This is a genomic window from Microbacterium sp. 5K110, assembly GCF_005774735.1.
GTDB lineage: Bacteria > Actinomycetota > Actinomycetes > Actinomycetales > Microbacteriaceae > Microbacterium.
In genome coordinates this window covers 1-47220 of sequence record NZ_VBUM01000017.1, presented here as the reverse complement: position 1 = coordinate 47220, position 47220 = coordinate 1, and the positions used below count along the sequence as shown (strand labels likewise).

At 70.8% G+C, this 47220-nt stretch carries 42 protein-coding genes and 1 tRNA gene; 2 read left to right on the top strand and 41 right to left on the bottom strand.

Annotation, left to right across the window (positions count from 1 at the left end; translation table 11 throughout):
- On the bottom strand, nucleotides 1-942 hold a 942-nt coding region (locus tag FE256_RS06380; protein WP_289508578.1), incomplete at its 3' end, for a 5'-3' exonuclease.
- A 59-nt stretch (nucleotides 943-1001) separates the two neighbouring features.
- Between FE256_RS06380 and FE256_RS06375 the strand changes: the two genes are divergently transcribed.
- Nucleotides 1002-1433 carry a hotdog fold thioesterase gene (locus FE256_RS06375; RefSeq protein WP_138173901.1) on the top strand — a complete coding sequence of 144 codons (432 nt, stop codon included), beginning with the start codon at nucleotides 1002-1004 and terminating at the stop codon, nucleotides 1431-1433.
- Nucleotides 1434-1491: 58 nt separating this feature from the next.
- Here the strand turns inward: FE256_RS06375 and FE256_RS06370 are convergent, their stop codons facing one another.
- The 29 genes from FE256_RS06370 to pyrR all read right to left on the bottom strand — a co-directional run bounded on the left by FE256_RS06370 (nucleotide 1492) and on the right by pyrR (nucleotide 33608).
- On the bottom strand, nucleotides 1492-2112 hold the full coding sequence (locus FE256_RS06370; protein ID WP_022877510.1) for an ANTAR domain-containing response regulator: 621 nt from the start codon (nucleotides 2110-2112) through the stop codon (nucleotides 1492-1494).
- 125 nt (nucleotides 2113-2237) lie between these two features.
- Nucleotides 2238-2320: transfer RNA gene (locus FE256_RS06365), tRNA-Leu, on the bottom strand.
- A gap of 81 nt (nucleotides 2321-2401) precedes the next feature.
- Nucleotides 2402-3847 (bottom strand): pyruvate kinase, encoded by a 1446-nt coding sequence (gene pyk, locus FE256_RS06360; protein ID WP_138173899.1) that lies wholly within the window; start codon nucleotides 3845-3847, stop codon nucleotides 2402-2404.
- A 55-nt stretch (nucleotides 3848-3902) separates the two neighbouring features.
- On the bottom strand, nucleotides 3903-5369 hold the full coding sequence (locus FE256_RS06355; protein ID WP_138173897.1) for a glutamate synthase subunit beta: 1467 nt from the start codon (nucleotides 5367-5369) through the stop codon (nucleotides 3903-3905).
- Entirely contained in the window at nucleotides 5362-9939 is a 4578-nt protein-coding gene (gltB, locus tag FE256_RS06350; RefSeq protein WP_138173895.1) for a glutamate synthase large subunit, read from the bottom strand. The genes FE256_RS06355 and gltB overlap by 8 nt, the downstream gene beginning before the upstream one ends.
- Nucleotides 9940-9991: 52 nt before the next feature.
- Complete coding sequence (gene lgt, locus FE256_RS06345; RefSeq protein ID WP_138173893.1) at nucleotides 9992-10996, bottom strand: prolipoprotein diacylglyceryl transferase; 1005 nt, start codon at nucleotides 10994-10996, stop codon at nucleotides 9992-9994.
- A gap of 10 nt (nucleotides 10997-11006) precedes the next feature.
- Entirely contained in the window at nucleotides 11007-11798 is a 792-nt protein-coding gene (trpA, locus tag FE256_RS06340; protein WP_138173891.1) for a tryptophan synthase subunit alpha, read from the bottom strand.
- Nucleotides 11795-13120: a tryptophan synthase subunit beta gene (trpB, locus tag FE256_RS06335; protein ID WP_252370921.1), complete on the bottom strand. Its 1326-nt coding sequence runs from the start codon at nucleotides 13118-13120 to the stop codon at nucleotides 11795-11797. The genes trpA and trpB overlap by 4 nt, the downstream gene beginning before the upstream one ends.
- Nucleotides 13121-13125: 5 nt before the next feature.
- Complete coding sequence (trpC, locus tag FE256_RS06330; protein WP_138173887.1) at nucleotides 13126-13902, bottom strand: indole-3-glycerol phosphate synthase TrpC; 777 nt, start codon at nucleotides 13900-13902, stop codon at nucleotides 13126-13128.
- A 2-nt stretch (nucleotides 13903-13904) separates the two neighbouring features.
- A complete protein-coding gene (locus tag FE256_RS06325) occupies nucleotides 13905-14135 on the bottom strand; it encodes a DUF6704 family protein (RefSeq protein WP_138173885.1) in 231 nt (76 codons plus the stop codon).
- Nucleotides 14136-14243: 108 nt separating this feature from the next.
- Complete coding sequence (locus FE256_RS06320; protein ID WP_171024237.1) at nucleotides 14244-14831, bottom strand: Trp biosynthesis-associated membrane protein; 588 nt, start codon at nucleotides 14829-14831, stop codon at nucleotides 14244-14246.
- Nucleotides 14831-15178 (bottom strand): phosphoribosyl-AMP cyclohydrolase, encoded by a 348-nt coding sequence (gene hisI / locus FE256_RS06315; RefSeq protein WP_138173881.1) that lies wholly within the window; start codon nucleotides 15176-15178, stop codon nucleotides 14831-14833. The genes FE256_RS06320 and hisI overlap by 1 nt, the downstream gene beginning before the upstream one ends.
- The gene (hisF, locus tag FE256_RS06310) at nucleotides 15175-15939 is read right to left on the bottom strand and encodes an imidazole glycerol phosphate synthase subunit HisF (RefSeq protein ID WP_138173879.1); all 765 of its coding nucleotides are present in this window, start codon (nucleotides 15937-15939) and stop codon (nucleotides 15175-15177) included. Before hisF ends, hisI begins: the two co-directional genes overlap by 4 nt.
- Complete coding sequence (hisG, locus tag FE256_RS06305; protein ID WP_138173877.1) at nucleotides 15939-16781, bottom strand: ATP phosphoribosyltransferase; 843 nt, start codon at nucleotides 16779-16781, stop codon at nucleotides 15939-15941. The genes hisF and hisG overlap by 1 nt, the downstream gene beginning before the upstream one ends.
- A 46-nt stretch (nucleotides 16782-16827) precedes the next feature.
- A complete protein-coding gene (locus FE256_RS06300) occupies nucleotides 16828-17091 on the bottom strand; it encodes a phosphoribosyl-ATP diphosphatase (protein ID WP_022877496.1) in 264 nt (87 codons plus the stop codon).
- A gap of 205 nt (nucleotides 17092-17296) precedes the next feature.
- Nucleotides 17297-17956: a ribulose-phosphate 3-epimerase gene (gene rpe, locus FE256_RS06295; protein ID WP_138173875.1), complete on the bottom strand. Its 660-nt coding sequence runs from the start codon at nucleotides 17954-17956 to the stop codon at nucleotides 17297-17299.
- A gap of 99 nt (nucleotides 17957-18055) precedes the next feature.
- Nucleotides 18056-19429, bottom strand: a complete 1374-nt coding sequence (locus tag FE256_RS06290) for an RsmB/NOP family class I SAM-dependent RNA methyltransferase (RefSeq protein WP_138173873.1) — start codon at nucleotides 19427-19429, stop codon at nucleotides 18056-18058.
- On the bottom strand, nucleotides 19426-20343 hold the full coding sequence (gene fmt / locus FE256_RS06285; protein ID WP_138173871.1) for a methionyl-tRNA formyltransferase: 918 nt from the start codon (nucleotides 20341-20343) through the stop codon (nucleotides 19426-19428). The genes FE256_RS06290 and fmt overlap by 4 nt, the downstream gene beginning before the upstream one ends.
- 50 nt (nucleotides 20344-20393) lie before the next feature.
- Nucleotides 20394-22376 carry a primosomal protein N' family DNA-binding protein gene (locus FE256_RS06280; RefSeq protein WP_138173869.1) on the bottom strand — a complete coding sequence of 661 codons (1983 nt, stop codon included), beginning with the start codon at nucleotides 22374-22376 and terminating at the stop codon, nucleotides 20394-20396.
- 99 nt (nucleotides 22377-22475) lie between these two features.
- On the bottom strand, nucleotides 22476-23669 hold the full coding sequence (metK, locus tag FE256_RS06275; protein ID WP_138173867.1) for a methionine adenosyltransferase: 1194 nt from the start codon (nucleotides 23667-23669) through the stop codon (nucleotides 22476-22478).
- Nucleotides 23670-23761: 92 nt separating this feature from the next.
- Complete coding sequence (rpoZ, locus tag FE256_RS06270; protein ID WP_055837405.1) at nucleotides 23762-24016, bottom strand: DNA-directed RNA polymerase subunit omega; 255 nt, start codon at nucleotides 24014-24016, stop codon at nucleotides 23762-23764.
- A gap of 67 nt (nucleotides 24017-24083) precedes the next feature.
- Nucleotides 24084-24998, bottom strand: coding sequence for a guanylate kinase (gmk, locus tag FE256_RS06265; protein ID WP_138173865.1), 915 nt, complete (start codon nucleotides 24996-24998; stop codon nucleotides 24084-24086).
- Nucleotides 24991-25851 (bottom strand): orotidine-5'-phosphate decarboxylase, encoded by an 861-nt coding sequence (gene pyrF / locus FE256_RS06260; protein ID WP_138173863.1) that lies wholly within the window; start codon nucleotides 25849-25851, stop codon nucleotides 24991-24993. The genes gmk and pyrF overlap by 8 nt, the downstream gene beginning before the upstream one ends.
- Entirely contained in the window at nucleotides 25848-29135 is a 3288-nt protein-coding gene (gene carB / locus FE256_RS06255; RefSeq protein WP_138173861.1) for a carbamoyl-phosphate synthase large subunit, read from the bottom strand. The genes pyrF and carB overlap by 4 nt, the downstream gene beginning before the upstream one ends.
- On the bottom strand, nucleotides 29128-30300 hold the full coding sequence (carA, locus tag FE256_RS06250; protein WP_138173859.1) for a glutamine-hydrolyzing carbamoyl-phosphate synthase small subunit: 1173 nt from the start codon (nucleotides 30298-30300) through the stop codon (nucleotides 29128-29130). The genes carB and carA overlap by 8 nt, the downstream gene beginning before the upstream one ends.
- Entirely contained in the window at nucleotides 30297-30797 is a 501-nt protein-coding gene (locus FE256_RS06245; protein WP_252370919.1) for a PH-like domain-containing protein, read from the bottom strand. The genes carA and FE256_RS06245 overlap by 4 nt, the downstream gene beginning before the upstream one ends.
- On the bottom strand, nucleotides 30794-32116 hold the full coding sequence (locus FE256_RS06240) for a dihydroorotase (RefSeq protein ID WP_138173857.1): 1323 nt from the start codon (nucleotides 32114-32116) through the stop codon (nucleotides 30794-30796). Before FE256_RS06240 ends, FE256_RS06245 begins: the two co-directional genes overlap by 4 nt.
- The gene (locus tag FE256_RS06235; RefSeq protein WP_138173855.1) at nucleotides 32113-33081 is read right to left on the bottom strand and encodes an aspartate carbamoyltransferase catalytic subunit; all 969 of its coding nucleotides are present in this window, start codon (nucleotides 33079-33081) and stop codon (nucleotides 32113-32115) included. Before FE256_RS06235 ends, FE256_RS06240 begins: the two co-directional genes overlap by 4 nt.
- Complete coding sequence (pyrR, locus tag FE256_RS06230; protein ID WP_138173853.1) at nucleotides 33078-33608, bottom strand: bifunctional pyr operon transcriptional regulator/uracil phosphoribosyltransferase PyrR; 531 nt, start codon at nucleotides 33606-33608, stop codon at nucleotides 33078-33080. Before pyrR ends, FE256_RS06235 begins: the two co-directional genes overlap by 4 nt.
- A 155-nt stretch (nucleotides 33609-33763) precedes the next feature.
- On the opposite strand from pyrR, the gene FE256_RS06225 reads away from it, so the two are divergent.
- On the top strand, nucleotides 33764-35371 hold the full coding sequence (locus FE256_RS06225) for an HNH endonuclease signature motif containing protein (RefSeq protein ID WP_138173851.1): 1608 nt from the start codon (nucleotides 33764-33766) through the stop codon (nucleotides 35369-35371).
- A gap of 247 nt (nucleotides 35372-35618) precedes the next feature.
- Here the strand turns inward: FE256_RS06225 and FE256_RS06220 are convergent, their stop codons facing one another.
- The 11 genes from FE256_RS06220 to mltG all read right to left on the bottom strand — a co-directional run.
- On the bottom strand, nucleotides 35619-36014 hold the full coding sequence (locus tag FE256_RS06220) for a VOC family protein (RefSeq protein ID WP_138173849.1): 396 nt from the start codon (nucleotides 36012-36014) through the stop codon (nucleotides 35619-35621).
- A gap of 3 nt (nucleotides 36015-36017) precedes the next feature.
- Nucleotides 36018-37595, bottom strand: coding sequence for a Rieske 2Fe-2S domain-containing protein (locus tag FE256_RS06215; protein ID WP_138173847.1), 1578 nt, complete (start codon nucleotides 37593-37595; stop codon nucleotides 36018-36020).
- 86 nt (nucleotides 37596-37681) lie between these two features.
- Entirely contained in the window at nucleotides 37682-40633 is a 2952-nt protein-coding gene (locus FE256_RS06210; protein WP_138173845.1) for a DEAD/DEAH box helicase, read from the bottom strand.
- A gap of 115 nt (nucleotides 40634-40748) precedes the next feature.
- A complete protein-coding gene (gene nusB / locus FE256_RS06205) occupies nucleotides 40749-41159 on the bottom strand; it encodes a transcription antitermination factor NusB (RefSeq protein WP_138173843.1) in 411 nt (136 codons plus the stop codon).
- A 2-nt stretch (nucleotides 41160-41161) separates the two neighbouring features.
- Nucleotides 41162-41722 carry an elongation factor P gene (efp, locus tag FE256_RS06200; RefSeq protein WP_138173841.1) on the bottom strand — a complete coding sequence of 187 codons (561 nt, stop codon included), beginning with the start codon at nucleotides 41720-41722 and terminating at the stop codon, nucleotides 41162-41164.
- Nucleotides 41723-41803: 81 nt separating this feature from the next.
- The gene (gene aroQ, locus FE256_RS06195; RefSeq protein WP_138173839.1) at nucleotides 41804-42262 is read right to left on the bottom strand and encodes a type II 3-dehydroquinate dehydratase; all 459 of its coding nucleotides are present in this window, start codon (nucleotides 42260-42262) and stop codon (nucleotides 41804-41806) included.
- Nucleotides 42259-43335: a 3-dehydroquinate synthase gene (gene aroB, locus FE256_RS06190; protein WP_138173837.1), complete on the bottom strand. Its 1077-nt coding sequence runs from the start codon at nucleotides 43333-43335 to the stop codon at nucleotides 42259-42261. The genes aroQ and aroB overlap by 4 nt, the downstream gene beginning before the upstream one ends.
- The gene (locus FE256_RS06185) at nucleotides 43332-43868 is read right to left on the bottom strand and encodes a shikimate kinase (RefSeq protein ID WP_138173835.1); all 537 of its coding nucleotides are present in this window, start codon (nucleotides 43866-43868) and stop codon (nucleotides 43332-43334) included. Before FE256_RS06185 ends, aroB begins: the two co-directional genes overlap by 4 nt.
- Entirely contained in the window at nucleotides 43855-45081 is a 1227-nt protein-coding gene (gene aroC / locus FE256_RS06180; RefSeq protein ID WP_138173833.1) for a chorismate synthase, read from the bottom strand. Before aroC ends, FE256_RS06185 begins: the two co-directional genes overlap by 14 nt.
- Before the next feature lie 4 nt (nucleotides 45082-45085).
- Nucleotides 45086-45919: a shikimate dehydrogenase family protein gene (locus FE256_RS06175; protein ID WP_138173831.1), complete on the bottom strand. Its 834-nt coding sequence runs from the start codon at nucleotides 45917-45919 to the stop codon at nucleotides 45086-45088.
- A partial coding sequence (mltG, locus tag FE256_RS06170) for an endolytic transglycosylase MltG (RefSeq protein ID WP_138173829.1) occupies nucleotides 45913-47220 on the bottom strand: 1308 nt, incomplete at its 5' end. The genes FE256_RS06175 and mltG, both read right to left, overlap by 7 nt.

Below are 47220 nucleotides of genomic sequence, written 5' to 3'. Positions count from 1 at the left end.
GGTCGGGGCAGCGGCGGTGGGGCGTGCCTCTTCGGCGGCACCCGAGGGGTCGGCGCCGAACGCATCGAAGACGCGCGGCAGCAGGGTGCGGAATTCGAGGCGCGCGAAGATGTCGCGCACGGCCTGGGTGTCGATGGGCTGCAGCACCAGATCGGCGGGGCGCACGGGCAGCTCGACATCGCGGAGCAGGCGGTTCAGCGCGCGGTTGCGCTTGACGTCGTCGAGGTGCTCGCGCAGGTTGTTGCCCACGACACCCGTGACCTTGTCGGCGTTCTCGAGCAGCGCCTCGAGCGACCCCCACTGGGTCAGCCACTTCACGGCGGTCTTCTCGCCGACCTTGGGGACGCCGGGCAGGTTGTCGCTCGTCTCGCCGACCAGGGCGGCGATCTCGGGGTACTGCGCCGGCGGCAGGCCGTACTTCTCGACCACGGCGTCGGTGTCGTAGCGCTTGAGCTGCGAGACGCCCTGCACGTTGGGGTAGAGCAGCGTGACGTCATCGGTGACGAGCTGGATCGTGTCGCGGTCGCCCGAGCACACGAGCACCGAGAATCCCTCGTCGGCGCCCTCGGTGGCGAGCGTCGCGAGGATGTCGTCGGCCTCGAAGTCCTCTTTCGTCAGCACCGGCACGTTCATGGCGCGCAGGCAGTCCTGGAGGAGGGGGATCTGTCCCTTGAACTCGGCCGGGGACTCGCTGCGGTTGGCCTTGTACTCGGTGTACTCGCGCGTGCGGAACGACTGCCGCGACGTGTCGAAGGCCACGGCCAGATGGGTGGGTTTCTCGGCCTTGACGAGGTTGACGAACATCGACAGGAAGCCGTAGATGCCGTTGGTGTGTTGGCCGTCCTTCGTGGAGAAGTTGTCGACGGGCAGGGCGTAGAACGCCCGGTAGGCCAGCGAGTGGCCGTCGACGACGAGGAGAGTAGGCTTTTCGGCATCCGTCACTCGTCCAGCGTAACGAGAACCACGGACACTCCCCCGGCCCCGGCTCCTCGAAGGCGACGATGACCTCCACGACCCCCGACACCACCCCCGGTCTCGACTGGGCGAAGGAGCGCGGAATGGGCGCCCTCGCCGAGAAGATGGGCATCGAATGGGTGGAGTTCTCGGTCGAGCGGAGCGTCGCCACGATGCCCGTCGAGGGCAACACGCAGCCGGTCGGTCTGCTGCACGGCGGCGCGTACGTCGTCCTCGGCGAGTCGCTCGGCTCGATGGCCGCCAACCTCTACGCGGGCGCCGGACGACTGGCGGTGGGCATCGACATCAATGCCACTCACACGCGCTCGGCGACCTCCGGCGTCGTGACCGGCGTGTGCACCCCGATCCACCTCGGCCGCTCGCTCACGGTGCACGAGATCGCCGTGTCCGACGAGCAGGGTCGACGCTGCTCGACGATCCGCATCACGAACCTCATCAAGGACGTCCCGGTCTCCTGAGGCCGGAAACGAGAAATGGATGCCACCGCGGTGGCATCCATTTCTGACGAGGGTCGCGTCAGCCCTTCTTGGGGGCGAGCTGCTCGATGATGGCCTTCGCGACGTCCTGCATCGTGAGGCGACGGTCCATCGACGCCTTCTGGATCCAGCGGAACGCCTCGGGCTCGGACAGGCCCATCTTCTCGTTCAGCAGGCCCTTGGCGCGGTCGACGAGCTTGCGCGTCTCGAAGCGCTCGACCATGTCGGCCACCTCGGCCTCGAGCGTGATGATCTGCTCGTAGCGGGCCAGGGCGATCTCGATCGCGGGCAGCAGGTCGTTCGGCGTGAACGGCTTGACCACGTACGCCAGGGCACCGGCCTCGCTCGCACGCTCGACGAGCTCCTTCTGGCTGAACGCCGTCAGCAGCACGACCGGCGCGATGTGGTTCTTGCTCAGCTTCTCGGCGGCGCTGATGCCGTCGAGCTGCGGCATCTTGACATCCATGATGACCAGGTCGGGGCGCAGCTCGGTGGCCAGCTGCACGGCGGTCTCGCCGTCTCCGGCTTCACCGACGACGTCGAAGCCGTTGTCGCGCAGGATCTCGACGATGTCGAGGCGGATGAGCGACTCGTCTTCCGCCACGACGACGCGACGGGGGGCGGTGGGCGCGCTCACCGGCGCGGCTTCGTGATCTGTCACGGTTCCATCCTAAGACTGTGGCTGGAGGATCACCCTGTACGGCGACCTCGATGTGCGACGCCGTGCGGCGCCGCGGGGGAAAAGGATATCGGGTCGGCTCCCCTGCGAGAGCCGACCCGTCATCGTGCCGGTGGTGGGACTCGAACCCACACGTCCTTTCGGACAGAGCATTTTGAGTGCCCCGCGTCTGCCATTCCGCCACACCGGCATACGTGCGTGATCTCCCAGACTACTGGCAGATCCCGCACGCGACGATGCGCGCCGGCGGTCGCCGGCGCGCATCATCGGGTCAGTTGTCCTGGTACCCGGGAGCGGCGCCGTGCACGGCGTCGCCCACACGGTGCACGCGCAGGTCGTTCGTCGAACCGGCGATCCCGGGAGGGGAGCCGGAGATGACCACGACCTTGTCGCCGACCTTCGCGAGGTCGTGCGACAGGAGGTAGTCGTCCACCTGGAGGAACATCTTGTCGGTGTGCGACACGTGCTCGACGAGCGTGGAGCGCACGCCCCACGTCAGCGCCAGACGGCGGCGGATGCCGGGCTCCGGTGTGAACGCGATCATCGGGATCGTCGACCGCAGACGCGACAGGCGGCGCGCGGAGTCGCCCGACTCGGTGAAGACGCACAGGTACTTCGCGTCGACGAAGTCGGCCACCTCGACGGCGGCGAGCGTGATGGCGCCGCCCTGGGTGCGCGGCTTGTTCGTCAGCGGCTGGATGCGCTCGAGGCCGTGCTCCTCGGTGGAGGCCACGATGCGTGCCATGGTCTCGACCACGACGACGGGGTAGGAGCCCACGCTCGTCTCGCCCGAGAGCATGACGGCGTCGGCGCCGTCGAGCACCGCATTGGCGACGTCACTGGTCTCGGCGCGCGTGGGCACCGGGTTGGTGATCATCGACTCGAGCATCTGGGTGGCGACGATGACCGGCTTGGCCATGCGACGCGACAGCTCGACCGCGCGCTTCTGCACGATCGGGACCGCCTCGAGGGGAAGCTCGACGCCGAGGTCGCCACGGGCGACCATGATGCCGTCGAAGGCGTCGATGATCTCCTCGAGGTTGTCGACCGCCTGCGGCTTTTCGATCTTGGCGATGACCGGGATGTACCGACCCTCTTCGCCCATGATCTCGTGCACGCGCTCGATGTCCTTGGCATCCCGCACGAACGACAGCGCGATGAGGTCGGCACCGGCCCGCAGGCCCCAGCGCAGGTCGGCCTCGTCCTTGTCGCTCAGGGCGGGGACGTTGACGGCGACACCGGGCAGGTTGATGCCCTTGTTGTTGGACACCGGGCCGCCGACGATGACCTTGGTGGTCACGACGGTGCCGTCGGTCTCGACGACCTCGACGCGGACCTTGCCGTCGTCGATGAGCAGGAAGTCGCCCGGCTTGACGTCGTGGGGCAGGCCCTTGAACGTCGTGCCGACGATCTCTTTCGTGCCGAGGATGTCCTCGACGGTGATCTTGAAGATGTCGCCGGGCAGCAGGTCGTGGGGGCCGTTCTCGAACTTGCCGAGACGGATCTTCGGGCCCTGCAGGTCGACGAGGGCGGCGACCGGGCGGCCCGCGTCCTCCGCCGCCTTGCGGACGTTGGCGAAGTTGGCATCGTGCACGGAATAGTCTCCGTGGCTCAGGTTCAGTCGGGCGACGTCCACCCCGGCGTCGATGATGGCGCGAACCATCTCATACGACGACGTGGCGGGCCCGAGGGTTGCGACGATCTTGGCGCGTCTCATCCGTTTTCAAGCTCCGTGAGGATATTCGGGAAGTGGCCGATCGGCCCTTGCCAGCTTAGGCGGGCAAGAGGCCGATGGCGACATCGGTCGGACGCACGGGTGCAGGCAGCACCGTCTCGCCCATCAGGAAGGTGTCGACCTCGGCGGCCGCGGCGCGGCCCTCGGCGATCGCCCACACGATGAGCGACTGGCCGCGCCCGGCGTCACCGGCCACGAACACGCCCGGGGCGGTCGTGGCGTAGGTGGCGTCGCGCTCGACGTTGCCGCGCGCGGTGAACTGCGCGCCGAGCTGCTGCTCGAGGTGCTCGCGCTCGGGGCCCGTGAAGCCCATCGCGATGAGCACGAGGTCAGCGGGGATCTCGCGCTCGGTGCCGCTCTTGGGGACGCGGCGACCGTCGAGGTACTCGGTCTCGGCCACGCGCAGAGCACGCACCTCGCCCGCCTCGTTGCCGAGGAACTCCACGGTCGAGGCCAGGAAGGTCCGCTCCCCGCCCTCTTCGTGCGCGGAGGCCATCTCGAACAGGTTCGGCATCATCGGCCACGGCTGCTCGGCGGGACGCTCGGACGGCGGCTGCTTGCCGATCGCGAGGTTCGTGACGCTCAGCGCGCCCTGGCGGTGGGCCGTGCCGATGCAGTCCGCGCCGGTGTCGCCACCGCCGATGACGACGACGTGCTTGCCCTCGGCGGAGATCTGCTGCGGCACCTGGTCGCCCGCGACGGCCTTGTTGCCCTCGACGAGGTACTCCATGGCGTAGTGGACGCCGTCGAGGTCACGGCCGGGGATCGCCAGGTCGCGCGGGACGGTCGACCCGGTGGCCACCACGACGGCGTCGTAGCGGGCGCGCAGGTCGCTCCACGAGATGTCGGTGCCGATCTCGACGCCCGCGCGGAAGCGCGTGCCCTCGGCCTGCATCTGACGCAGACGGAGTTCGAGGTGGCGCTTCTCCATCTTGAAGTCCGGGATGCCGTAGCGCAGCAGCCCGCCGATCCGGTCGTCGCGCTCGTACACGGCGACGGTGTGGCCGGCGCGCGTGAGCTGCTGGGCGGCGGCGAGGCCGGCGGGGCCGGAGCCGACGACGGCCACCGTCTTGCCGGTGAGGCGCTCGGGCGGCTCGGGCTCGACCCAGCCGTTCGAGAACGCCTCGTCGATGATCGAGACCTCGACCTGCTTGATCGTCACGGCGGGCTGGTTGATGCCGAGCACGCACGAGCTCTCGCACGGAGCGGGGCACAGCCGCCCGGTGAACTCCGGGAAGTTGTTCGTCGCGTGCAAGCGTTCGATCGCGGAGCGGCCCTCGCCGCGCCACGTCAGGTCGTTCCACTCCGGGATGAGGTTCCCGAGCGGGCAGCCCTGATGGCAGAACGGGATGCCGCAATCCATGCAGCGACCGGCCTGGCGGCGGATGACGGCCTGGTCGCCCGGCTCGTACACCTCTTTCCAGTCCATGATCCGCACGGGGACGGGACGACGCGGCGGGAGCTCCCGCTGCGTGGTCTTCAGAAAGCCCTTCGGGTCAGCCACCCGTCACCTCCAGAATGCGCGTCCAGACGGCCGCGCTGTCGGGGTCGAGCCCCTCGGCGACGGCTTCCTGGCGGGTCTGCAGAACCGCGGCGTAGTCGCGCGGCAGGACCCGGACGAAGTTCTCCACCTCGACCTCGAAGTCTGCGAGCAGACGACGGGCGAGTGTGGAATCGGTCTCGGCGACGTGCTTCTCGAGCAGGTCGCGCAGCATCTCGGCATCCCCCGATCCGAGGGGGCCGAGTTCGAGCTCACCGGAGGCCACGGCCTCACGGTTGACCAGGTCGGTCTCGAGCTTGTAGACGTAGGCCTGCCCCCCGGACATGCCCGCGCCGAGGTTGCGGCCGGTCGCGCCGAGGATCACGGCGAGACCACCGGTCATGTACTCGAGCGCGTGGTCGCCCACGCCCTCGACGACGGCGGTGGCGCCGGAGTTGCGGACGAGGAACCGCTCGCCCACGACGCCGTTCAGGAACATCTGGCCCTGCGTGGCGCCGTAGCCGATGACGTTCCCGGCGATGACGTTCTCGGACGCGTCGAACGTGGACCCGCGCGGCGGACGGACGACGATCTTGCCGCCCGAGAGGCCCTTGCCCACGTAGTCGTTCGAGTCGCCCTCGAGGCGCAGCGTGATGCCCGACGGCATGAAGGCGCCGAACGACTGCCCGGCCGAACCGGTCAGTCGGACGTCGATCGCCCCGTCGGGGAGACCGTGCTCGCCGTGCGCCTTGGTCACGTGGTGGCCGAGCATCGTTCCGACGGCGCGCGCGGTGTTGCGCACGGGGAGCTCGATCGTGATCTGGCCGCCGTGGGCGACGACGTCCTGCGCGCGCTCGATGAGCTGCACGTCGAAGTGCTCCTCGAGCTCGTGGTCCTGGTTGCGGGCGTGCTTGCGCGGCTCGTCGTCGGCGAACCGCGGACCCTCCAGGATCGGGGCGAGGTTCAACCCGCGCGCCTTCCAGTGCTCCACGGCGCCGTTGACGTCGAGGAGCTCGGCGCGGCCCACGATCTCATCGATCGAGCGGTAGCCGAGGGCCGCGAGGTACTCGCGCACCTCTTGAGCGATGAACTCCATGAAGTTCACGACGTACTCGGCCTTGCCGGTGAAACGCTCGCGCAGGACGGGGTTCTGGGTCGCGACACCCACGGGGCACGTGTCGAGGTGGCACACGCGCATCATGATGCAGCCCGAGACCACCAGCGGCGCGGTGGCGAAACCGAATTCCTCGGCACCGAGCAAGGCGCCGATGATGACGTCGCGGCCGGTCTTCATCTGACCGTCGACCTGCACCACGACGCGGTCGCGCATGCCGTTGAGCATGAGCGTCTGCTGCGTCTCGGCCAGACCCAGCTCCCACGGCGTGCCGGCGTGCTTGAGCGAGTTCATCGGGCTCGCGCCGGTGCCGCCGTCTTGTCCGGAGACGAGGATGACGTCGCTCAGGGCCTTCGCCACGCCCGCGGCGACCGCACCGATACCCGACTGGCTGACGAGCTTCGTGTGGATGCGGGCCGACGGGTTGGCGCGCTTGAGGTCGAAGATGAGCTGCTTGAGGTCTTCGATCGAGTAGATGTCGTGGTGCGGAGGCGGCGAGATGAGTCCGACGCCCGCGGTCGCGTGGCGCGTGCGCGCCACCCACGGGTACACCTTGGTCGGCGGCAGCTGACCGCCCTCGCCGGGCTTGGCGCCCTGGGCGAGCTTGATCTGGATGTCGTCGGCCTCGGTCAGGTACAGGCTCGTGACACCGAATCGGCCGGATGCCACCTGCTTGATGGCGCTGCGCCGCTCGGGGTCGAGCAGACGGTCGACGTCCTCGCCGCCCTCGCCGGTGTTCGACTTGCCGCCGATGCGGTTCATCGCCACCGCGAGGACCTCGTGGGCCTCTTGCGAGATGGAGCCGTAGCTCATCGCGCCGGTGGAGAAGCGCTTCACGATCGCCGAGACCGGCTCGACCTCGTCGATCGGCACGGCCGGGCGCTGACCCGTGCGCAGCGAGAACAGGCCGCGGAGCGTCTTGAGCTCGTGCGCCTGGTCGTCGATGAGCTGCGTGTACTCGCGGAAGATGTCGTACCGGCGCTCGCGCGTGGCGTGCTGCAGACGGAACACCGTGTCGGGGTTGAACAGGTGCGGTGCCCCGTCGCGACGCCACTGGTACTCGCCTCCGGTCCACAGGCGCTCGTGTGCCCGAGCCGCAGCGTCCTCGGGGTACGCGTACTCGTGCCGGGCCGCGTTCTCGGCCGCGATGACGTCGAGCCCCACGCCGCCAAGCTTGCTCTCGGTGCCGGTGAAGTAGGCCTCCACGAACTCGCGCGAGAGCCCGACGGCCTCGAAGACCTGGGCGCCCGCGTACGAGGACACGGTCGAGATGCCCATCTTCGACATGATCTTCAGCACGCCCTTGCCGAGCGCGTAGATCAGGTTCTTCACGGCCTTTTCGGGCGTGACACCGGTGATGAAGCCGGCGCGCACGAGGTACTCGACGGTCTCCATCGCCAGGTACGGGTTGACCGCCGAGGCGCCGTACCCGATGAGGGTCGCCACGTGGTGCACCTCGCGCACGTCACCGGCCTCGACCACGAGACCGACCTTCATACGGGTCTCTTTGCGGATGAGATGGTGGTGCACCGCGGCGAGCATGAGCAGCGACGGGATGGGCGCGAGGTCCTTGTTCGAGTCGCGGTCGCTGAGCACGATGAACTCGGCGCCGTCCTCGATCGCGTGGTCGACCTCGGAGCACATCTGCGCGATGCGCTTCTGCATGCCCTTGTGGCCGGCCTCGACGCGGTACAGGCCGCGGATCGTGACCGACGAGCGCCCCGGCAGGGCGGTGTCGATGTGCTGGATCTTGGCGAGCTCGTCGTTGTCGATGACCGGGAAGTCCAGGGTCACGGTGCGCGTGTGCTCGGGACCCCAGTCGAGGAGGTTGCGCTCGGGGCCGAGACCCAGCGACAGCGAAGTCACGACCTCTTCGCGGATCGAGTCCAGCGGCGGGTTGGTGACCTGCGCGAACTGCTGGGTGAAGTAGTCGAACAGCAGCCGCGGGCGCTCGCTCAGCACCGCGACGGGAGCGTCGCTGCCCATCGCGCCGAGGGGCTCGGCACCGTTCTGCCCCATCGGGGTCAGCAGGATGCGCACCTCTTCTTCGGTGTAGCCGAAGGTCCGCTGGCGGCGGGTGATCGAGGCGATCGGGTGGACGATGTGCTCACGCTCGGGCAGTTCCGACAGACGGACGCGGCCCGCGTCGAGCCACTCCTGCCACGGCTCGAGCGTCGCGAGCTGCTTCTTGATCTCCTCGTCCTCGACGATGCGGCCCTGGGCCGTGTCGACGAGGAACATGCGTCCGGGCTGCAGGCGGCCGCGCCGCTTGATGCGGTCGGGAGCGAAATCGAGCACACCGGTCTCGGACCCGATGACCACGAGTCCGTCGGTCGTCTCGGTCCACCGGCCCGGTCGCAGACCGTTGCGGTCGAGGGTCGCGCCCACCAGCGTGCCGTCGGTGAAGATGAGGGCGGCGGGGCCGTCCCAGGGCTCCATCTGCATGGAGTGGTAGTCGTAGAAGGCCCGCAGGTCGGGGTCGATCGTCGCCTGCTTCTCGTAGGCCTCGGGCACCATCATCATGATGGCGTGCGGCAGGCTCCGACCGGTGAGGGTCAGCAGCTCCAGCACCTCGTCGAAGGATGCCGAGTCGCTCGCGCCCTCGGTGCAGATGGGCAGCAGGGGACGGACGTCGCCGATGAGCTCGGACTCCAGCTGCGACTGGCGCGCGCGCATCCAGTTGCGGTTGCCCTTGACCGTGTTGATCTCGCCGTTGTGCGCGAGCATGCGCAGCGGCTGGGCGAGCGGCCACGACGGGAACGTGTTCGTGGAGTACCGGGAGTGCACCACGGCGAGTTCGGAGACGAACCGCTCGTCCTGGAGGTCGGGGTAGAAGGGCTCGAGCTGCAGAGTCGTGACCATGCCCTTGTAACCGAGCGTGCGACTGGACAGCGACACGAAGTACGCGTCGAGCTCGTGACGAGCGCGCTTGCGCAGCCGGAACACGCGGCGGTCCAGCGCGATGCCCGAGAGCGCGGGCTGGTCGCCCACCGCGGGACGCGCGACGAAGAACTGCTCGAACGCGGGGCGCGCCTCGAAAGCGAGCTTGCCGAGGTTCTCGGGCTCGACGGGGACCTCGCGCCACCCGAGCACTTCGAGGTTCTCGTGACGGGCGATCTCTTCGATGCCCGCCTTCTGCGCGGCGCGCTCGTCGTGACCGAGCGGCAGGAACACCATTCCCGCGGCGTACTCCCCCACCGGCGGCAGGTCGAAGTCGACGACCGCGCGCAGGAACGCGTCGGGCATCTGCGTGAGAATGCCCGCGCCGTCACCGGTGCCGGCGTCGGATCCGATGGCGCCGCGGTGCTCGAGGTTGCGCAGCGCCGTCAGCGCCAGGTCGATGATGTCGTGTCCGGGCTCGCCACGGAGCGTCGCCACCATGGCGAGGCCACAGGCGTCCTTTTCGAACGCCGGGTCGTACATGCCCTGCCGGGCGGGGAAAGCGCCGCCGACGGCGCCGGAACGGGAGCTCGAAGCCATACCAACCGTCCTCATGTTGATGCTGCGAATGGGACGACGTCGGCCCAGGGGGTTACTTCGTGGCGGGGCTGCTTGTGGCGCTGGTGCCGACGGTGTCGTTCGTCGCGGGCGGTTCGCTCACATCGACGAAGTCAGAGGGGTCGGTTGAGTCTACAGCGCCCGGAGCCTTCGACTCGCGCCCGGGGACGTACGGCGAGGGCTCGAGACCGTGGTGCCGGCGCGACTGGACGACGAAGATGACCAGGCCGAGCACGACACCGAAGATGGCGGCCCAGACGTTCGTGCGCAGGCCCAGGATGATGTCGCTGGGGTCGATCCGGATGGATTCCCACACGGTGCGGCCGGCGCTGTACCAGATGAGGTAGATCGCGAACTGCTTGCCCCACTGCAGTGTGAACTTCTTGCCGACCCACAGGATCACCGCGGCACCGAGCAGGTTCCAGATGACTTCGTAGAGGAAAGTCGGCTGGAAGAGGGTGCCGGCTGGCAGTCCGACGGGGATCGCGGAGTTGCCCGGGGCGATCTCGAGGCCCCACGGGAGGTCGGTGGGCTGACCGAACAGCTCCTGGTTGAACCAGTTGCCGAAACGGCCCATGGCCTGCGCGATGATGAGGCCCGGAGCCAGCGCGTCGGCGAAGGTCCAGAACCGGATGCCGGTCCACTTGCAGCCGAGGTACGCGCCCACCGCGCCACCGATCAGCGCGCCGTAGATCGCGATGCCGCCCTCCCAGATGGCCCACACGGAGCCGGGCTGGGTGATGTTCCACGGGTTCGACCCCGGCCCGAAGTAGAAGCCGAGGTGCGTGACGACGTGGTAGATGCGCGCGACGATGATCGCGAGCGGCACCGCCAGGAGGCAGATGTCGATGACGACCCACTTCTCGGCCCCGCGTCGGGTCAGGCGCGCGTTCGTGAGGAACACGGCCACGATGATGCCCGCGACGATGCACAGGGCATAGAAGTGGATGCGCAGCGGCCCGAGATCGATGTAGGAGATCGAGGGGCTCGGGATGCTGGCGAGCACGCCGGAAGCGGCGCTCGAGAGGGCGAACGTCATGCAGACGAGTCTAGGCGCGCCGCACGGTGCCCGCGGACAGCTCGCGCGCGAGGGCGCGCAGCGCCTCGACGCCGCCGTCGCGCAGCGCCTTGACCAACGCGGTGCCCACGATGGCTCCGTCGGCGTACTCGATGACCCCGGCGACCTGCTCGGCGTTGGAGATCCCGATGCCGACGCACGCGTGGGCGGCGCCGTGCGCGCGCAGACGTGCGACGAGGCCGCGGGCCGCGGCATCCAGCTGGGTCCGCTCCCCCGTGATCCCCATCGTCGAGACCGTGTAGACGAAACCGGTCGAGGCGCCCACGATCATCTCGAGGCGTGCGTCGGTGGAGGTCGGGGCCGCGAGGAACACGCGGTCGAGACCCGATCGCTCGCTCACGGCGATCCATGCCGCCGCGGCATCGGGCGTGATGTCGGGCGTGATGAGGCCCGCTCCGCCGGAGGCCACGAGGTCGTCGGCGTAACGGTCGATGCCGTACTGCTCGACGAGGTTCCAGTACGTCATGACGAGCACCGGCACGTCGGTGCGCGCGGTGACCTCGCGGATGATCGTGAAGAGGTCGCGCATACGGAAGCCGTTGGTGAGGGCCGTCTGCGTGGCTTCTTGGATGACGAGGCCGTCCATCACGGGGTCGCTGTAGGGCGGGCCCAGCTCGATCACGTCGACGCCGGACTCCGCCAGGGCCACCGCGGCCTCGATGCTCGTCGCCACGTCGGGAAACCCGGCGGGCAGGTAGCCCACCAGGGCGCCGCGGCCGGCCGCGTGGGCGGCGTCGATCGCCGCCGAGACGCGCGAGGTCACAGCTCGACCCCCGCACCGCTCGCGGCCTCGGGCGCGGCCTGCACGTCGACGGGCGAGCCGGGCGCATCGGCGACCTTCTCGGCCGCGTGCGTCGGGGACGCGGCGCCGGATGCCTCGGGAGCGTGCTCGGCGTCATAGAGGTCGAAGTACCGCGCGGCGGTGTCCATGTCCTTGTCGCCGCGACCCGAGAGGTTCACCGCGATGATGGCATCCGGACCCAGCTCGCGACCGATGCGCAGGGCTCCGGCGAGGGCGTGGGCGGACTCGATCGCGGGGATGATCCCCTCGGTGCGCGAGAGGAGCCGCAGGGCTTGCATCGCTTCGTCGTCGGTCGCGGGGATGTACTGCGCGCGGCCGATGTCGGCCAGCCACGCGTGCTCGGGCCCGACGCCGGGGTAGTCGAGACCCGCCGAGATCGAGTGCGACTCGGTGGTCTGGCCGTCCTCGTCCTGCAGCACGTAGGTGCGCGCGCCGTGCAGCACGCCGGGGCGCCCGCGCTCGATCGACGCCGCGTGGTGGGGGGTGTCGACGCCGTCTCCGGCCGCCTCGACGCCGTAGAGCGCGACGCCCTCGTCGTCGAGGAACGCGTCGAACATGCCGATCGCGTTCGACCCGCCGCCGACGCACGCGAAGACCGCGTCGGGGAGGCGCCCGAGACGCTCGAGGAACTGCGCGCGCGTCTCTTCGCCGATGACCTTCTGGAAGTCGCGGACCATCGCCGGGAACGGGTGGGGTCCGGCGGCGGTGCCGAAGATGTAGTTCGTGGTCTCGACCGTGGACACCCAGTCGCGGTACGCCTCGTTGATGGCATCCTTCAGGGTGCGCGAGCCGGTCGTGACCGGGATCACCTCGGCGCCGAGGAGGCGCATGCGGGCGACGTTGAGGGCCTGGCGCTCGGTGTCGACCTCGCCCATGTAGACGACGCAGTCGAGGCCGAACAGGGCCGCCGCCGTGGCGGTGGCGACGCCGTGCTGGCCGGCGCCGGTCTCGGCGATCACACGCGTCTTGCCGAGGCGCTTGGTCAGCAACGCCTGCCCGAGCACGTTGTTGATCTTGTGCGAGCCGGTGTGGTTGAGGTCTTCGCGCTTGAGGAAGATGCGGGCCCCGCCCGCGTGCTCGGCGAAGCGCGGAACCTCGGTGAGCACCGACGGCCGGCCGGCGTAGTCGTGCAGGAGCACGCGCAGCTCTTCGAGGAACGCGGGGTCGGCCATCGCCGACTCCCACACCGCCGTGAGCTCGTCGATCGCGGCGATCAGCGATTCGGGCATGTAGCGGCCGCCGAAGTCACCGAAGAACGGTCCCTTCTGGTCGCGCAGGCTCACGGTGGTCATGGGGTCTCCTGGAGGAAGGCGCGCAGGGTCGCGACCGGGTCCCCGGTCACGAGTGCTTCGCCCACGAGGACGACGTCGGCGCCGGCGGACCGGTAGTGCGCGACGTCCGCGGGGGCGAGGACGGCCGACTCGGCGATCTTGATCGCATCGGCGGGGAACGAGTCGGCGAGGCGACCGAACAGGTCGCGGTCGAGCTCGAAGGTCGAGAGGTTGCGGGCGTTGACGCCGATGAGCTTTGCGCCCAGGTCGGCGGCGCGCGCGAGCTCGTCGGCCGAGTGGGTCTCGACGAGAGCGGTCATGCCGAGGTCGAGGGTGAGGGCGTAGAGCTCGGCCAGGGTCTTCTGGTCGAGGGCTGCGACGATGAGCAGGACCAGGTCGGCGCCCGACGCGCGGGCCTCGAGCACCTGGTACGCGGTGGCGAGGAAGTCCTTGCGCAGCACCGGCACCGACACCGCGGCGCGCACGGCCTCGAGGTCGGCGAGGCTGCCCTTGAACTTGCGGCCCTCGGTCAGCACCGAGATCGCCGAGGCACCGCCCTCTTCGTAGAGGCGTGCCTGGCGGGCGGGATCGGGGATCGCCGCGAGATCGCCGCGGGACGGGCTCGCGCGCTTGACCTCGGCGATGATCTTCACCCGGTCAGCGGGCGCCAGCATCGCCAGCGCATCGCGCGCGGGAGTCTGCGCGAGAGCGTCGCGCTCGACGGCGGCCAGCGGACGCGCCTGGGCGCGCCGTTCGGCGTCCTCTACCGCTCCGGCCGTCAGATCGGCCAGCACGGTCAGTGCGCCTTCGACTGGTACTTGTCGCCTGTGGCGCCGTAACCGGCCTTCGACATGGCCCACCCGACGATCGCGCCCACGATGAGCAGACCGACCGAGGCCCACACGAGAACCGGGAGATCGAACCAGAAGAACAGCGTGCCGAGCGTGATCGCGGCGAGCATGATGATCACGGCCGTCCAGGCTGCGGGCGAGTGTCCGTGGCCGGGATCGCCGATGGGGTTGCTCATGGGGCTCCTTCGAGTCGCGCGCGGGCGCGGGTGACAGCGTGCATCCAGTCTATCGAAACGGGCGGGTCGGGCCCGCGCCGACGTCTCGACGTCGACCGAAGACGCGACTCACGCCGTCGGGTCGTCGCCGCGGGAGAGGTCGTCCCACGAATCGATCGCGTCGTGCGGACGCGACCCGTCGGCGGGAGCGTCGGTGGCGGTGCGGTACTTCCGGTCGGCGCTCCCCCGCCACCCCCGCGCCGAGACCAGAGTGAACACGGCCGCCGCCGCGAGGAGCAGCTGTGCGAGCAGCGTCACCACGGGCCACGGAGTCAGCGACATCGACGAGACGAGGTCGGCCACGGCATCCACTCCCGAGATACCGGTCGCGTCGGTGACCGTCGCGGCCGTCGCCGACACCGGCAGCGTCAGCACGACCTGGGCCGTCGCGACGCCGACCACCCCCGCGATCGCGAGAGCGAGGGCACCCAGGACATAGCGCAGGATCGGGCCGACGATCGACAGGGCCGCACCGAGCGCGAGAGCGGCGAGACTCAGCGGGGTCAGCACCGGAACGGCGTCCGACCCGGGCACGGGGAGCGTCTGCTGCGCGCCGTCCGCGAGCGTGACATCGATCCAGGTCTGGGTGGAGGCGATGACGCCGAGAGCTCCGGCCAGGAGCATCCCGACGACGGCGAGCGAACGCGCTCGACGCATCACCGCTCCCCCACGACGGGTTCGAGGTCGGTCGCGTCGAAGCACGTGTGGTCGCCGGTGTGGCACGCGGCACCCACCTGGTCGACCTCGATCAACAGGGTGTCGCCGTCGCAGTCCAGACGTGCGCCCTGGACGATCTGGACGTGGCCCGACGTGTCGCCTTTGCGCCAGTACTCCTGACGTGAACGCGACCAGAACGTGACGCGGCCGGAGGTCAGCGTGCGGCGGAGGGCTTCGGCATCCATCCACCCGACCATGAGCACTTCGCGCGTGTCGAACTGCTGGACCACCGCGGTCACGAGGCCCTGGGCGTCGTACTTCACGCGTTCGAACGCGGTGACGTTCATCGGCGCACCTCGATCCCCTCGGCCGCCATGGCGTCCTTGACCTGGCCGACCGTGAGCTGGCCGGAGTGGAAGACGGATGCCGCGAGCACGGCGTCCGCGCCGGCTTCGACGGCCGGGGCGAAGTGCTCCAGCGCGCCGGCGCCGCCCGAGGCGATCACCGGGACCGCGGCGACCTGGCGCATCAGGCGGACGAGCTCGAGGTCGAAGCCCTGCTTCGTGCCGTCGGCGTCGATGGAGTTGACCAGCAGCTCACCGGCCCCGCGTTCGACGGCCTCGCGCGCCCACTCGAGGGCGTCGAGCGTCGTCTCGGTGCGTCCGCCGTGCGTCGTCACGACGAAGCCGGAGGGGGTGGATGCCGCGCGCTTCACGTCGAGCGAGAGCACGATGACCTGCGCGCCGAAGCGGTCGGCGATCTCGTCGACCAGTGCCGGTCGGGCGATCGCGGCGGAGTTGACGCCGATCTTGTCGGCGCCGACCGAGAGCAGGCGGGCCACGTCGTCGGTGGAGCGGACTCCGCCGCCGACGGTGAGCGGGATGAACACCTGCTCCGCCGTGCGGCGGACGACGTCGTACGTCGTGGCGCGCTCGTCGACCGTCGCGGTGACGTCGAGGAACGTGATCTCGTCGGCGCCCTGGTCGAAGTAGACCTTGGCGAGCTCGACCGGGTCGCCCATGTCGCGCAGATCCAGGAAGTTCACGCCCTTCACGACGCGACCGGCGGCCACGTCGAGGCAGGGGATGATGCGGCGGGCGAGCGTCATCAGAGCCTCGCGGCGAGGATCTCGGTCACCAGGATCGCCCGGGCGCCGATGGCGTAGAGCTCGTCCATCACGCGGTTGACGTCGCGGCGCGGGCTCATGACCCGGACGGCCACCCACTCGGGGTCGCGCAGCGGCGAGATCGTGGGCGACTCCAGGCCCGGGGCCACCGCGATCGCTCGATCGATGAGGGCCGCGGGGAGGTCGTAGTCGACGAGCACGTACTTCCGGGCCGCCAGCACGCCGCGCAGACGCCGCAGCAGCGTCTCGGTGCCCGCGACCTCCTGCGGTCCGGCGATGAGGACGGCGTCGGATTCGAGCAGGACGGGCCCGAAGATCTCGAGCCCCGCCTGTCGCAGCGTCGTGCCGGTCGAGACCACGTCGGCCACGGCATCCGCCACGCCCAGCTGCACGGCGGACTCGACCGCGCCGTCGAGCGGCACGATGTCGACGGCCACGCCGCGCTCGTCGAGGAACGCGTCGACCAGGCCCGGGTAGGCGGTCGCGACGCGCAGACCCTGCAGGTCGTCGACGTCGGAGAAACGGCCGGGGCGTCCGGCGAAGCGGAAGGTGGAGCCGGCGAAGCCGAGCGACTCGACCTCGCGGGCGCCGGGCATGCGGGCGTCCAGCAGCAGGTCGCGGCCGGTGATGCCGACGTCGAGCGCGCCCGAGCCCACGTAGGTCGCGATGTCGCGCGGGCGGAGGTAGAAGAACTCGACCTCGTTGACGGGGTCGACGGTGTACAGGTCTTTCGAGTCGCGACGTCCGGTGTAACCGGCCTCCGAGAGCATCTCGGCGGCGGTCTCGGCGAGCGACCCCTTGTTCGGCACGGCAATTCGCAGCATGACGGGGGCTTTCGTGTGAGGTGAGCGTCGGGGGTGCGGGAGCGGCTCAGAGATGTCGGTAGACGTCTGCGAGCGTCAGGCCCTTCGCGAGCATGAGCGTCTGGAGGTGGTAGAGCAGCTGCGAGATCTCTTCGGCTGCCGCCTCGTCGGACTCGTACTCGGCGGCCATCCACACTTCGGCGGCCTCCTCGACGATCTTCTTGCCGATGGCGTGCACGCCGGCATCGAGCTGAGCCACCGTACCGGAGCCGGCGGGGCGCTCGACGGCCTTGGCGCTGAGCTCGGCGAACAGGTCGTCGAAGGTCTTCACGTTTCCAGGGTATCGGGTCGGCGGTGCCCCGGCTGCCGGGAGCCAGGCGGCGGGCGTGCGGGCGGTGTGCGCGCGGCTGCCGGGCGGGGCGTCAAGAGAGCGATAAACGCATCCTGCACTGAGACACGCGCGCTGCGAGCGTTTCCCGGTGCAGGAAGCGTTTATCGCGGCGAGGGCGACGGATGCCGCGGCGGAGGCGCCGGGATCAGTGGTGGTGGCGGGCGGCGGAGGCGCGCAGCGCCTGGATCGCGCGGTCGGGGTCGTCGGCGCCGAAGACCGCGGAGCCGGCGACGAACGTATCTGCCCCGGCTTCGGCGGCCTGGGCGATCGTGGACTCTCCGATGCCGCCGTCGACCTGCAACCACACGCTCGACCCGCGACGACGGGCCTCGTCGGCGAGGGCGCGGAGCTTGGGCATCGTCTCGGGCATGAACGACTGGCCGCCGAAACCCGGCTCGACCGTCATCACGAGGATCTGGTCGAACTCGTTCAGCACGTCGAACAGGTTCTCCACCGGGGTCGCCGGCTTCACGGCGACGCCCGCGCGCGCCCCGATCGAGCGCAGCCGCCGAGCCAGAGCCACGGGCGACGCCGCGGCCTCGAGGTGGAAGGTGACGGATGCCGCGCCCAGCTCGGCGTACTCCGGCGCCCACCGGTCGGGGTCGTCGATCATCAGGTGCACGTCGAGCGGGACGGGGCTCGTCTCCTGGATGCGACCGACCATCTGCGGACCGAAGGTGAGGTTCGGCACGAAATGGTTGTCCATGACGTCGACGTGCACGAAGTCCGCCCCCGAGATGCGGGCGAGCTCCGCCTGCATGTTCACGAAGTCGGCGGCGAGGATGCTCGGATTGATGCGGGGCACGGTTCCATTATCGGCGCCGGGTCCGCCGCACCCTCGCGTGAGGGGTCAGAAACTGTCGCTTGGCTTGCGCGCAGGCGACAAATCTTGACCCCTCACGCGTCACGACACGCGGCGCAGGAGGGCGATCGACATCGCGTCGGTGCCGTGGCGGTGGGGCCACAGTTGGGCGCGGAGCGAACCGTCCGACTGCGCGGGGAGGTCGATGTCGGAACCGGCGATCTCGCGCACGACCGCGCGGGCGTCGAGCTCCTCCACTGCGTCGCCGAACTCGCGGCGCACCTCGGCGAGCACACCGGAGGTCTCGGCGAGGTGCGGAGAGCACGTCACGTAGGCGAGCACTCCACCGGGCTTCAACGCGCCCAGACCCGCACGGACGAGATCGAGCTGCAGCGCGGTGAGGTCGGGCACGTCGGACGGCGTCTTGCGCCACCGCGCCTCGGGGCGTCGGCGCAGAGCCCCGATCCCCGTGCACGGCGCGTCGACGAGGATGCGGTCGTACTCCCCCGCGGTCCGTGCCGCGCGGTCGCGCCCGTCTTCCTCGGTCACCTCGACCTCGAGCGGGACGGATGCCACGGCCCGGCGCACGAGCCCGGCCCGGGCGGGCGAGATCTCGTTGGCATCCAGGTGCGCACCGCCCGCGAGGGCCTCGGCCGCGAGGAGCGCCGTCTTGCCGCCGGGACCCGCGCACAGGTCGAGCCACCGCTCCCCCGCCTCGACGGGCCGGAAGCGGCTCAGGGCCAGGGCCGCGAGCTGCGATCCTTCGTCCTGCACGCGGATGCGCCCGCCCGACGAACGGATGAGCGCCTCGGGGTCGCCGCCGCGGGTGGTGAACGCGGTCGGCGCGAACCGGGCGGGCCGGGCGTCGTCCGGGATCTCGGCGAGCCCCGGAAGGGCGATCATCGCCACCCGCGGAGCGTCGTTGTCGGCGGCGAGGAGAGCGTCCAGTTCGTCGGCCCGTCCCTCGGCGGACAGCGCGCGCCGCAGCGCCCGGACGATCCACACGGGATGCGCGCTCTGCAGCCCCAGCCGTTCGTCGTCGCTCCGTGCGCCCTCGGTGATGCGGTCCATCCAGTGCCCCGGCGTCTCGCGCGACACCCGGCGCAGCACGGCGTTGGCGAACCCCGCCGCACCACGTCCACCGCCGTGGCGACGCGCCAGCTCCACCGACTCGTTGACGGCCGCGTGGGAGGCCACCCGCGTCGACAGCAGCTGGTGCACGCCCAGACGCAGCGCGTCGAGCACCGGAGGGTCGATCCGGTCGACGCTGCGATCGGCCGCGGCCGCGATGATCGCGTCGTACGTGCCGCGCCGTCGCAGCGTGCCGTACGTCAACTCGGTCGCGAGACGGGCATCCTGGGCGTCCAGCTTCGCCCGCTCGATCGCGTGCGGCAGCAGCAGATTGGCGTACGCCTCGTCGGCGGAGACGGCCCGCAGCACGTCGAAGGCGACCGCCCGTGCTCCCTGGACGCTCATGATCCGAGCACCGGCTCGCTCGTGCGCAGCCCGCGGAACCACGAGCCCGCGTCCATCGCCCCTCTACCCGCAGGCTGCACCGACTCGAGCCGGAGAGGTGTCGTCGCCGTGCCGACCAGGATCTCGCGCCCGGATGCCACGACTCTCCCCGGCGGGAGGGGCGGTGCCGCGCTCGCCGCGGCCCGCAGGACCTTGAGCCGCGCGCCCTCGAACGTCGTGTGCGCCCCCGGCTCGGGGGTGACGCCCGCGATGCGCGCGAGGAGGCTCTCGGCGTCCAGGGCGAAGTCGAGGGCACCGTCGGCGAGAGTGAGCTTCGGTGCGAGGGTGGGCTCGCCGCTCTGCGGCACCGCGACCGCTGTGCCGGCGGCGATCCCGTCGACCACGCGGGCCAGCAGCGGCGCGCCGATCTCGGCCAGGGCGTCCAATACCTCGCCCGCGGAGGCGTTCTCGGGCACCGTGTAGCGCTCCTCGGCGAAGACGTCGCCGGCATCCAGCTCGGCGACCAACTGGAACACGGCGGCTCCCGTCTCGCGGTCGCCGGCCATGAGTGCCCGCTGCACGGGAGCGGCGCCGCGCCAGCGCGGCAGGAGCGAGAAGTGCAGGTTGATCCACCCGTGCGTCGGGGCCGACAGCAGCGGCTCGCGCACGAGCCCGCCGTACGCGACGATCACGCCGAGCTCGGGACGCAGGGCGGTGATGCGGCCGGTGGCCTCGGCATCCAGTCGGTCGGCCTTGATCGTCGGCAGGCCCAGCTCGTCGGCGGCCTGGGCCACGGGCGACGGGGTGAGCACGCGTTTGCGGCCCAGGGGGGCGTCGGTGCGGCTGACGACCGCGGCGATCTCGTGCGGCCCCTCGGCCAGGGCACGGAGAGAGGGGACGGCGACGGCGGGGGTGCCGGCGAAGACGAGGCGCATGGTTCTCCTCACGCTTCGGATGCGGGTGGGTGGGACCGGGGCGGCGGCGCTCAGAGGTCGGGCTCGGGAAGATCGAGCCGCACTCTGAGTGTATTGCGAGGCCTCGGGCCGCGATCCTTCGTCGACTTGCGTGCCCGCAGCGCGTCGGCGATGACCCCGGCCCGCAGGGCCTCGGCGACGGCGCGTCCGTGGGCGTAGTCGAAGCGCACCAGCGCGCGCGAGGTCGGTGCATCGGGTGCCGTCGAGGTGTCGACGGGGCCGAGGACGGCGAGGGCGTCCAGATCGGGCACGCTCTCGCGCAGCTCGGCCAGCAGCGTGTCGACACTGCGGGCGTGTCCCTCGACGCTCGCGACCCGCACCGCCGGGGGCATGCGCAGCGGCGCGCGGTCGGCCAGCTCGGCGCGCGCGTACGCCGGCTGCGTCCAGGTCGCGAGCGCCCGCGCCACCGGACCCGCCACGCCGACGAGGTGCACGGGCGCGCCGGGAGCGGCGAGAGCGGCCGCGTTCGACCACCAGCGCAGGCAGTGCTCGCCGACGCGGAGCGCCTCGTTCTGCAGCATGCGGTCGCCGTCGAGCAGGATCACGGCGCGGTAGCCGCCGCGCGCGAGCGGCTCGGCTCCGCGCGTGGCGATCACCAGTGCCGGGGCGGCATCCACTTCGGCCACGGGGTGGGCGCCGTCGGCGATGATGACGCGGGTGTTCGGGAACGCCCGGCCCAGCTCGTCCGCCGTCCGCTCGCTTCCCGACGACGACATGCGCAGCTTCACCGAGCCGCAGTGACCGCACGTCCAGGCGTGGGCGCTGCGCCCGCACCACGCGCACACGGGCACCGCGCCCGGACGGGCCGCGCGCAGCGGACCGGCGCAGTGGGCGCACCGGGCCGGACGACGGCAGTCCGCGCACACGAGCGACGGGGCATACCCCGGGCGGGCGACCTGCACGAGCACAGGACCCAGGGCCAACGCCTCTTGCGCCGCGGCGAACGCCGACGACGGCACGCGGGCGGTGCGCTGCTCCCCCTCGCGCGTCGCACTGAGCACCACGCGCGGACTGACCCGCCGCTTCGGCGCCGCCTCGCGCACATAGCCGACCTCGACCAGACGCTGCACGTCGGTCGTGCGGGTGTGCCCCGCGAAGACGAGCGCCGAGCCCTCCAGCTCTTGCCGCACGAGCGCGGCATCCCGTGCATGCACGCCGGGCGCCAGGGGCTCCGACAGCAGCGAGTCGCCGTCGTCCCACAGCGCCACCAGGCCGGTCTCGTGGGCGGGGGCGTACACCGCCGACCGCCGTCCCACGACGATCACGGGCACCGGCGCCAGGGTGCGCAAGAACTGGGCGTACCGCGCCGGGCCCGACTGATCTGCGTCGTCGCGCACGATCGCCTCGGGCGGCACCAGATCGGCCAGCGCCGCCATGAGCTGTGCCTGGTCGCGGTAGTCGGGCACGACGAGCACCGCGCTCCTGCCCCGCGCGAGCGTGCGCACGGCCGCAGCCGCGAGCAGATCGGCCCAGGCCCCCCGCGGCAGGTCGCCCGAGGGATGCGGAGGAGCGTCGACGGCGACGCGCTCGCCGCCGTCGAGGGCGTCGATCAGGCCCGCGTAGGGCGTCAGCAGCGACTCGGCGCGCGCGAGCGACTCGGGCGGCACGACGGGAACCGTGGATGCGGGCGCGGCCAGCCACGCCTTCTCGGCGCGCACCATGCGCTTGGGCACGGCCAGGCGCAGGATGTCGCTCACCGACCCCGCGGCGCGATCCGCGACTCGGCGCGCGAGCGTGTACAGCCGTTCCGGCAGCACCGCCATCGGCGAGACGACCGCCTCCACCGACGACAGCGGGCGCTCACTGCCGTCGTCGGGCACGACCTCGACCACGAAGGCATCCATCATCCGGCCCGCCGAGCGCAGCGGGACCTTGACCCGCACGCCCGGGGCCACCTCGCCCACGAGCGGGTGCGGCACCGCGTAGTCGAACAGCCGATCCAGCTGCGGCACCGGCGAATCCAGCTGCACCCGCGCCACGCGCCGGGCGCTCACGTGCGCCGCCGGGGCACGGCGTCACCGCCGCAGTGACGCGGCCGGAGGGATGCCAGGAGTGCGGCGCTGCGGTGCACGCCCGGCGTGGGCGCCCCCACGTCAGAGACCGGCGGCGGCGCGCAGCTCGTCGACGCGGTCGGTGCGCTCCCACGTGAAGTCGGGCAGTTCACGACCGAAGTGGCCGTACGCCGCGGTCTGCGCGTAGATCGGACGGAGCAGGTCGAGCTGGTCGATGATCGCCTTCGGGCGCAGGTCGAACACGTCGCGGATCGCGCGGACGATGGTGTCGTCGGCGACGTGCGCCGTGCCGAACGACTCCACGTACAGACCCACCGGGTTCGCCTTGCCGATCGCGTACGCGACCTGCACCTCGAGACGGTCGGCCAGGCCCGCTGCGACGGCGTTCTTCGCGACCCAGCGCATGGCGTATGCCGCCGAGCGGTCGACCTTGGACGGGTCCTTGCCGCTGAAGGCGCCGCCGCCGTGGCGCGACGCCCCGCCGTAGGTGTCGATGATGATCTTGCGGCCGGTCAGTCCCGCGTCGCCCTTCGGGCCGCCGATCACGAACGGGCCGGCGGGGTTGATGTAGTACTGCACGTCGGGCAGGTCGAGACCCGTGTCGCGCAGCACCGGGTCGATGACCTCGGCCTGCACGAGAGCGCGGAGCTCTTCCTGCGAGATGTCGGGGTGGTGCTGCGTCGAGAGGACGACGGAGTCGACCGTTCGGGGCGTGTGCCCGTCGTAGCCGAGCGTCACCTGGGTCTTGCCGTCGGGGCGCAGGAACGGCAGCGTGCCGTCGCGGCGGACCGTCGCGAGGCGCTCGGCGATGCGGTGCGCCGTCCACGCGGCCATCGGCATGAGCTGCGGCGTCTCGGTCGTGGCGAAGCCGAACATGATGCCCTGGTCGCCGGCGCCCTGCAGATCGCGGGGGTCGATCGAGCCGCGCTCGCGCTGCTCGAACGCCTTGTTGACGCCGGCGGCGATGTCGGAGGACTGCGCGCCGATGGACACGCTGACTCCGCACGACTCCCCGTCGAATCCCGTCTCGCTCGAGTTGTAGCCGATGCGGTTCACGACGTCGCGCACGATCGCGGGGATCTCGACGTAGGCGCTGGTCGAGACCTCACCGGCGACATGGACGAGGCCCGTCGTCACGAGCGTCTCGACGGCGACGCGCCCCGTCGGATCCTCGGAGATGATCGCGTCGAGGATGCTGTCGGAGATCTGGTCGCAGATCTTGTCGGGATGTCCTTCAGTGACGGACTCGGACGTGAACAGGCGCAGGTCGGTCAAGGCATCTCCCGGGAAGGGTGGTCTGGGGACGGGCACAAGTATGCCCCGGACGGCGGACAGCCGCCCGGGGCATCGTCACATCTGTGAACGGATCACTCGGCGGCGCGAAGGCGCAGCTTGTCCTCGTGGATCTCGTGCAGAGCGATCGTGAGCGGCTTGTCCTCGACGGTGGAGTCGACGAGCGGCCCCACGTTGTCGAAGAGGTTGCCCTCGTGCAGATCGGAGTAGTAGTCGTTGATCTGACGCGCACGCTTGGACGCGTAGATCACGAGCTGGTACTTCGAGTCGACCTTGTCGAGCAGTGCGTCGATGGGCGGGTCGATGATGCCCTTGTCGCGTCCGGCCATGGGGAACCTCCTGGTTCGGCGGGATGAGGTGGATGCGGCGCTCCCGGCGCCGAAGCATCCTCGTATTCTATCCGACGTCGGGGCGTCGTGCGGCGAGGGCCACGACCTCGGCCGCCGCACGGGCGACCTCGTCGTTCACGACCCGGTAGTCGAACTCGTTCTGCGCCGCCAACTCGGTGCGGGCGGTGCGCAGACGGCGCGCGCGTTCCTCGGCATCCTCGGTGCCGCGACCGACGAGACGCTGGACCAGTTCGTCCCAGCTCGGGGGGAGCAGGAACACCAGCGTCGCCGAGGGGTCGGCCGCGCGCACCTGGCGGGCGCCCTGCAGATCGATCTCCAGCAGCGCGGTGCCGCCGGCGGCCAGGACGCGGTCGATCGGCTCGCGCGGCGTGCCGTAGCGGTGCCTGTTGTGGACCGTGGCCCACTCCAGCAGCTCCCCCGCCGCGACGAGACGGTCGAACTCGGCGTCGTCGACGAAGTAGTAGTGCTCCCCGTCGACCTCGCCCGGCCGCGGGGCGCGGGTCGTCGCCGAGACCGACAGATGGATCTCGGGGAAGTGCTCCTTGATGTGCGCGGCGACCGTCCCCTTGCCCACGGCCGTCGGGCCGGCGAGCACGACGAGCCGGCTGCGCCCCTCGCGTGGACCCGGTTCGGGCCACCGTGCGTCGAGGAACGCCTGCAGGGCGTCGCGCTGGCGCGAGCCCAGGCCGCCGAGCCGCTTGACGGGCGAGATGCCCAGCGACGACAGGATGCGATCCCGCTTGCTCTCGCCGATCGCGGGGATCGCCGTGAGGAACTCGGTCACGCGCATCGCCCCGGCCGCCGACAGCGGATCGGCGAGGCCGCGCCGCAGCAGCTCCTGCGGCGTGATGACACGGGTCGAGACGTCGCGCTTGAGCGCCGCGCGCTCGCGACGCGCGGCCACTGCGCGGCGCGAGGCGGCGGCGCGGTCGACCTCGGGAGGACGACGGGAATCAGCCATTCAGGGCCTCCCGGTACAGGTCGGCGCGGGCCGTGATCCGCTCCACCAGGCGCGCCGGACCCACGGCGAGGACACTGCGGCTCTCGTTCGCCACCACGGCCTTCGACACGTACCCGAACAGGCGTCCGAGATCGGCGGGATCGGCACCCTGCGCACCGAAACCGGGCGCGAGGATCGGCATCCCCGCGAGGGTGATGTCGCCGAGGCCGAAGGCCGCGCGGTCCACGGTCGCGCCGACGACGACGCCGATCGAGCCCAGGGCGCCCGGCTGACCGAGGTTCGCCTCGTTCACGTCGTGCGCGACGCGGGCGGCGACCCGTTCGTGGTCGCCGACGGCCAGGGCGTCCTCGACGACGGCGCTCTGGACCGCACGAGCCTCGGGGTTGCTCGTGGCCGTGAGGACGAACGCGCCCTTCCGCACGCGGAGCGCGGCGGCCAGCGTCGCGCGCAGCGAGTCGGGGCCGAGATAGGGCGTGAGGGTCACGGCATCCGCTTCGAGGGGTGAACCGGGCTCGAGCCACGCCGCGGCGTAGCCCTCCATGGTCGTGCCGATGTCGCCCCGCTTGGCGTCGGCGATGACGAGGAGGCCCGCCGCACGGGCGGCGGCCATCACGTCCTCGAGGGCGGCGAAGCCTGTCGATCCGTAGCGCTCGTAGAACGCCACTTGCGGCTTGACCACACCGACACGGCCGGCGGCGGCCTCGACCACGCGCAGGCCGAACTCGCGCGCGCCCTCGGGCGTGGCATCCAGCCCCCACGCCGACAGCAGCGCGGCGTGGGGGTCGATGCCGACGCACAGGGCGCCGTGGGTCTCGAGGGCAGCGGCCAGCCGCTGGCCGAACGTCTCGCTCACAAGCGACCCGCGCGGTCCACGGCGTACTCCTGCAGGCTGCGCACGGCGAAGCCGTCCTTCATCGCGCCGAGGGCGCTCACGGCCGCGCCGAGCACCGCCATCGTGGTGAACAGCGCCTTGTCGGCGGCGACGGCCGCGGCGCGGATCTCGTAGCCGTCGGCACGGGCCGTGCCGCCGCTCGGGGTGTTGACGATCATGTCGATCTCGCCCGCGTTGATCAGATCGACCACGTTGCGCTGACCGGAGCCCTGCGTCTCGGAGTACTTCTCGACGACCTGGACCCGGATGCCGTTGCGGGCGAGGATCTCGGCCGTGCCCTCGGTCGCCATGAGCTCGAAGCCGAGCTCCTGCAACCGGTGGGCGGGGAGGATCACGGCGCGCTTGTCGGCGTCGGCCACCGAGATGAACACCGTGCCCGAGGTCGGCATGCCGCCGTACGCGGCCTCCTGCGACTTCGCGAACGCGGTCGGGAAGTCGCGGTCGATGCCCATGACCTCACCGGTCGAGCGCATCTCGGGCCCGAGCACGGAGTCGACGGTGTGACCGTCGGCGGTACGGAAGCGCTTGAACGGCAGCACGGCCTCCTTCACGGCGACGGGGGCGTCCAGCGGCACGCGTGAGCCGTCGCTCTCGGGCAGCATGCCCTCGGCGATGAGCTCGGCGACGGTGCTGCCGGCCATGATGCGGCTGGCGGCCTTCGCGAGCGGGATGCCGAGCGCCTTCGACACGAAGGGCACGGTGCGGCTCGCGCGGGGATTCGCCTCGATGACGTAGAGCACTCCGGCCGAGATGGCGAACTGCACGTTCAACAGACCCCGGACGCCCACGCCCTGGGCGATCGCGAGCGTGGCCTCGCGGACGCGGTCGACCTCGGTGCGACCGAGGCTCACCGGCGGGAGCGTGCACGAGGAGTCGCCGGAGTGGATGCCGGCCTCTTCGAGGTGCTCCATGACCCCGCCGATGTACAGGTCGGTGCCGTCGTACAGTGCGTCGACGTCGAGCTCGATCGCGTCGTCGAGGAAGCGGTCGACCAGGAGCGGAAGCCCGGGGCCGATGATCGCCTGGTCGGCGACGCGGACGAAGTAGTCGCGCAGCGCGTCGGTCGAGTAGACGATCTCCATGCCGCGGCCGCCGAGCACGAAGCTCGGGCGCACGAGCACCGGGTAGCCGATCTCCTCGGCCACTGTCACGGCGCCCTCGACGTCGATCGCGGTGCCGCTGCGCGGAGCGACGAGTCCGGCCTCGTCGAGCAGACGCGAGAACAGCTCGCGCTCCTCGGCGAGGTCGATCGCCTCGGGGCTCGTGCCGAGGATCGTGTAGCCCGCGGCCTCGATGCCCTTGGCCAGGCCGAGCGGCGTCTGGCCGCCGAGCTGGCAGACGACGCCGAGAATCGTCCCGGACCGGCTCTCTGCGTGGAGCACCTCCAGGACGTCCTCGAGGGTCAGCGGCTCGAAGTAGAGGCGGTCGCTCGTGTCGTAGTCGGTCGACACGGTCTCGGGGTTGCAGTTGACCATGACGGTCTCGTAGCCCGCGTCCGATAGCGCGAACGAGGCGTGCACGCACGAGTAGTCGAACTCGACGCCCTGCCCGATGCGGTTCGGGCCCGAGCCGATGATGACGACCTTCGTGCGGTCCGACGGCGTGACCTCGGTCTCCCAGTCGTAGCTGGAGTAGTGGTACGGCGTCAGGGCCGGGAACTCCCCCGCGCACGTGTCCACCGTCTTGTAGACGGGGCGCACATCGAGGGCGTACCGGATGCCGCGCACCTCGGCTTCGTCGAGCCCGCGGATCTCGGCGATCTGCGCGTCGCTGAAACCGTGCTCCTTCGCGAGGCGCAAGGTGTCGGCATCCAGCTCTCCGGCCGCGCGGATCATCTCGGCGACCTCGTTGATGAGGACGATCTGGTCGATGAACCACGGGTCGATCGCGGTGGCGTCGAACGCCTGCGCGGGCGTCGCGCCGAAGCGCAGCGCCTGCTGCAGCACGACGATGCGTCCGTCGGTCGGCGTCTTCGAGATCTCGAGGAGCTCGTCGACCGAGCGCGACTCGTCGCCCCAGTGGAAGCTCGATCCGCGCTTCTCGAGCGAGCGCAGTGCCTTCTGCAGGGCGGTCGAGTAGTTGCGGCCGATCGCCATGGCCTCGCCCACCGACTTCATGGTGGTCGTCAGCGTCGTGTCGGCCGCGGGGAACTTCTCGAAGTTGAACCGCGGTACCTTCACCACGACGTAGTCGAGCGTGGGCTCGAAGCTCGCCGGGGTGACCTTGGTGATGTCGTTCGGGATCTCGTCGAGGCGGTAGCCGATCGCGAGCTTCGCGGCGATCTTGGCGATCGGGAAGCCCGTCGCCTTCGACGCGAGCGCCGAGGAGCGCGAGACACGCGGATTCATCTCGATGACGATGATGCGCCCGGACTTCGGGTCGACGGCGAACTGGATGTTGCAGCCGCCGGTGTCGACGCCCACGGCACGGATGATGTCGATGCCGATGTCGCGCAGCTTCTGGTACTCGCGGTCGGTGAGCGTCAGCGCGGGGGCCACGGTGATCGAGTCGCCGGTGTGCACGCCCACGGGGTCGACGTTCTCGATCGAGCAGACGACCACCGTGTTGTCCGCGGTGTCGCGCATGAGCTCGAGCTCGTACTCCTTCCACCCGAGGATCGACTCCTCGAGCAGCACCTCGCTCGTCGGCGAGTCATGCAGACCCGCGCCGCCGATCCGACGGAGGTCGGCCTCGTCGTACGCGAAGCCCGAACCGAGCCCGCCCATCGTGAACGAGGGACGCACGACGAGCGGGTAGCCGAGCTTCTCGGCACCGGCGATGAGCTCGTCCATCGAGTGGCAGATGACGGATGCCGCGACGTCGGCGCCCGCCTCGATCACGAGCTCCTTGAAGATCTGGCGGTCCTCGCCCTTGTTGATCGCCTCGAAGTCGGCACCGATGAGCTCGACGTCGTACTTCTCGAGGATGCCGCGCTTGTGCAGCTGGATCGCCGCGTTCAGGGCCGTCTGACCGCCGAGCGTGGGGAGGATGGCATCCGGCTTCTCTTTCGCGATGATCGTCTCGATCACCTCGGGGGTGATCGGCTCGATGTAGGTCGCGTCGGCGAAGTCGGGGTCGGTCATGATCGTCGCCGGGTTGGAGTTGACGAGGATGACGCGCACCCCCTCTTCGCGGAGGACGCGACACGCCTGGGTGCCGGAGTAGTCGAACTCGCAGGCCTGACCGATGACGATCGGGCCGGAGCCGATGACGAGGACGGAGTGGATGTCGTCGCGCTTAGGCATTCTTCTTCGTCTCCTGGGTCGCGAGCACCATGTCGCGGAAGCGGTCGAACAGGTAGTTGGCGTCGTGCGGGCCGGAGGCGGCCTCGGGGTGGTACTGCACGCTGAACGCCGGGATGTCGAGGGCGCGGAGGCCCTCGACCACGTTGTCGTTGAGGCCGATGTGGCTGACCTCGACGCGGCCGTAGCCGTGCGGGCTGTCCACGACCTGGTCCAGCGGCGCCTCGACCGCGAAGCCGTGGTTCTGCGAGGTGATCTCCACGCGGCCCGTGGTCTTGTCGAGCACGGGCTGGTTGATGCCGCGGTGACCGAAGGGCAGCTTGTACGTACCGAAACCGAGCGCGCGGCCCAGCAGCTGGTTGCCGAAGCAGATGCCGAAGAAGGGCAGGCCGTCGTCGAGGACGGCGCGCAGGAGCTCGACGTGCTGGTCGGACGCCGAGGGGTCACCGGGACCGTTGGAGTAGAACGCGGCGACCGGCTCGATCGCGCGGATCTCCTCGATCGTGGCGGACTGCGGGAACACGTGCACGTCGAAGCCCCGCGCGGCGAGGTTGTCGATCGTGGATTGCTTGACGCCGAGGTCGAGGACGGCGAGGTTGCCGACGCGCTCCGCCGTCGCCGGGGTCACCTCGACCTCGGTCACCGAGACCTCGGCGGAGAGGTTGCGACCGGCCATGCCGGGGGCCGCGAGCACGCGGCGCAGCTGCTCGTCGGGGTCGAGGCCGGCGGCCTCGCCCGAGAACACGCCGCCGCGCATGCTGCCCGACGAGCGGATCCGGCGCGTGACGGCGCGGGTGTCGAGTCCCGAGATGCCGACGATGCCGTCTTCGACGAGCGCGTCGTCGAGCGAACGGTCGGCGCGCCAGTTCGACACGACGCGCGAAGGGTCGCGCACGACGTAACCGGCGACCCAGATGCGGCGGGACTCGGGGTCTTGGGCGTTGACACCGGTGTTGCCGATGTGCGGGGCCGTCTGCAGCACGATCTGGCCGGCGTAGGACGGGTCGGTGAGGGTCTCCTGGTAGCCGGTCATGCCGGTGGCGAAGACGACCTCGCCGAAGGTCTCACCGCGGGCGCCGTACGCGCGGCCGGGGTAGCGGGTGCCGTCTTCCAGCACCAGGACGGCGGGCTCGCGCGAGATGCGCGGAGGGGAGATCAGGGCGGTCATGCGTCGCTTCCTGTCGTCGTGAGGGGACGGATGGCGTCGGCGAGGGATCGGGCCGAGGCATCCTGGGGTCGGAGGTAGGTGTCGACGATCGTGTCGTCGTCGATGCGCCAACTGACGCGCGTCAGGCCGTCGCGCTCGACCACGCGGTCGATGGCGACCGTGGCGAGAGCTGCGTCGACGAGGCGGTCGCGGGTGAGCGCGATGCGGGGCTGGCCCGGCAGGTCGAGGGCGATCCCGGCCGAAGTGACCGTGACGTCCACGCGGGAGCGGAAGCCGAGGCCGCGGATGGCCAGACGCTCCAGGGGCTCGCCGTGACGGGTGGTCGCGACGTACAGGCCCGGGAACACGCCCGTCTCCACGGCATCCTCGGGAAGCTCTCCCACCGGTGCGGTGTAGCGCGCATCGCGCCGCGTTCGTCGCATCCATGCCCACGCGAGGAGCGCCAGCAGCACGACGGCGACGCCGGCCATGACCAGCAGCGCGCCTTCGCGGGTCACGCGAGCACCCCGGGTGCCGGCAGCACCGCGCCGTCGATGACGGTCGGGATGCCGGCGCGCACGGTCCAGCGCACCTCGCCGGGGAGCTCTCGGCCGAGGTACGGCGAGTTCTTGCTGCGGCCGCGCAGGTCGCCGAGGCCGAACTCGCGCGACGGGCGCGGGTCGTACAGCGTGAAGCTCGCGGGCTGCCCCTCGGTCAGCGGGGTGCCGTGCCCGTCGAGGCGGCCGATGCGGGCGGGAGTCCGCGACATCACCCGGGCGACGTCGGCCCAGTCGAGCAGACCGGTCTCGACCATCGCGGAGTGCACGACGCGCAGGGCGCTCTCGAGCCCCACCATGCCGTTGGCGGCCGCGGCCCACTCGCAGGACTTCGCCTCGGCGGGGTGCGGGGCGTGGTCGGTCGCGACGATGTCGATCGTGCCGTCGGCCAGACCCTCGCGGACGGCGAGGACGTCCTCTTCGCGGCGCAGCGGCGGGTTCACCTTGAAGCGGGCGTCGTAGTCGCGCACGAGCTCGTCGGTCAGCAGCAAGTGGTGCGGGGTCACCTCGGCGGTGACGTTCACGCCGCGCTTCTTGGCCCAACGGATGATGTCGACCGATCCGGCGGTGGAGAGGTGGCACACGTGCAGTCGCGAGCCCACGTGCTCGGCCAGCAGCACGTCGCGCGCGATGATCGACTCCTCGGCGACGGCGGGCCAACCGGCCAGACCCAGCTCGGCCGAGACCGCGCCCTCGTTCATCTGGGCGCCCTCGGTCAGACGCGGGTCCTGCGCGTGCTGCGCGATGACGCCGTCGAACGCCTTCACGTACTCCAGCGCGCGACGCATGATGAGGGGGTCGAAGACGCAGAAGCCGTCGTCGCTGAAGACCCGCACGCGGGCGCGCGAGTCGGCCATCGCGCCGAGCTCGGCGAGACGCTCGCCCTTCTGGCCCACCGTGACGGCGCCGATCGGCTGCACGTGCACGTAGCCCGCGGCTTCGCCGAGGGCCAGCTCCTGCTCGACGACGCCGGCGGTGTCGGCGACGGGCGAGGTGTTCGGCATCGCGAACACGGTGGTGAAGCCGCCCGCGGCGGCCGCTCGCGACCCCGTCTCGACGGTCTCGGACGCCTCGTAGCCGGGTTCGCGCAAGTGCACGTGGAGGTCGACCAGGCCCGGCAGCGCGATGAGACCCTCGGCGTCGACGACGGTCGCGCCCTGGTGCGAGAGACCGGTGCCGGTCTCGGCGATGACGCCGTCGCGGACGAGGAGGTCGGTGGCATCCGCGCCTTCGATCCGCGCGCCGCGCACCAGCAGGGTGTGGGGGGTGGCGTGGCTCATCGCGGGTCCTCTTTCTCGGTGTCGGGCCGTTCGCCCGCAAGCAGCAGGTAGAGCACGGCCATGCGCACGGAGACGCCGTTCGCCACCTGCTCGAGAACCGTCGAGCGCGGCGAGTCGGCGGCTTCGGCGGAGATCTCCAGGCCGCGGTTCATCGGGCCAGGGTGCAGAACGATGCTACCGCCCGGCAGAGCCCCCAGGCGCCGCGCGTCGAGGCCGTAGCGCCGTGAATACTCCCGTTCAGTGGGGAAATATGCCGCATTCATGCGCTCGAGCTGGATGCGGAGCATCATCAGCGCGTCGGGTCCCGCGGCGATCGCACGGTCGAGGTCGTAATCGACCTCGACGGGCCACCCGCTCACGTCCTGCGGCACGAGGGTCGGCGGCGCCACGAGCGTGACGTGGGCGCCGAGGGTGTGCAGGAGCCACACGTTCGATCGGGCGACGCGCGAGTGGAGGATGTCGCCGACGATCGTGACCCGGATGCCGTCGAGCCCGCGGCCGCGGCTGTCGTCTCCGAACAGGCGCTTGCGGATGGTGAACGCGTCCAGCAGCGCCTGCGTCGGGTGGGCGTGCGTGCCGTCGCCGGCGTTGACGACACCGGCGGTGATCCAGCCGCTCGTGGCGAGGGTGCGCGGGGCACCGGACGCGCCGTGGCGGATGACCACGGCATCCGCTCCCATCGCCTGCAGCGTCTGGGCGGTGTCCTGCAGCGACTCGCCCTTGGAGACGCTCGAGCCTTTGGCGGAGAAGTTGATGACATCGGCGCTGAGACGCTTGGCGGCGGCCTCGAACGAGATGCGGGTGCGAGTGGAGTCCTCGAAGAAGAGGTTCACGACGGTCTTGCCGCGCAGCGTCGGGAGCTTCTTGACCTCACGGCGCTGCGTGTCGGCCATGTCCTCGGCGACGTCGAGGATCTCGAGCGCCTCGGCGCGGGTGAGGTCGCGGGTGTCGAGCAGGTGCCTCATGATTCGATCGTCACCTCCTCGATGCCGTCGATCTCGGCGAGGCGCACGTTCACGCGCTCGTCGCGGGCGCTGGGCAGGTTCTTGCCGACGAAATCGGGCCGGATCGGCAGCTCGCGGTGACCGCGGTCGATGAGGGTCGCCAGCCGCACGGCGGCGGGTCGCCCGATGTCTTGCAGGGCGTCGAGGGCGGCGCGGATGCTCCGTCCCGAGAACAGCACGTCGTCGACGAGCACGACGACCTTGCCGTCGATGCCACCCGCCGGGATGCGCGTCGCCTGCGGGGCACGCGTGGGGTTGCGGTGCAGGTCGTCGCGGTACATCGTGACGTCGAGGGCTCCGACCGGCACCGGGGTTCCGCCGAACTCGCTGATCAGCGGCGCGATCCGATCGGCGAGGGTGACGCCGCGGGTCGGAATGCCGAGGAGGACGAGTCCTTCCGGTCCCTTGTTGGACTCCAGGATCTCGTGCGAGATGCGCGTCAAAGCGCGGGCGATGTCGGCATCGTGCATGACGGTGCGCGTACTCATCCGCTGCTCCCTTCTCCGCCTCACGGGACGGGGTTAAAGGTTGCCGAGGTTCTGGGTCGAGTCTAGCGGGTGGCTGCGGGTGAATCCTGATCGGTGTCGGGTGGTGTCGCTCCCCGAGGCCGGTGGCGGTCGAGTTTCGTTCGTACATTTGTTCTATGGAAATGCGTGCGCTGACGGATCGCCTCCTGGGGGCGAGCGAGCGCATCGTCGCGCTGGTCGCGGGGCGAGAGCTCGCTGCTCTCGATGATGGCCAGGTCATGCGGGTCAGGAGCGAGATCACCTCTGCGCGGAATGCGCTCGACGTGCTGGCGGCGTGTGCGGCGCGTGTCATCGACGCGCGGTCTTCCCGAGAGCTGGGCGTCGCGGGCTTGGCGCAACGCCAGGGGCACCGCACGGCGGCGGAGCTGCTCCAATCGCTGACCGGGCGGAGCAGGAGCGAGGTCTCGCGGTCGGTGAAGACAGGGGGCGATCTGCTCGGTGCCACGACTGTCCTCCCGGGCGACCGCGAGGACGGGTCCCGTGGGGCGGCGTCGAGTGGGGTGCCCGAGAACGTCGGCGGGTGCGCGGAGTGGCTCGAGCTGTTGAGCGATGCGCTCCGCGACGGCGCCGTCAGCCAGGCGCAGTTCCAGGCGATCCGCGTGGGGCTGGGTGAGCCGCCGGTCGAGAGATATCCCGACCTCGATGCGGGCTTCCTGCCGCGCGCGTGGGCGACGGCCGTCGAGAGGCTGATCGATGAGGCGCCGCATCTGCCGGTCGAGGAGCTTCGCGCTTCCGCACGGATTGCGCGGGACCGGCTCGACCCCGTCGGCGTGACACTGCGGTTCGAGGAGCGCTTCGCCGCGCGGTCGTATCGCTCGTGGGTCGACGAGCACGGGCAGCGACACGGACGCTTCGTTTTCGACGACGATGCGGCGGCGTGGGTGGATGCCATTCTGCAGGCCGCGTTGCGTCCGCGGCGGGGGCCCCGGTTCGTCGAGGCGGATGCCGGGAATGACCCCGGGCTGCGTGACGCCGAGGGGGTCCCTAACGCCCAGGGGCTCCGCGATACCGAGGGTGTCCGTGACGCCCGTGACGTCGCCGGGTTCCATCACGCCCGGGACGCCGCCGATGAGCGGTCGGGTGAGCAGATCGCTTACGACACGCTGATCGCGGTGATGCGCACGGGAGCCGCGGCCGACCCGGCGCAGGCGTTCGGCGACCGTCAGCCGGGGGTGCGGATCGTCGTCGAAGGAGCGGCATTCACGGGGCCCGGGGCGGCGGAGAAGGAGCGCGCGCGGACCGAGGTCGCGATCCGCGCCGTCGGGCACCTCGAGGATGGTGGAGAAGCCCTGCCCGCCGGGGTCGTCGAGAGCTACCTCTGCGATGCGGGTGCGGTTCCTGTCTCCCTCGACGACGCAGGACGACCGCTCGATGTCGGTCGACACCAGCGGCTGTTCACGCGGGCGCAGCGGATCGCGATCGCCGTGCGCGACGGCGGCTGCGTCGGGATCGGATGCCGTGCCCCCATCTCCCAGTGCGAGATGCACCACATCGACCACTGGGCCCAGGATCGCGGCCGCACCGACGTCGACGACGGCGTTCCTCTCTGCCGGAACCACCATCTGGGTTTGCACAACCGCGGGGAGAAGATCGTGCGCGAGCGAGACCCGGTGACCGGTCAGGACACGTACTGGTTGCATGCTCCGCCCGACCCGAGAACGGGCGAGGTGCGCCCGCCCTATCGGTTGAGATCGAGGTCACCGCGCCGCTTCGATGCGGCGTGACCGGGCACCCCTCGATGAACATTGCTTCCGCCATCGCGCTGAGCAGGTCGTGACGCGTGAGGAAGAGCCAACCGCGCTCGCCGCACCCGCTACGCCCTCGTGGCCGTGACGCCCATCGCACTCGTTGCGGTCGGGTGGCATCCGTCGTTGCCGGGTGGCATCCGTCGTTTTCGCGTCGCCTCGCGTCGTCGAGGCTCACGGCGACCGCAACGGTCCCGCTCGGAGCCAAGTGACCCGCGTCGGTCGGTCACTCCTCTTCGGCGACGATCTCGGCCTTGAAGCCCGCGGAGTCTTCCAGCCACCCGGCGTAGTGCTCCGGGCCGCCGGCGAACGGATACCGCTCCTGGTACAGGGTGCGCCACCCGTGCGCGGGCGCGGCCTCCATCACGGCATCCACCCGCGAACGAGAGCCGCCGAGGAACGCGAGATGGTTCACCCCCGGCGCTCGCCGGTTATGGACGGGCCCGGACAGGTTCGGCGAGGTAGTCAGCGTCAGGTAGGCGCCGTCGCCGGCGCTCCATGACTCCCCCTCCGGCCACGCGCCGCAACGCTCGAACTCGACCGCCGACAGGAGCCAGCCCCACTCCGCGCGTGCCTGCGCGAGGTCGGCGACCCAGATCTCGACGTGATGGAGGCCCGCCACGGGTCAGCGGGCGGTGGCCTCGGCCGGCTCGGAGGCGGCGCGCTCCCCGCTCGGCGTCGAACGGATCGGGTGACCGGTCGTCGTGAGGCACCGACCCGAGGCCAGATCCCACTTCCAGTCATGCAGCGAGCACGTCAGCACGCCGTCCTCGATCTTGCCGGTCTTGGTCAGGTCGGCGCGCAGGTGCGGGCACCGGCGCTGGACGGTCCAGCCGTCGATCTCGGCATCCTCGGTCTGGTCGGACTGCTCGGCGTACCAGTTCTCGACGTACTCGATGCGGTCGCGCGACAGGCACTTGAGGAACGTCGTGAGGAACTCGTTGAACTTGCCCGATCGGCCCACCTCGAACTGCATCGACAGGAAGATCGAGTTCGACCAGTCGATCTCGTGGTCGCGGATGTTCGTCGACACCAGATCGGCGGGGATCGTGTACCAGTAGATGCACTCCTCCCCCGCGTACTCGCGCACCTTCGCCTTGGGGAAGTCGACGACCATGTCGAGCTCGCCGATACGGAAGCGCACCATTCCGCCCACCCCGTTGCGGATCGTGCGGGCGCGGCGGAGCAGCGGCTCCCACCACTCCTTCAAGGCCGCGAGCATCTCGGCCGGCGGGATGATCTCGGCACGGGATGCCTCTTCCGCGGCGATCTCGTCCTGTCGGCTGTCGCGCTGCTCGGCGAGGTAGTCCCACTTGTCGCCGAAGATGCGGTCGATCTCGGCATCCGTGTACAGCGTCTGCGTGACCGTGACGTCGGACCCGTGCACCTCGACCTCGGTGCCGGGCAGGAACAGGTGGCCCTGCTGATCGGGCCGCAGCTCTTTCATGTGGGCGAGGAACTCGCGCTGGTCGGTGAAGATCGAGTCGTTCTCGAGGCCCATGCCGTTGTAGCGGAACAGGGCCTCGCGGAGGAACATCGGCGGGCCCGCCATCGGGAACACGTGCGGCGCATTGACCTTCTCGATGTAGTACATCGCGCGCTTGTTCTGCGCGTCGCGCTTGAGCTGCGCGAAGTTCTGCTTGGCGTCCTGGGGCAGGTCGTAGACCATCGGCCACCAGATGGCGCCCGACACCTGCGTGAAGTACGCGTCGGGGGTGCCGAAGTCGATCAGCTTCTCGAGGTCGAGCGGGTGCGAATCGTTCTGGTTGAGGATCGAGGCGGTGCCGTCGTCGAGAGAGAGCGAGGAGTCGCCGATGGGGCCGTCGGAGGGTGCGCGCAGCGGCGTCACCATGATCTTCAGGTCGCCGTACTGGATGGGCCCCCCCGCCTCGGTGCGGACGAGGTTGGTGTAGCCGAGCGCGATGAGGTCCTGCTCGAGGTCGTCGGTGGGGTACTCGGGCAGGAGGACCTTGATGTCCTTCGACACATACCGCTCCAGCATCGCCGGGTCGAAGTGGTCGCGGTGGCGGTGCGAGATGTACAGGAAGTCCGCCGCGCCGAACCGCTCCCAGTCCAGCGCACGGTTGTCGGGGAACGGGAACCACGAGCCGAAGAAGCTCGGTCCGATGACGGGGTCGCAGAGGATGCTGCCGCCCGCCGTCTCGATGAACATTCCCGCGTGGCCGAGGCCGGTGATCTTCATGTCGCTCCTGTCCGTGAGAACCCGTCGAGTCTACGCGGGCGATGGCTGTGCGAGAGGTGGGCGCGGTGGCCGCATCCCGACCCGCGTCAGTCCCCGAGGATCCCCCGGATGTCGTCGGCATCCAGGCTTCGGGCGAACGCGTCGTCGTCGTCGAGCACGGCGCGGGAGAGGGCGGCCTTGCGCTGCTGCAGCTCGAGGACCTTCTCTTCGACCGTGCCCGCCGCAATGAGCCGGTAGACGAACACGCTGCGGGTCTGACCGATGCGGTGGGTGCGGTCGATCGCCTGGGTCTCGGCGGCGGGGTTCCACCACGGGTCGAGCAGGAAGACGTACTCCGCCTCGACGAGGGTGAGGCCGAAGCCGCCCGCCTTGAGGCTGATCAGGAAAACCGGGGCATCACCCTCGCGGAACCGGTCGATCACCTCTCCGCGTCGGGCGGTCGAACCGTCGAGGTGCGCGAACGTCAGGCCCGCGGCATCCAAGCGCTCGGCGGCCAGGTCGAGGAACGACGTGAACTGGCTGAACACGAGCGCTCGGTGACCTTCGGATGCCACCTCGACGAGGCGTTCGAGCAGGACGTCGAGCTTCCCCGAACCGAGGTGCGCGTCGCGCTCGTCGATCAGGGCGGGGGCGAGGGCCAGCATGCGCAGCAGCGTGATCGAGCGGAACACGATGAACCGCTGCCGGTCGAGGTCGTCGAGGAGCCCGAGGATCTTCTGCCGCTCGCGCTGCAGGACGCGGTCGTAGAGCTCGCGGTGCGCGGGTCCCAGGGGCACCGCGATCGTCTGCTCCTGCTTGGGCGGGAGGTCGGCGGCCACGACGTCCTTCGTCCGCCGCAGCAGGAACGGGCGCACGCGCGACCGCAACCGAGCGAGACTTCCCCGGCGGTGGGCGTCGGCCGCCGCCGCGGAGAGTTCGGTCGGTGAGTCGCCCGGCAGCTGCTCGATCGCCCGGACGTACTCTTCGCGGAAACGCCGGGCCGAGGGGTACAGCCCGGGCGCGGTCAGCGCCAGCAGCGCCCACAGGTCGTCCAGGCCGTTCTCGATCGGAGTGCCGGTGACCGCGAAGACCGAGTCCGCCCGCAGCGCGGCGACCGCGCGATGGATGCGGGTCGTGGGGTTCTTCACGAACTGCGCCTCGTCGAGGATCACCCCGGCCCAGTCGGGCTCGGCGAATTCGGCGTCGTCGGTGCGGACCACGCCGTAGGGAGCCACGACGATGTCGGCGCCGTCGGACAGCTGCGCGATCGTGCGCGTGCGACGCACCGCGGTCGCCTCGACGGTGACGACCACCAGCTCGGGCGCGAACCGCGCGGCTTCGGCTCTCCACGTCGGCAGCACGGACGTCGGGGCGACGACGAGCCAGGGCCGCTGCTCTCCCGCGGCCCGCGCATGGGCGATGAGCGCGAGCACCTGCACGGTCTTGCCGAGCCCCATGTCGTCGGCCAGGATGCCGCCCAGCCGGTGCGCGTGCAAGAGTGCGAGCCACGAGAGCCCGGCCCGCTGGTACGGCCGCAGCTCGGCGCGGAAGCCCGCCGGGGTCGCGATCTCGGGCACCTCGGACACGTCGCGCAGCGCCCGCGCGAGAGAGCGCCACTCGCCCGCGGCCTCGGATTCGTCGGCGAGGTCTTCGAAGTCGCTCCACAGTGCGAGGTGGCGGCGTGGGATCCGCGGGCCGGCGTCCCACTCGTCGAGCTTCGCGGCCTCGTCGAGCAGGTCGCGCAGACGCTGGAGCGCGGGGTGCGCGAGCGAGAACCACGCCCCGTCGGAGAGCTTGATGCGCGTCCGGCCGCGCGAGAGCGCCGTGAAGAGCGTGCCGAACGGGATCGTGCGCCCGTCGATGACGACGACGATGCCGAGGTCGAACCAGTCGCGATCGGGCGACGGGACGGCGGTGATGGACAGCGACGGGTCGCCCCGCAGCTCACGGAACGCCGGAACGGTCCCGCGCGTGACCACGCGCACATCGGCGAGCAGGTCGAGCGCGGGGAGCAGTCGCGTCGAGAACAGCGCGGCGTCGGCGTCGCGCAGCGTCGCGCGGGCGCGCACCGGCAGGTCGGCGTTCTCGGCCCACGCCGCTTCGAACCGCCCGGCGATCTGCGCCTCGACCCGGGGATCGCGCTCGTCGTCCAGGACGGGAGTCCCGTACGCGGCGCGGATCGGCCCCGGGTACAGCCAGTCGAGGGCGTACTCGAGCGCGTCGTCGTCGCGGTACGTCACCATCACCTCGAGGGTGGGCCGCGGTGGAGGGGGCGCCGGAACCCCGGCGCCGATTGCCAACGGCACCCGACGGGCCAGCCGCGGATACGCCTCGGCGAGGAACTCCCCCGTCTCCTCGGCGGGCACCTCGACAGGCCCCGTCGTCAGCAGCGCGGGCAGCGGTGCCGGCAGCGCGACCGGTGCGAGCACGAGCGGGATCGGGTCGCGGTCGATCTCGAACGCGAAGACGCCGAATCCGCCCACGGGCCGCACGTGCGCGGCATCCGTCGTCTGCCCGTCGATCTCGACCACGGATGAGAGCCGCAGCCCGCCGTCGCCGCTGGAGTCGACCGCGACGCGCGCCGTCGCCGCGTCGGCCAGCCGCACCGTCTGCTGCGGGTGCATCGCCACGAGCGGGATGCCGAGCCCTGCGGCCGCGCGCAGGTGCGGCCACAGCAGGGGCGAGGCGATGGTGTCGAGCGCGACGGTGTCGCTCGCGGCGACGAAGGGCCCCGTGGTGCGCATGGCTTGCGCGAGCGCGTGCAACTCGGCGAACCAGCCCACGTGCGCCGGGTCGAAGCGGCCGCCGGATCGGCGCACCACGTCCCACGTGGCATCCGCCCGGATCCAGGTCTCGCGCGCTCCCCGGACGAGCGGCCGGGCGACGAGCTGCAGGTCGTCCTGCCGGCGGGCGAGCATGCGGGGCGTCACCGGATCGACCGACCGCGCTTGCCAGTGGGACGGGTCGTACGGGGCGCGCTGGCGCAGCTCGATCCCGAGGGCCAGCGCGTCGAACCCGGGCTGCTCGCCGCTGGGGAGCAGGCCGCGCCACGACGTCATGAAGAGATCCTCGCGCAGGCCACCGACATCGCGGCCGGCGGAGCGACCGGTCGGAGACGCCGTGACGCGGCCGCCGACGAGAAGTCGGGGCCGCGTCGGGTCACGCCGGAGGGGGTCAGGACGAGCGGGCGATCCGGGCGAGGACGCCGTGCACGAACGAGCCGGAGTCGTCGGTCGAGAACTCCTTCGCCAGTTCGACGGCCTCGTCGATCGCGACCGCCGTGGGCACCTCGTCGTTGTAGAGGATCTCCCACGTGCCGATGCGCAGCAGGGCGCGGTCGACGGCGGGCATGCGCTGCAGCGACCAGTCCTTGGCGAACGTGGTGATCTGCTCGTCGATCGCGTCGCGGTTGTCGATCACGCCGTCGACGATGTCGCGGGCGTACAGCCACGACACCTGACGGTCGGGCTCGCTGGCGGCACGCTTCGCTTCGACGGCGAGCATGACGGGCAACTCTTCGCCACGGACGTCGGCTTGGAACAGGATGTCGAGGGCGCGCTTGCGCGCCTTGGTACGGGCGCTCAAGGTCAGCTGATGCGGCCGAGGTACTCGCCGGTGCGAGTGTCGACCTTGATCTTGGTGCCGGTCTCGAGGAACAGGGGAACCTGCATCTCGTAGCCGGTCTCGACGGTGGCGGGCTTGGTGCCGGCCGACGAGCGGTCGCCCTGCAGGCCCGGCTCGGTGTAGGTGACCTCGAGGATCACGGACGGCGGCAGCTCGATGTAGAGCGGGTTGCCGTTGTTGAGCGCGATCTGCACCTGCTGGTTCTCGAGCAGGAAGTTCGCGGCGTCGCCCACCGTCACCGCGCCCACGGTGATCTGGTCGTAGTCGGCGACGTCCATGAAGACGAAGCCCTCGCCGTCGTTGTAGAGGTAGGTGAAGTCACGACGGTCGACGTTCTCGATGTCGACCTTCGCGCCGGCGTTGAACGTGCGGTCGACGACCTTGCCGGACATGACGTTCTTCAGCTTCGTGCGGACGAACGCGCCGCCCTTTCCGGGCTTGACGTGCTGGAACTCCACGACGCTCCAGAGCTGACCGTCGATGTTCAGGACGACGCCGTTCTTGATGTCTGCAGTGGATGCCATGAGGTTCGATATTCCGTTTCGTGAGTCGGTGGGGGCGTCGCGTCGGCGCTCGCCCAGCGATCGAGTCTACGCGATGGGTGCTCAGCCGTCCGCGCGGCCGCTGATGACCTCGACGAGGAGGTCGACGGCGCGCGCGTACCCGGGGACGCCCTCGCCGATGACGTGCACGGCGGCGACGTCCTCGATGTACGAGAAGTGCCGGAAGCTCTCACGTTCCTTGATGTTCGAGATGTGCACCTCGGCCACGGGGAGGTCGACGGATGCCAGCGCGTCGCGGAGTGCGACGGAGGTGTGCGTGTAGCCGCCGGCGTTGATCACGATGCCGGCGCAGTCGAGCCGTGCGGCGTGGATCGCGTCGATGAGGGCGCCCTCGTGGTTGCTCTGGACGGCGCGGACCTCCAGGCCGTGGCGGGCCGCCGCGTCGGCCGTGACCCGCTCGACGTCGGCGAGCGTGTCGCGTCCGTAGATCTCGGGCTGGCGCGTGCCGAGCAGGTTGAGGTTCGGCCCGTTGACGAGCAGCAGGCGGCGGGGCGTGCTCACGCGCCGACCTCCTGGTAGGCCGCGAACAGCAGGGACTCGTCGGGCGCCTGCAACACCGTCGGGCGGGCGAGGTCGTCGAGCACGATGAAGCGCAGCATGCTGCCGCGACTCTTCTTGTCGCGCTGCATCGTCGCCTTCAGCGTCTGGAAGGCTCCGGCGCGGTAGGTCGTCGGCAGTCCGAGCGACTCGAGCACCGTGCGGTGACGCTGCGCGACGTCGTCGGACAGGCGCCCGGCCAGGCGCGACAGCTCCGCGGCGAAGACCATGCCGACCGAGATCGCCGCGCCGTGGCGCCAGCGGTAGCGCTCGGCGTGCTCGATCGCGTGGCCCAGGGTGTGGCCGTAGTTCAGCACCTCGCGAAGGCCCGCCTCGCGCAGGTCCTCGCCCACGACTCGGGCCTTCATATCGATCGCGAGCTCGATGCACCGGCGGAACGCCTCGCCGCGCGGGTCGACGATGTTCTCGGGGTCGGCCTCGATGAGGTCGAGGATCTCCGGATGCCAGATGAACCCGGCCTTGACCACCTCGGCGAAGCCGGCGGTCGCTTCGTTCTTCGACAGCGTGTCGAGCAGGTCGAGGTCGCACACCACCGCGACCGGCGGCCAGAACGCCCCGACGAGGTTCTTGCCCTCGGCGGTGTTGATACCGGTCTTGCCGCCCACGGCGGCATCCACCATCCCGAGAACCGTGGTCGGCACCTGGACGAGCGCGACGCCGCGGAGCCACGTTGCCGCGACGAACCCGGCGAGATCGGTGACCGCTCCCCCGCCGAAGCCGATCACGGCATCCGTTCGGGTGAAGTCGGCTTGACCCATGACCTGCCAGCAGAACGCGGCGACTTCGACGCGCTTGCCCTGCTCGGCATCCGGGATCTCGGCCAGCAGCACCTGCCGATCGCCGACGAGCTGCGCGCGGAGGGACTCGGCCTGCGCCGCCAGGGTCGGCGGATGCACGATGAGCACCTTCTGCGCGTTCGCGGGCAGCTTCTCGCTCAGGGAGGCCAGCACCCCGCGCCCGATCGTGATGTCGTATCCCGGCTCGCCGGCGACGGAGATGGTGGTGGTGTCGGTCATGGGGTCTCCTGGGTCGGGACGCTCTGCGCCCACGCCACGATGTCGTCGACGACGCGGGCCAGGGGGCCCGAAGACGTGTCGAAGGCGATGTGCGCGGTGGATTCGTACACGGGTCGGCGTTCCTCGTAGATGCGGAGCCAGCGCTCGACGGGGTCTTCGGCGTCGAGGAGCGGGCGATCGTCTCCGTGGATGCGGGATGCCACGACGTGCGGCGCGACGGTCAGCAGCACGACGTGGTGCGCGGCCAGGCGTTCCCGGGTCGCGGCATCCAGCACCGCTCCCCCGCCCAGTGCGACCACGCCGCCGGCGGAGAGGGCCTCGGCGACGGCGGCGCGCTCGAGGTCACGGAAGTGCGCCTCGCCGTGCGCCGCGAAGATCTCGGGGATCGGCCCATGGTCGCGGACGACGATCTTGTCGGTGTCGCGGAACGGCCGGCCGAGCGCCCGCGCCACGCGACGACCGATGCTCGTCTTGCCCGCGCCCATCGGTCCGATGAGCACGAGTGCGGCGGTGGGGGCCTCAGCCGAGGTCATGCGCGAGCAGCGCCGCGTCGGAGGCGTCGGTGGTGCGCAGCGTCTCGGGCAGGTGCGCGAGGTAGGTCTCGAGGTTGCGGCGGGTCTCGGCGACGTTGTCGCCGCCGAACTTCTCCAGCACCGCGTCGGCGAGGGTGATCGCGACCATCGCTTCGGCGACGACCCCGGCGGCCGGAACCGCGCACACGTCAGAGCGCTGGTGGTGCGCGGCGGCGGTGTCACCGGTCGCGACGTCGACGGTGCGGAGCGCCTTGGGGATCGTGGCGATCGGCTTCATGCCGGCGCGGACGCGCAGCACGGTACCGGTCGACATGCCGCCCTCGGTGCCGCCCGCACGGTCGGACGACCGCGTGATGCCGTCTCCCGTGGCGAAGAGCTCGTCGTGGGCCTGCGAGCCACGGCGCGTCGTGGTGAGGAAGCCGTCTCCGACCTCGACCCCCTTGATCGCCTGGATGCTCATGAGGGCCTGGGCGAGCTTGGCATCCAGCCGGCGGTCCCACTGCACGTGGGAGCCGAGCCCCGGCGGGAGGCCGTACGCGAGCACCTCGACGATCCCGCCGAGGGTGTCGCCGGACTTCTTCGCGTCGTCGACCTCGGCGACCATCGCGGCCGACGTCTCGGCGTGGAAGCACCGCAGCGGGTCGGCGTCGAGACGGTCGACATCGTCGGGGGTGGGGAACTCCGCGTCGTCGGGCACGCGCACGGGCCCGATCGAGAGCGTGTGGCTGACGAGCCGGATGCCGAGCTCGCCGAGGAACGCACGGGCGACGGCGCCGAGGGCGACGCGCGCCGCGGTCTCGCGGGCCGACGCGCGCTCGAGGATCGGGCGCGCCTCGTCGAAGCCGTACTTCTGCATGCCGACGAGGTCGGCGTGTCCGGGACGCGGACGGGTCAGCGCGGCACCGCGTCCGCGGGAGCGGTCGGAGAGCTCGACGGGTTCGGGGCTCATCACCTCGACCCACTTCGGCCACTCGGTGTTGCCGATGCGCAGCGCGATCGGGCTGCCGATCGTGAAGCCCTGCACGATGCCGGTCGACAGCGTCAGCTCGTCTTCCTCGAACTTCATGCGCGAGCCGCGGCCGTAGCCGAGCTTGCGGCGGGCCAGATCGGCACGGATCTGTGCGGGCGAGATCGGGACACCGGCCGGCATCCCCTCCATGAGGGCGACCAGTTCGGGGCCGTGGGATTCCCCGGCCGTGAGCACGCGAAGCATGGCTCTATCCTCCCATGACGGCGGTGCGCATCGCGGCGAGCACGGCGTCCTCGCGCTCCAGCGGCTCCGCGGGGTCGCCGCCGACGAACACGCGTACCTGCAGCAGGGCCTGGTGCAGCAGCATGCCGAGTCCGTTGACGGCCTGCTGCCCGGCCTCCTGCCACGCCACCGCCAGCGGAGTGGGCCAGTTCCCGTAGACGACGTCGACGAGCGGTCCTCCGACGGATGCCAGGACGCTCGCGGTGTCGCCCAGGTCGGTGCCCCCGGGGAGCGTCGCGATCGTGACGTCGGCACCAGCGGGCTCGGGCGCGGCCAGCGCAGTCACGGTGACGGGGACTCCGAGCGCGTCGCCGAGCGCGACGAGCGGCGCGGCCGCCTCGGGCCGCCGCGCGCGCACCTCGATCGCTTGCGCACCGAGACGGACGGCGGTCACGACGGCGGAGGTCGCGGTGGCTCCGGCGCCGAGGATGCGCACCCGCTCGGGCGTGTCGACCCCGATCTCGCGAAGAGCCCGCGCGAGGCCGCCCACGTCGGTGTTGAAGCCGCGGGGTCCGTCAGCGGTGAACCGCAGCGTGTTCACGGCGCCGGTGAGGCGCGCGTCGTCGTCCAGGGATACCGCTGCGGCGGCTGCGACGTTCTTCAGCGGCATCGTGAGCGAGAGCCCGCGCCAGGTGGCATCCCGTTCCGCGAGGGCCGCGCCGAACTCCGCCTCCGCGACGCGCCGACGCCCGTACTCCCAGGGCAGACCGAGCTCGCGGTACGCCGCCGCGTGCAGCAGCGGCGACCGCGAGTGGTCGATCGGGTCCCCCCAGACGGCGAGGCGGACGGGCGTCAGCATCCGCCGTCGGGGTTGTCCGCGCACCACGCGCGCCACTGCGCGACGGCCTTCTCGTGTTCGCTGTAGGTCGACGTGAACACGGTTTCGCCGGTGTCGAGGTTGACGGTCACGAAGTACAGCCAGGGGCCGTCGATGGGCTTCATGGCCGCATCGATCGCGAGGTCCCCCGGATTGGCGATCGGCCCGATCGGCAGCCCGGGATACATGTAGGTGTTCCAGGGGTTGTCGCTGTTGCGGGCTTCCTCTGACGTGCTCACCGACCCGCTGCCCAGCTCGTTGGCACCGTACTGGACGGTGGAGTCCATCTCGAGCTTGCCGAAGGTCTCTTGGTTCGAGGGCTGCAGTCGGTTCTCGATCACGCGCGAGACCTTGTAGAAGTCGTCGCGGTTGCGCGCCTCGCGCTCGATGATCGAGGCGACGATGAGGATGCGTTCGCGATCGGCTTCCGGGACGCCCGCGGTGTCGAGCGACTGCACCGTCCGCTGCACCATGCGCTGGATGACCTCGGTGGCGGTGACACCCTCGTCGAAGTCGTACGTGGCGGGGAAGATCCAGCCCTCGAGCGTCGTAGCCGGCACGCCGTACTGCGACGGGTCGGCGACCGCGGCCTCGAGATCGGCGCGCGGCATGCCCAGCTGCTCCGACATCACGTCGAGAGACTGCTGCAGAGTGAGCCCCTCGCGCAGCTGCACGGAGTTGTCGAGACGGTTGGCGGGGTCGCGGAGCGCGTCGAGGACCGCGGCCGAGGTCATCTGCTGCTGCAGCTTGTAGACGCCGGGCTGGAACGTGAACGCGACGGAGTTGTCGACCATGTACTTGTAGAGCGAATTGGAGGCCTTCGTGACCCCCGCCTCGAAGAGCTTCGGCGACACGGATTGGCCGGTGTCGCCCGAGACGATCGTGACCCGGGCCTCTCCCGTGGCCATGCCTGCTTCGAAATCGACCGGTTCACCGGTGCCGAAGAACGCCTGGACCCGCTCACCGTAGGTGTTCCACAGGGCGAGGCCGCCCCCGGCGATCCCCCCGAGGATGATGAGCACGATCGCCAGCGCGATCCAGCCGCCCGCACGTCGGCGACGCCGCGGTGCGCGGACCGCCCCCCGCACCTGGTCGGTGCTGGCGTGTCCCGCGAAGAGGTCTTCCAGGGATCCGGATGCCGCCGGGCGACCGCCGCCGGATCCTCCAGCGGCTGCGGCCCCCGCGCCAACCAGTACGGGCTCGCGATCGTGAACGGGCTGCGGTGTCGGTTCGGGCCGAGACGACGGCTCGGGCCGGGGTGTGCGCTCGGCGCGGGAGTGCTC

Coding starts and splice junctions, on each gene's coding strand:
- pyrR (WP_138173853.1), bottom strand. CDS start 33,608: ATGAGTACGCGCACCGTCATGCACGATGCCGACATCGCCCGCGCTTTG.
- carB (WP_138173861.1), bottom strand. CDS start 29,135: ATGCCTAAGCGCGACGACATCCACTCCGTCCTCGTCATCGGCTCCGGC.
- FE256_RS06215 (WP_138173847.1), bottom strand. CDS start 37,595: ATGAAGATCACCGGCCTCGGCCACGCGGGAATGTTCATCGAGACGGCG.
- FE256_RS06375 (WP_138173901.1), top strand. CDS start 1,002: ATGACCTCCACGACCCCCGACACCACCCCCGGTCTCGACTGGGCGAAG.
- rpoZ (WP_055837405.1), bottom strand. CDS start 24,016: ATGGCCGGACGCGACAAGGGCATCATCGACCCGCCCATCGACGCACTG.
- hisI (WP_138173881.1), bottom strand. CDS start 15,178: ATGAACGTCACCGCGTTCGAACGCGTGAAGTACGACGCCCAGGGCCTC.
- hisF (WP_138173879.1), bottom strand. CDS start 15,939: ATGACGCTCGCCCGCCGCATCATCCCCTGCCTCGACGTGGCCGCCGGT.
- carA (WP_138173859.1), bottom strand. CDS start 30,300: ATGACCGCCCTGATCTCCCCTCCGCGCATCTCGCGCGAGCCCGCCGTC.
- fmt (WP_138173871.1), bottom strand. CDS start 20,343: ATGCGCCTCGTCTTCGCCGGCACCCCCGCCGTCGCCGTCCCCTCTCTC.
- FE256_RS06185 (WP_138173835.1), bottom strand. CDS start 43,868: ATGACCTCGGCTGAGGCCCCCACCGCCGCACTCGTGCTCATCGGACCG.
- FE256_RS06290 (WP_138173873.1), bottom strand. CDS start 19,429: ATGAGCGTCCAGGGAGCACGGGCGGTCGCCTTCGACGTGCTGCGGGCC.
- hisG (WP_138173877.1), bottom strand. CDS start 16,781: ATGCTGCGAATTGCCGTGCCGAACAAGGGGTCGCTCGCCGAGACCGCC.
- FE256_RS06240 (WP_138173857.1), bottom strand. CDS start 32,116: ATGAGCCACGCCACCCCCCACACCCTGCTGGTGCGCGGCGCGCGGATC.
- aroB (WP_138173837.1), bottom strand. CDS start 43,335: ATGACCGACACCACCACCATCTCCGTCGCCGGCGAGCCGGGATACGAC.
- FE256_RS06325 (WP_138173885.1), bottom strand. CDS start 14,135: ATGAGCAACCCCATCGGCGATCCCGGCCACGGACACTCGCCCGCAGCC.
- FE256_RS06175 (WP_138173831.1), bottom strand. CDS start 45,919: ATGCTGACGCCCGTCCGCCTCGCCGTCTGGGGGGACCCGATCGACCAC.
- gltB (WP_138173895.1), bottom strand. CDS start 9,939: ATGGCTTCGAGCTCCCGTTCCGGCGCCGTCGGCGGCGCTTTCCCCGCC.
- FE256_RS06210 (WP_138173845.1), bottom strand. CDS start 40,633: ATGACGTCGTGGCGCGGCCTGCTCCCCAGCGGCGAGCAGCCCGGGTTC.
- FE256_RS06225 (WP_138173851.1), top strand. CDS start 33,764: ATGGAAATGCGTGCGCTGACGGATCGCCTCCTGGGGGCGAGCGAGCGC.
- FE256_RS06320 (WP_171024237.1), bottom strand. CDS start 14,831: ATGCGTCGAGCGCGTTCGCTCGCCGTCGTCGGGATGCTCCTGGCCGGA.
- efp (WP_138173841.1), bottom strand. CDS start 41,722: ATGGCATCCACTGCAGACATCAAGAACGGCGTCGTCCTGAACATCGAC.
- lgt (WP_138173893.1), bottom strand. CDS start 10,996: ATGACGTTCGCCCTCTCGAGCGCCGCTTCCGGCGTGCTCGCCAGCATC.
- pyk (WP_138173899.1), bottom strand. CDS start 3,847: ATGAGACGCGCCAAGATCGTCGCAACCCTCGGGCCCGCCACGTCGTCG.
- FE256_RS06235 (WP_138173855.1), bottom strand. CDS start 33,081: ATGAGGCACCTGCTCGACACCCGCGACCTCACCCGCGCCGAGGCGCTC.
- aroC (WP_138173833.1), bottom strand. CDS start 45,081: ATGCTTCGCGTGCTCACGGCCGGGGAATCCCACGGCCCCGAACTGGTC.
- gmk (WP_138173865.1), bottom strand. CDS start 24,998: ATGGCTGATTCCCGTCGTCCTCCCGAGGTCGACCGCGCCGCCGCCTCG.